This window comes from Streptomyces sp. NPDC055189, from assembly GCF_053606765.1.
In genome coordinates this window covers 1-55,918 of the sequence record NZ_JBSGSG010000046.1, presented here as the reverse complement: position 1 = coordinate 55,918, position 55,918 = coordinate 1, and the positions used below count along the sequence as shown (strand labels likewise).

Annotated in this window: 51 protein-coding genes (1 of these 51 cut by a window edge); 17 read left to right on the top strand and 34 right to left on the bottom strand. The window is 70.7% G+C overall.

Features of this window, described 5'->3' with window-relative positions; all coding sequences use genetic code 11:
- Together ACWFR3_RS27995 and ACWFR3_RS27990 are read right to left on the bottom strand one after the other, a co-directional pair.
- Positions 1 to 376: the 5' portion of a fumarate reductase/succinate dehydrogenase flavoprotein subunit gene (locus ACWFR3_RS27995; RefSeq protein ID WP_453737403.1), read on the bottom strand. 1,616 nt of this gene lie to the left of the window's left edge; the window shows 376 of its 1,992 coding nt (coding positions 1-376); the start codon lies at positions 374 to 376; the stop codon falls past the left edge of the window.
- A 3-nt stretch (positions 377 to 379) separates the two neighbouring features.
- Positions 380 to 1,051, bottom strand: a complete 672-nt coding sequence (locus ACWFR3_RS27990) for a succinate dehydrogenase (RefSeq protein WP_453737419.1) — start codon at positions 1,049 to 1,051, stop codon at positions 380 to 382.
- Between the two features lie 135 nt (positions 1,052 to 1,186).
- Here ACWFR3_RS27990 and ACWFR3_RS27985 point away from each other — a divergent pair, with 135 nt between their 5' ends.
- The gene (locus tag ACWFR3_RS27985) at positions 1,187 to 2,068 is read left to right on the top strand and encodes a LysR family transcriptional regulator (protein WP_453737402.1); all 882 of its coding nucleotides are present in this window, start codon (positions 1,187 to 1,189) and stop codon (positions 2,066 to 2,068) included.
- Between the two features lie 133 nt (positions 2,069 to 2,201).
- On the opposite strand, the gene ACWFR3_RS27980 is transcribed toward ACWFR3_RS27985, so the two are convergent.
- The 4 genes from ACWFR3_RS27980 to ACWFR3_RS27965 form a co-directional block, all read right to left on the bottom strand.
- Positions 2,202 to 2,957: a VOC family protein gene (locus ACWFR3_RS27980; RefSeq protein ID WP_453737401.1), complete on the bottom strand. Its 756-nt coding sequence runs from the start codon at positions 2,955 to 2,957 to the stop codon at positions 2,202 to 2,204.
- Positions 2,958 to 2,968: 11 nt separating this feature from the next.
- Complete coding sequence (locus ACWFR3_RS27975; protein WP_453737400.1) at positions 2,969 to 5,104, bottom strand: putative bifunctional diguanylate cyclase/phosphodiesterase; 2,136 nt, start codon at positions 5,102 to 5,104, stop codon at positions 2,969 to 2,971.
- Complete coding sequence (locus ACWFR3_RS27970; protein WP_453737399.1) at positions 5,101 to 5,913, bottom strand: SAM-dependent methyltransferase; 813 nt, start codon at positions 5,911 to 5,913, stop codon at positions 5,101 to 5,103. Before ACWFR3_RS27970 ends, ACWFR3_RS27975 begins: the two co-directional genes overlap by 4 nt.
- 247 nt (positions 5,914 to 6,160) lie before the next feature.
- A complete protein-coding gene (locus ACWFR3_RS27965) occupies positions 6,161 to 7,132 on the bottom strand; it encodes an SCO0930 family lipoprotein (RefSeq protein WP_453737418.1) in 972 nt (323 codons plus the stop codon).
- A gap of 201 nt (positions 7,133 to 7,333) precedes the next feature.
- Here ACWFR3_RS27965 and ACWFR3_RS27960 point away from each other — a divergent pair, with 201 nt between their 5' ends.
- Both ACWFR3_RS27960 and ACWFR3_RS27955 read left to right on the top strand, forming a co-directional pair.
- Entirely contained in the window at positions 7,334 to 7,909 is a 576-nt protein-coding gene (locus ACWFR3_RS27960) for a hypothetical protein (protein WP_453737398.1), read from the top strand.
- 14 nt (positions 7,910 to 7,923) lie between these two features.
- Entirely contained in the window at positions 7,924 to 8,688 is a 765-nt protein-coding gene (locus tag ACWFR3_RS27955) for a bestrophin-like domain (protein WP_453737397.1), read from the top strand.
- 53 nt (positions 8,689 to 8,741) lie between these two features.
- On the opposite strand, the gene ACWFR3_RS27950 is transcribed toward ACWFR3_RS27955, so the two are convergent.
- Complete coding sequence (locus ACWFR3_RS27950; protein WP_453737396.1) at positions 8,742 to 9,383, bottom strand: HAD family hydrolase; 642 nt, start codon at positions 9,381 to 9,383, stop codon at positions 8,742 to 8,744.
- A 111-nt stretch (positions 9,384 to 9,494) separates the two neighbouring features.
- On the opposite strand from ACWFR3_RS27950, the gene ACWFR3_RS27945 reads away from it, so the two are divergent.
- The 3 genes from ACWFR3_RS27945 (at position 9,495) to ACWFR3_RS27935 (ending at position 12,149) form a co-directional block, all read left to right on the top strand.
- Positions 9,495 to 10,247, top strand: coding sequence for a nucleotidyltransferase domain-containing protein (locus ACWFR3_RS27945; RefSeq protein ID WP_453737395.1), 753 nt, complete (start codon positions 9,495 to 9,497; stop codon positions 10,245 to 10,247).
- A 41-nt stretch (positions 10,248 to 10,288) separates the two neighbouring features.
- Entirely contained in the window at positions 10,289 to 10,507 is a 219-nt protein-coding gene (locus ACWFR3_RS27940; RefSeq protein WP_453737394.1) for a hypothetical protein, read from the top strand.
- Between the two features lie 1,087 nt (positions 10,508 to 11,594).
- Positions 11,595 to 12,149, top strand: coding sequence for a hypothetical protein (locus tag ACWFR3_RS27935; protein ID WP_453737393.1), 555 nt, complete (start codon positions 11,595 to 11,597; stop codon positions 12,147 to 12,149).
- A gap of 205 nt (positions 12,150 to 12,354) precedes the next feature.
- On the opposite strand, the gene ACWFR3_RS27930 is transcribed toward ACWFR3_RS27935, so the two are convergent.
- Entirely contained in the window at positions 12,355 to 12,858 is a 504-nt protein-coding gene (locus ACWFR3_RS27930; protein WP_453737417.1) for a hypothetical protein, read from the bottom strand.
- 350 nt (positions 12,859 to 13,208) lie between these two features.
- Here ACWFR3_RS27930 and ACWFR3_RS27925 point away from each other — a divergent pair, with 350 nt between their 5' ends.
- Positions 13,209 to 13,865, top strand: a complete 657-nt coding sequence (locus ACWFR3_RS27925) for a class F sortase (protein WP_453737392.1) — start codon at positions 13,209 to 13,211, stop codon at positions 13,863 to 13,865.
- A gap of 60 nt (positions 13,866 to 13,925) precedes the next feature.
- Here the strand turns inward: ACWFR3_RS27925 and ACWFR3_RS27920 are convergent, their stop codons facing one another.
- Positions 13,926 to 14,774, bottom strand: coding sequence for a polysaccharide deacetylase family protein (locus tag ACWFR3_RS27920; protein WP_453737391.1), 849 nt, complete (start codon positions 14,772 to 14,774; stop codon positions 13,926 to 13,928).
- A 96-nt stretch (positions 14,775 to 14,870) separates the two neighbouring features.
- Entirely contained in the window at positions 14,871 to 18,170 is a 3,300-nt protein-coding gene (gene lysX, locus ACWFR3_RS27915) for a bifunctional lysylphosphatidylglycerol synthetase/lysine--tRNA ligase LysX (protein ID WP_453737390.1), read from the bottom strand.
- Positions 18,171 to 18,295: 125 nt separating this feature from the next.
- Here lysX and ACWFR3_RS27910 point away from each other — a divergent pair, with 125 nt between their 5' ends.
- Entirely contained in the window at positions 18,296 to 18,757 is a 462-nt protein-coding gene (locus tag ACWFR3_RS27910) for a universal stress protein (RefSeq protein WP_453737389.1), read from the top strand.
- Between the two features lie 150 nt (positions 18,758 to 18,907).
- On the top strand, positions 18,908 to 20,332 hold the full coding sequence (locus ACWFR3_RS27905; RefSeq protein WP_453737388.1) for an amino acid permease: 1,425 nt from the start codon (positions 18,908 to 18,910) through the stop codon (positions 20,330 to 20,332).
- 9 nt (positions 20,333 to 20,341) lie between these two features.
- On the opposite strand, the gene ACWFR3_RS27900 is transcribed toward ACWFR3_RS27905, so the two are convergent.
- The 4 genes from ACWFR3_RS27900 to ACWFR3_RS27885 all read right to left on the bottom strand — a co-directional run bounded on the left by ACWFR3_RS27900 (position 20,342) and on the right by ACWFR3_RS27885 (position 25,260).
- Positions 20,342 to 21,970: an extracellular solute-binding protein gene (locus tag ACWFR3_RS27900; RefSeq protein ID WP_453737387.1), complete on the bottom strand. Its 1,629-nt coding sequence runs from the start codon at positions 21,968 to 21,970 to the stop codon at positions 20,342 to 20,344.
- A gap of 56 nt (positions 21,971 to 22,026) precedes the next feature.
- The gene (locus ACWFR3_RS27895) at positions 22,027 to 22,950 is read right to left on the bottom strand and encodes a carbohydrate ABC transporter permease (RefSeq protein WP_453737386.1); all 924 of its coding nucleotides are present in this window, start codon (positions 22,948 to 22,950) and stop codon (positions 22,027 to 22,029) included.
- Entirely contained in the window at positions 22,947 to 23,804 is an 858-nt protein-coding gene (locus ACWFR3_RS27890; RefSeq protein WP_453737385.1) for an ABC transporter permease, read from the bottom strand. The genes ACWFR3_RS27895 and ACWFR3_RS27890 overlap by 4 nt, the downstream gene beginning before the upstream one ends.
- A gap of 307 nt (positions 23,805 to 24,111) precedes the next feature.
- Complete coding sequence (locus ACWFR3_RS27885) at positions 24,112 to 25,260, bottom strand: ROK family protein (protein WP_453737384.1); 1,149 nt, start codon at positions 25,258 to 25,260, stop codon at positions 24,112 to 24,114.
- 95 nt (positions 25,261 to 25,355) lie between these two features.
- Between ACWFR3_RS27885 and ACWFR3_RS27880 the strand changes: the two genes are divergently transcribed.
- Complete coding sequence (locus ACWFR3_RS27880; protein ID WP_453737383.1) at positions 25,356 to 28,331, top strand: glycoside hydrolase domain-containing protein; 2,976 nt, start codon at positions 25,356 to 25,358, stop codon at positions 28,329 to 28,331.
- 208 nt (positions 28,332 to 28,539) lie between these two features.
- On the opposite strand, the gene ACWFR3_RS27875 is transcribed toward ACWFR3_RS27880, so the two are convergent.
- Positions 28,540 to 29,784 (bottom strand): CapA family protein, encoded by a 1,245-nt coding sequence (locus tag ACWFR3_RS27875; protein WP_453737382.1) that lies wholly within the window; start codon positions 29,782 to 29,784, stop codon positions 28,540 to 28,542.
- A 287-nt stretch (positions 29,785 to 30,071) separates the two neighbouring features.
- Here ACWFR3_RS27875 and ACWFR3_RS27870 point away from each other — a divergent pair, with 287 nt between their 5' ends.
- Both ACWFR3_RS27870 and ACWFR3_RS27865 read left to right on the top strand, forming a co-directional pair.
- Entirely contained in the window at positions 30,072 to 30,587 is a 516-nt protein-coding gene (locus tag ACWFR3_RS27870; RefSeq protein ID WP_453737381.1) for a hypothetical protein, read from the top strand.
- Positions 30,588 to 30,824: 237 nt separating this feature from the next.
- On the top strand, positions 30,825 to 31,490 hold the full coding sequence (locus ACWFR3_RS27865) for a zf-HC2 domain-containing protein (RefSeq protein ID WP_453737380.1): 666 nt from the start codon (positions 30,825 to 30,827) through the stop codon (positions 31,488 to 31,490).
- Positions 31,491 to 31,508: 18 nt separating this feature from the next.
- Here the strand turns inward: ACWFR3_RS27865 and ACWFR3_RS27860 are convergent, their stop codons facing one another.
- Positions 31,509 to 32,369: an Fpg/Nei family DNA glycosylase gene (locus ACWFR3_RS27860; protein ID WP_453737379.1), complete on the bottom strand. Its 861-nt coding sequence runs from the start codon at positions 32,367 to 32,369 to the stop codon at positions 31,509 to 31,511.
- Positions 32,370 to 32,373: 4 nt separating this feature from the next.
- Entirely contained in the window at positions 32,374 to 34,482 is a 2,109-nt protein-coding gene (locus ACWFR3_RS27855) for a SpoIIE family protein phosphatase (RefSeq protein ID WP_453737378.1), read from the bottom strand.
- A gap of 81 nt (positions 34,483 to 34,563) precedes the next feature.
- Here ACWFR3_RS27855 and ACWFR3_RS27850 point away from each other — a divergent pair, with 81 nt between their 5' ends.
- On the top strand, positions 34,564 to 35,982 hold the full coding sequence (locus tag ACWFR3_RS27850; RefSeq protein ID WP_453737377.1) for a lipase maturation factor family protein: 1,419 nt from the start codon (positions 34,564 to 34,566) through the stop codon (positions 35,980 to 35,982).
- A gap of 40 nt (positions 35,983 to 36,022) precedes the next feature.
- Here the strand turns inward: ACWFR3_RS27850 and ACWFR3_RS27845 are convergent, their stop codons facing one another.
- Genes ACWFR3_RS27845 through ACWFR3_RS27810 form a run of 8 tightly spaced genes read right to left on the bottom strand, consistent with a single transcriptional unit; the run spans position 36,023 to position 44,144 of the window.
- Positions 36,023 to 36,892 (bottom strand): amidohydrolase family protein, encoded by an 870-nt coding sequence (locus ACWFR3_RS27845; protein WP_453737376.1) that lies wholly within the window; start codon positions 36,890 to 36,892, stop codon positions 36,023 to 36,025.
- A complete protein-coding gene (locus tag ACWFR3_RS27840) occupies positions 36,877 to 37,191 on the bottom strand; it encodes an L-rhamnose mutarotase (protein WP_453737375.1) in 315 nt (104 codons plus the stop codon). The genes ACWFR3_RS27845 and ACWFR3_RS27840 overlap by 16 nt, the downstream gene beginning before the upstream one ends.
- Positions 37,188 to 38,201, bottom strand: a complete 1,014-nt coding sequence (locus tag ACWFR3_RS27835; RefSeq protein WP_453737374.1) for an aldo/keto reductase — start codon at positions 38,199 to 38,201, stop codon at positions 37,188 to 37,190. The genes ACWFR3_RS27840 and ACWFR3_RS27835 overlap by 4 nt, the downstream gene beginning before the upstream one ends.
- A complete protein-coding gene (locus tag ACWFR3_RS27830) occupies positions 38,198 to 38,953 on the bottom strand; it encodes an SDR family NAD(P)-dependent oxidoreductase (RefSeq protein WP_453737416.1) in 756 nt (251 codons plus the stop codon). Before ACWFR3_RS27830 ends, ACWFR3_RS27835 begins: the two co-directional genes overlap by 4 nt.
- 23 nt (positions 38,954 to 38,976) lie before the next feature.
- Positions 38,977 to 40,332 (bottom strand): L-fuconate dehydratase, encoded by a 1,356-nt coding sequence (locus tag ACWFR3_RS27825; RefSeq protein ID WP_453737373.1) that lies wholly within the window; start codon positions 40,330 to 40,332, stop codon positions 38,977 to 38,979.
- Positions 40,333 to 40,391: 59 nt separating this feature from the next.
- A complete protein-coding gene (locus ACWFR3_RS27820) occupies positions 40,392 to 41,429 on the bottom strand; it encodes an ABC transporter permease (RefSeq protein ID WP_453737372.1) in 1,038 nt (345 codons plus the stop codon).
- Positions 41,422 to 43,038, bottom strand: coding sequence for a sugar ABC transporter ATP-binding protein (locus ACWFR3_RS27815; RefSeq protein ID WP_453737371.1), 1,617 nt, complete (start codon positions 43,036 to 43,038; stop codon positions 41,422 to 41,424). The genes ACWFR3_RS27820 and ACWFR3_RS27815 overlap by 8 nt, the downstream gene beginning before the upstream one ends.
- 8 nt (positions 43,039 to 43,046) lie before the next feature.
- A complete protein-coding gene (locus tag ACWFR3_RS27810; RefSeq protein WP_453737370.1) occupies positions 43,047 to 44,144 on the bottom strand; it encodes a sugar ABC transporter substrate-binding protein in 1,098 nt (365 codons plus the stop codon).
- A 223-nt stretch (positions 44,145 to 44,367) separates the two neighbouring features.
- Here ACWFR3_RS27810 and ACWFR3_RS27805 point away from each other — a divergent pair, with 223 nt between their 5' ends.
- Positions 44,368 to 45,069 (top strand): FadR/GntR family transcriptional regulator, encoded by a 702-nt coding sequence (locus ACWFR3_RS27805; protein ID WP_453737369.1) that lies wholly within the window; start codon positions 44,368 to 44,370, stop codon positions 45,067 to 45,069.
- Between the two features lie 36 nt (positions 45,070 to 45,105).
- On the opposite strand, the gene ACWFR3_RS27800 is transcribed toward ACWFR3_RS27805, so the two are convergent.
- Genes ACWFR3_RS27800 through ACWFR3_RS27790 form a run of 3 tightly spaced genes read right to left on the bottom strand, consistent with a single transcriptional unit; the run spans position 45,106 to position 47,460 of the window.
- Positions 45,106 to 45,483, bottom strand: coding sequence for a RidA family protein (locus ACWFR3_RS27800; protein ID WP_453737368.1), 378 nt, complete (start codon positions 45,481 to 45,483; stop codon positions 45,106 to 45,108).
- The gene (locus ACWFR3_RS27795) at positions 45,480 to 46,607 is read right to left on the bottom strand and encodes a mandelate racemase/muconate lactonizing enzyme family protein (RefSeq protein ID WP_453737367.1); all 1,128 of its coding nucleotides are present in this window, start codon (positions 46,605 to 46,607) and stop codon (positions 45,480 to 45,482) included. The genes ACWFR3_RS27800 and ACWFR3_RS27795 overlap by 4 nt, the downstream gene beginning before the upstream one ends.
- Before the next feature lie 49 nt (positions 46,608 to 46,656).
- Positions 46,657 to 47,460, bottom strand: a complete 804-nt coding sequence (locus tag ACWFR3_RS27790; RefSeq protein ID WP_453737366.1) for a creatininase family protein — start codon at positions 47,458 to 47,460, stop codon at positions 46,657 to 46,659.
- On the opposite strand from ACWFR3_RS27790, the gene ACWFR3_RS27785 reads away from it, so the two are divergent.
- Entirely contained in the window at positions 47,459 to 48,418 is a 960-nt protein-coding gene (locus ACWFR3_RS27785) for an ROK family protein (RefSeq protein WP_453737365.1), read from the top strand. The genes ACWFR3_RS27790 and ACWFR3_RS27785 overlap by 2 nt on opposite strands.
- A gap of 23 nt (positions 48,419 to 48,441) precedes the next feature.
- Here ACWFR3_RS27785 and ACWFR3_RS27780 read toward each other — a convergent pair whose 3' ends face one another.
- The 5 genes from ACWFR3_RS27780 to ACWFR3_RS27760 are packed head-to-tail and all read right to left on the bottom strand — an operon-like array spanning position 48,442 to position 53,462.
- Positions 48,442 to 49,257, bottom strand: coding sequence for an ATP-binding cassette domain-containing protein (locus ACWFR3_RS27780; protein ID WP_453737364.1), 816 nt, complete (start codon positions 49,255 to 49,257; stop codon positions 48,442 to 48,444).
- Positions 49,254 to 50,051, bottom strand: coding sequence for an ATP-binding cassette domain-containing protein (locus ACWFR3_RS27775; RefSeq protein ID WP_453737363.1), 798 nt, complete (start codon positions 50,049 to 50,051; stop codon positions 49,254 to 49,256). The genes ACWFR3_RS27780 and ACWFR3_RS27775 overlap by 4 nt, the downstream gene beginning before the upstream one ends.
- The gene (locus tag ACWFR3_RS27770) at positions 50,048 to 50,971 is read right to left on the bottom strand and encodes an ABC transporter permease (protein WP_453737362.1); all 924 of its coding nucleotides are present in this window, start codon (positions 50,969 to 50,971) and stop codon (positions 50,048 to 50,050) included. Before ACWFR3_RS27770 ends, ACWFR3_RS27775 begins: the two co-directional genes overlap by 4 nt.
- Complete coding sequence (locus ACWFR3_RS27765) at positions 50,971 to 51,936, bottom strand: ABC transporter permease (protein ID WP_453737361.1); 966 nt, start codon at positions 51,934 to 51,936, stop codon at positions 50,971 to 50,973. The genes ACWFR3_RS27770 and ACWFR3_RS27765 overlap by 1 nt, the downstream gene beginning before the upstream one ends.
- Positions 51,933 to 53,462: an ABC transporter substrate-binding protein gene (locus tag ACWFR3_RS27760; RefSeq protein ID WP_453737360.1), complete on the bottom strand. Its 1,530-nt coding sequence runs from the start codon at positions 53,460 to 53,462 to the stop codon at positions 51,933 to 51,935. Before ACWFR3_RS27760 ends, ACWFR3_RS27765 begins: the two co-directional genes overlap by 4 nt.
- Positions 53,463 to 53,558: 96 nt before the next feature.
- On the opposite strand from ACWFR3_RS27760, the gene ACWFR3_RS27755 reads away from it, so the two are divergent.
- Together ACWFR3_RS27755 and ACWFR3_RS27750 are read left to right on the top strand one after the other, a co-directional pair.
- Positions 53,559 to 54,383: an IclR family transcriptional regulator gene (locus ACWFR3_RS27755; protein WP_453737359.1), complete on the top strand. Its 825-nt coding sequence runs from the start codon at positions 53,559 to 53,561 to the stop codon at positions 54,381 to 54,383.
- Positions 54,380 to 55,459, top strand: a complete 1,080-nt coding sequence (locus ACWFR3_RS27750; protein ID WP_453737358.1) for a serine hydrolase domain-containing protein — start codon at positions 54,380 to 54,382, stop codon at positions 55,457 to 55,459. Before ACWFR3_RS27755 ends, ACWFR3_RS27750 begins: the two co-directional genes overlap by 4 nt.
- Here the strand turns inward: ACWFR3_RS27750 and ACWFR3_RS27745 are convergent.
- The gene (locus ACWFR3_RS27745) at positions 55,456 to 55,827 is read right to left on the bottom strand and encodes a VOC family protein (RefSeq protein ID WP_453737415.1); all 372 of its coding nucleotides are present in this window, start codon (positions 55,825 to 55,827) and stop codon (positions 55,456 to 55,458) included. The two genes, ACWFR3_RS27750 and ACWFR3_RS27745, sit on opposite strands and share 4 nt — an antisense overlap.
- Positions 55,828 to 55,918: the final 91 nt, after the last annotated feature.

Genomic DNA, 55,918 nt, shown 5'->3' with positions numbered 1-55,918 from the left:
CGGTGTCGTAGAAGAGGCGGTGGACGGAGTCGCCGTCGTTGCGGTAGTTCTTCGCGGCGTTGATGCCGCCCTGCGCGGCGATCGAGTGGGCGCGGCGCGGAGAGTCCTGGTAGCAGAACTGCACGACGTGGTAGCCCTGTTCGGCCAGCGTGGCGCCCGCGGAGCCGCCCGCGAGGCCGGTGCCGACGACGATCACGGTGTGCTTGCGCCGGTTGGCGGGGTTGACCAGCTTGGCCTCGAAGCGGCGGGTGTCCCAGCGCTCGGCGACGGGACCTGCGGGGGCCTTGGTGTCGACGACCGGCTCCCCGGTCGCGTACTCGGCGTACTCACGCGAGGAGTGCTCACGGGAGGCACGGGAATCACTGGAGGAATTCATCTGCTAGCTCACCACTCCGGTCATGACGGCCACGGGGACGACGACGAAGCCCGCCGTCAGGACGAACGCGACGCCATTGGCGATGATCTTGAGGGCGCGGTCGCGGGTCGCCTTGCCCGCGCCGAGGGTCTGCGCGGCGCTCCAGAGGCCGTGGCGCACGTGGAAGCCGAGGGCGACGACGGCGACGATGTAGATGACGTTGCCGTACCACGTGGAGAACGTGTCGATGATGTTCTGGTACGGGTGCAGGTGCTCGTAGCCGCCCGGGTGCACGGTGCCGGTCGTCAGGTCCAGGATGTGCCAGACGATGAACAGGGCGAGGATGATGCCGCCCCAGCGCATCGTGCGCGTGGCGAAGCTCTTGCCCGCCTTCTTGTTGACGTACTTGGCGGGGCGCGCCTTGATGTCGCGGCGGCTGAGCTGGTAGGCGGAGACGGCGTGCGCGACCACGGCGACGACGAGCACGACGCGGATCAGCCAGAGCGTCCACTCGTAGTGCATGAAGGGCTCGCCGACCGTGCGCAGCCAGTGGGCGTAGTGGTTGAGCTCCTCGGGCCCGAAGAAGATCTTCAGGTTTCCGATCATGTGGGCGATCAGGTAGAGCAGCATGATCAGGCCGCTCACGGCCATCACTGTCTTCTTGCCGACGGACGAGTCCCAGATCGTGCGCGTCATCGACGACCGTTTTCGGTCCGTCCGCGTTGCCAGAGCCATGGGACCGACGCTAAGGCCGAAGGTCCCGATCGGTCCAAGAGATGGATCAGCTCATCTCGATAGCGGTTGGCTATCATCGGCCGTACCCTGCCGTATATGCAGTTCCAGCAGCTCCATTACTTCGTCGCGGTGGCCGAGACCAGGCATTTCACCCGGGCCGCCGAGCAGGTGCACGTCTCGCAGCCCTCGCTCTCCCAGCAGGTCCGCGCCCTGGAGAAGGAACTGGGCGCCGAGCTGTTCAGCAGGGCCCGCGGCAACATCGCGCTGACCGACGCGGGCGAGGCGCTGCTCCCGCTGGCCCGGCGCATCCTCGCGGACGCCGACACCGCGCGCATCGAGGTCCAGGAGCTGGCCCAGCTGCGCCGCGGCCGTATCCGCCTGGGCGCGACGCCCAGCGTCTGCACGGGTCTGCTGCCCGAGGTGCTCCGCGCGTTCCACGACCGGCACCCCGGCATCCAGCTCCTCCTGGAGGAAAGCGGCTCCCACGACCTCGTACGGGAACTGGCGCGCGGCGCCCTTGACCTGGCCGTCGTCGTGCTCCCGCTGCCCAGCCCGTCGCCCGCCCTGACCACCGTGGAGCTGCTGCGTGAGGACCTGGTGGTGGTGTCGTCGCCGGACGCGCGGGGATTCGGCGGCAAGAGCGTCCGGGTCGCGGATCTGCAGCGGGAGCGCCTGGTGATGTTCCGGCACGGCTACGACCTGCGGGAGCTGACGGTCGCCGCCTGCCGGGCCGAGGGCTTCGAGCCGGAGTTCGCGGTCGAGGGCGGCGAGATGGACGCGGTGCTCGGCTTCGTGCAGGCGGGGCTCGGGGTCGCCGTCGTGCCGCGCATGGTGGCCGAGCGCGCCGGGCGCGGGCTGCGGATGACGCCGCTTGCCCGGCCTGCCCTGCACCGGACGATCGCGCTGGCGCACCGCAGCGATGTGGCTCCGCCACGGGCTGCGCGGGAGTTGCAGCGGATGCTGCTTGAGCGGCGCTGAGGTTTCGTTCTCAGCCGCGGCCCGGCGGGGGCCGAGCGCGCAGTTCCCCGCGCCCCTTACGGGGCGTCGAAGCTGAGCGCCCCTTAGGGGCGCGGGGAACTGCGCGGCCAGCCCCCACCGGGCCCGCAGATGCCTACCGGGCGGAAGGCAGACCGCCGGTCCGGGGATCGCGGATCGTCAGGCAGTACGTGCCCCCGGCAGGATCCCGCATCACGATCCAGTGCGGCCCTCGCCCCACCACCTCGGCGCCGAGACCTTCGTGGCGAACGGCGTCCGCGTCGAGGTCCGAACAGGAGAAGTCCAGGTGCGCCCCAGCGGGCCCCGCGTCCAAGCGCTGCAGCAGGATCCGGATCGGCAGCCGCGGCGTCGGCTCGACGAGGTGGAACTCCGGGCGCGAGCCCGGCCGGTCGGACCACCCCGTGAAGGCCGGCCAGAACGCCTTCTCCGCCTCCCACACCGACGGCGGCACATCCAGGCACACCTGGTCGAGGCGGCTCGTGGTCCCGTCGGACGCGGTCAGCGGCTCAGGGCGTACGTGCTCGCCCTCCCACCGCACCACGCAGAACAGCTGCCCGCCCGGCGAGCGCAGGACCTCAAGGCCCTCTTCCGCGAAGACCGGGGTGGCTCCGAGCGCGCGGGCCCGGCGCGCCTCGGCGGGGACGTCCTCCACGGCGAAGTCGAGGTGTGCCCCGCCGGGTCCGTCGACCGCCTGCGCCTTCAGAAAGGCGTCCGCCCCGTCCGGCAGCAGCGTCACGAACTGGTCGTCCTCGCCCCTGAACGCGGAGAGCCGCGTTCCGGTGACCGCCGACCAGAAGGCATGGGCCTGCGCGAACCGATCCTTGGGCCGGTCCACAAAGGCGTACACCCAATGAATCTCGCCGTCAGGCACCTTCGTACTCCTCAGCTCGTAGCGTCGGCGAGTGCCAGCTCGTGCAGCTGGTCCGGCGGGCCCGGCCGTGCGTAGTACCAGCCCTGCGCCGTGTCGCAGCCCAACTCTCGCAGCTGATCCGCCTGGTGGCCCGTCTCGACACCCTCGACCGTGACCGCGAGGTCCAGGCTGTGGGCGAGCGCGACGATCCCCTCGACGATCTTCAGGTCGACGGGGTCGGCGGGGAAGTGCTGCATGCCCTGCGTGAAGGAGCGGTCGAGCTTGAGGACACTCACCGGCAGGCGGCGCAGATTGGCGAGGTTGGAGTAACCCGTGCCGAAGTCGTCGAGCGCGATGTCCACGCCCATCTCGGCGAGCCGGCGCAGCGGCTTGAGCAGGTCGTCGTCGGCGCCGATCAGCGCGGACTCGGTCACTTCCAGGCACAGCGCGCCCGGTTCGAGCCCGGCGCGCTCCAGGATCTCCACCGTGTCCGACACCAGGTTGGGGTGGGTCAGCTGCATGGGCGAGAGGTTCACGTTCACGCGCAGCGGCCCGGCGTCCTTGTGCCGTGACTCCCAGGTGCGGGCCTGGCGAACCGATTCCTCAAGGACCCAGCGTCCCAGCGGAACGATCAGACCGGTGTGCTCGGCGAGCGGAATGAACCGGTCGGGGCCGATGATGCCGTGCTGCGGATGCAGCCACCGCACAAGCGCCTCGGCACCGCGCACGCTGCCGTCGCCGAGATGCACGAGGGGCTGGTACTCGATGAAGAACTCACCGCGGTCCAGAGCGGCGGGCAGCGCGGTGGTCAGGCCGTGCCGGGTGATGGCGCGGGCGTCGGCCTCGGGGTCGGCGAGCTCGAAGCGGTTGCCGCCCGCGGACTTCGCGCGGTACATCGTGATGTCGGCGCTGCGAAGCACCTCCGCCGCACCGCGCTCCCCGGCCGGGCCCTCGACGATGCCGATGCTGCCGCGCACGGTCAGTTCGCGGCCCTCGACGCGGATGGGCGTGGAGAGCGCGTGCATGATGCGTCCGGCGAGGTCGTCCACCTCGACCTCGGTGTCGCGGCCGGTGGTCAGTGCCACGAACTCGTCGCCGCCGAGCCGCGCGACCATCTCGCCGGGCGCCGTGGCACAGGACTGGAGCCGGTCGGCGACCTCGACGAGGAGCCGGTCGCCCGCCGCGTGCCCGAGGCTGTCGTTGACGGTCTTGAAGCCGTCGAGGTCGAGGTAGCAGAGCCCGAACCGAGCGCCGTCGCCCGCCGCGAGGGCCTTCTCCAGGCGCTCGAAGAACAGCGTCCGGTTCGGCAGACCGGTGAGCGCGTCGTGCGTGGCCTCGTAGCGAAGGCGCAGATTGAGCAGGCGGCGTTCGGTGGTGTCCTCCATCAGCGCCAGTTGGTACTGCGGGACTCCGTCCGCGTCACGCAGCAGCGAGACGGTCAGGTTGGTCCACAGGACGGTGCCGTCGGGCCGGTAGAACGCCTTCTCCACGCGGTAGTGCTCGCGCTCGCCGCGCACCAGCTCTTCGTAGAACTTCCATACGTGGGGGGAGTCGTCGGGGTGCGTCCACTCCGCTACGTTGCGTCCGCGCACCTGGTTCTCCAGGCCGCCGAACATGCGGATCAGCGCGTCGTTCACCTCGAGGACCGTGCCCGTGAGGTCGGCGATGCCGATGCCGATCGCCGCGCCGTGGAAGACGGCACGGAAGCGTGCCTCGCTCGCGTGCAGGGCTTCGGCGACGGCGCTGCGGGCGCTCAGGGCGGCCCCCGATATCGCCTCCTGCTCGGCGAGGGTCCGCTCCCGCAGGGCGGCGGCGAACCCCGCGGCCAGGGCATGCTGCAGGCGCGCGGACCGGGCCCGCAGTTCCTCGCGCGGGCCCTCGTCCCCGCAGTACAGGACCAGGTAGGCGTCCACGCAGTCGAGGGTGCGGCTCAGCGCCTCGGGGTCGGTGCAGTGCGTTCCGACGAGTGCCGCGCCGATCGCCTGGCCCTCGGCGGCCTCGAAGACCCGCTCGTGCAGGGCCGTGCGCAACCTGTGGGCCAGCGGCACCAGTTGCTGCTCGAACTCGGGACGGGTCAGCGAGGTCGCCGTCACCGGGAAGATGGCGCGGCTCCATATGGTGGCAAACCTGCGCACTCTGCCCTCGGGCCCGTCGGGCTCCCCGCTCATGCCCTGCGCCCCACGCCGGCGAACCCGGAGAAGGTAGCTGGATCCTCTTCCTCGGGTGCGGTCTCGGGCCGCCAGCGCGGCATCGGCACGAGGCCGGGTTCCACCATGTCGTATCCCTCGAAGAACCGCGCGATCTCGTCGCGCGAGCGCATGATCAGTGGATTGCGGATGTCCTTGTAGACGCCGACGACCTGACCGGCCTGCTCGGCGGGGATCGGCATCCCTTCGTGCGTAGCGTGCGTGAGGACGATCAGGCTGCCGGGCGCGGTTGCGTCCCGCAGCTCGGCGACCGCTGTGTAGGGATCGTACGCGTCCTCCACGAAATGCAGGACGGCGACGAGGAGAACGGCCACCGGACGGTCGAGGTCAAGGAGTCCGTTGACCTCCGAACTGCCCAGAATGTCCAGCGGCTTGCGCAGATCCCCGGCGACGGCGATCGCCTTCTCGTTGCCCTCGAGCACGGCCCGGCCGTGCGCGACGGCCACCGCGTCGTGGTCGACGTAGACCACACGCGCATCGGGGTCCGCCTGCTGCGCGACCTCGTGGACATTGCCGAAGGTGGGAATGCCCGAACCGATGTCGAGGAACTGGGTGATGCCCTGGTCCACGGCGAAACGCACAGCTCGGCGCATGAAGGCACGATTCGCCTGCATGATCTTGGGCAACCCCGGCATGACCTCCATGGCCCGGCGGGCAGCGTCCCGGTCGACCTCGAAGTTGTGCGAACCGCCCAGGTAGTAGTCGTAGATGCGGGACACGCTGGGCATCGTGATGTCGATGCCCTGCGGGGCCCAGGCGGGACGCTCCATCAGGACTCCAAGACGTAGGCGAGACGAGCCGGTGTTCGAAGTGAGGCTACTGATCGTCTGCCAAGGGAGCGAGTCAAAACGGAAATTGACCGTCCGTTCTCGGTCACTGCCTGTGGCAAGTGCCGAATTTCCACCCAAAAAACCGGTCCGTTCCTTGCCCCTGAGGGAAAAGAACGGACCGGTCGACCGAACGCGAGGTACTGGGTACTGAGGTACTTCTGACGGGACCCCCTTTCTGTACAGATTTCTACTTCGGCGCGCCGACGGGCTTTCCGTCAGGGCCTGCGGCGTACCAAGTGCCGCCCACACCCTGACCATTGGTGTCACCGGGCTTCTTGTCACCGGAGAACGTGTACATCGGCCAGCAGTCGATCGTCTGCTGCTGCACTCCGTCGGGGCGGTCGAAGACGACGAAGCCCTTCTTGAGAATGCCCTTGGTGTCGTTCTTCTGGACGGGCGGAACCACCGGCCACTTCTCGAGGCAGGCGCCGGTGCACGCGGTCTTCATCGGCCAGGCGGAGTCCTTGGTGAAGCGGTAGACGGTCATGCCGTTCTTGTCGACGACGATCTCCCCGAGTTTGGGGTCCTTGCGGGTGGAGAGCCCTGCCGGGTCGACCGGAGCCGTGTCGGCGGGCGGCTGCGCCTCGTCGGCCGCGGGCGCGGCCTTCTTGCCGTCGGGGGCCGCCGCGTACCAAGTGCCGCCCACACCCTGGCCCTTGGCGTCGCCGGCCTTGGTGTCCTTGGCGTAGCGGTACATCGGCCAGCCGTCGATGGTCAGCTGCTTGCTGCCGTCGGTCCGGGTGACCTCGCCGAGCAGGGACTTGTCCACGCCGGGCGGGGCCGCTGCGCCCTCGGGCGACGCTACGGGCCAGGTGGTGGCGCAGGCGCCGTCACAGTTCGACTTGGGGGGTTCGGCGGTGTCCTTGTCGAAGCGGTAGAGCGTACGGCCCTCGCTGTCGGTGACGACCTTGCCGAGCTTCTTGCTGTCCCACACGGCGAGTTGACCGGCGGCCTTCGCCTTGCCCGCCCCCTCCTTCGCGTCACCCGTGTCGGCCCCGTATCCGTCACCCGCTCCGTACCCGTCGCTCTTGGCAGGGGCCTGGTTGCCCACGTTCTGTCCGTTCGGCGACTGGTCCCCCTGTTCCTGACCGCACGCCGTCGTCAGCGCCAGCATGGCCGCAGCTGTCGCTACGAGCGAGGCGCTCCGCCAGGTCTTCATGTTCGACTCCCGCTGTCCCTTGGGTAACGCGGCGCTGAGTGCGTCACGCATGGCCCTAGGTACGGGTGCGAACGGCCGGTGCGTTCAACCGGCGTTCAAGATTCTTTTGTTCGTCAAGCTCGCGCCCGGCGTCTCCTTCCTTCGGGTTGCAGGAGGCCCGCGGCGGCGTGGCAGCGCGACATGCTGCCCATGATCCTTGACGTGCATGGATCCACGAAGGCCCCATCCGGCCTGGTCACACGCTTATCCGCGGCTCTGGTGCTGGCCTGGCTGCTCGGCTCGCCCGCGGCTGCCGCGGCGCCGGCCACCGCGCCCGCCGACAACTGCGCCTACGCCTCGATCGGTGACGCTCCCGGCGGTGACTCGGTGGCGGTCGCCGGCGACGGCGTGGTCTGCAGGGCAAGTCCCACACACCGCCCCAAGCCTCCGCCGCCGCCCCCGCCACCGCCACCACCACCGCCCGCTCCGGCCCCGCCGCCACGCCCTGAGCCACCGGCGCCCGAGCCGCCACCCCCGCCACCGCCGCCGCCGCCCGCGCGTCCGACCCTTGCCGAGCCCGCGCCGCCCGCGCCGCCCCCGCCGCCACCGCCTCCGTCACCCAGCCCCAAACCGAAGCCCGCCCCTGCTCCCAAGGCCGCCCCGGCTCCGGTGAGTTACCCCTCGTATCGCGCCGCTCCGCGCAATCCGCCGCCCCGCAGCGGCCCGTCCCTGGTCTCGCTCACCCTGCTCGTCACCGCGCCCGCGGTGCTCGCCGTCGCCGCACTGCGGCCTCGCTGACCGTCGGAGGTCCCATGTCGGAATGGCTTGTTCTCACCCTCGCGATGGCGGCCGCGTGCGGCGTCGTCCTGATCGTCACCTTCCTGCGGCACCGCAGGACCAGCCCGGATTTCGACGCTTCGGAGACCCCGGACGTCATCGAGTACATGACCATGATGATCGGCGTCGTGTATGCCATCGTCCTTGGTCTGGCCATCGCCGGCGTCTGGGAGGCCCGCAGCGTCGCCCAGGACCATGTGCACGCCGAGGCCCAGGCGTTGCACGAAGTTTCCGAGCGGGCGCGGGTCTATCCGACCGAGGTCCGCGAACGTATTCGCACGGATGTACACGCTTATGTCAGCCATGTCGTCACCACCGAGTGGGACTCCATGGCCGACCGCGGCGAACTCACCGACCGCGGGGCCGAGCTCCTCACCCGGGTACGCCACGACGTCACCGACTACCAGCCCAAGTCCGACTTCGAGGCGCAGGCTTACCAGCCACTCGTCGACGCGGTCGCGGCAGCCTCCGACGCGCGCAACTCCCGTGGCGACAGCGCGGGGGCCACCATGCCGGGGGTCGTCTGGTTCGGCCTGATCACCGGGGGTCTCGTCACCATCGGCATGATCTTCATGCTGCAGATCCGCCGCACCCCGCGCGAACTCATCCTCGCGGGGCTGTTCTCGGCCTTGATCGCGTTCCTGCTCTTCCTCATCTGGGACTTCGACGCCCCCTACAGCCGAGGGGTCGCGGCCACGCCGGAACCGTTCCGCGCGCTCTTCGACAACCTGGGCAGCTGAGGCATGAGGGCCGCCCCGCACTCAAAACTGTTGCGGGGCAGCCCTTCTGATGGTCAATCACCGATGATCGAGGCGACCTGGGTGAGCGATTCGATCCGCCAGTCCGCGGCCTCGACGACGCTCGGATCGTCGGCCCACCAGTGGCCCCAGGGGCCGCGCCGGATGTGCGCCGCCCTGAGTCCCGCCGCCTTCGCCGGGAAGATGTCGTTCGCGGGGTGATCGCCGACGTACAGCGTCCGCTCCGGCTCGGCCTGAGCCGCCTCGATCACCCTGGCGAAGAACGACGGTTCCGGCTTCGCCACGCCCCACTCCCCCGAGGTGACGACGAGATCGGCGGGCAGGTCGAGGCGGCGCAGCAGCTCACCCACGCGAGCCGTCTGGTTGCCCGCGATGACCACGCGCAGCCCCTGTTTGCGCAGCCCGCCGAGAGCGGGACGCACATCGGGGTACAGGTCGGTCTCGGCGAGGTGCTCACCGCGCCCTGCGACCTCGCGGGCGTGGTGGGCGGCGGCGACATCTATGTCCGGGCTCAGCAGCCGCAGCGCTTCTGTGTTGTCGCGGCCCCGCGTGACGACACCTCCCACGAGCGCGGAGACGGTGTGACGGGGCACGCCGAGCCAATCGGCCCAGGATGCCCAGTAGCGGTCATCTTTGGTGAGGGTCTCCCCTACGGCGAACACGACGGTCTCAATCATCGGGCTCAGCCTATGGGTCCACCGGGCTCCACGGGCTGCCTGACCCGCGCCTGTCAGGGGGTTTACGTGTCCGCCGTCTTCCGTGGGAGCGCTCTGCGTCAGAGTGGAGCCATGGGAATCGATTGCGAGGAACCCACCCGGGTCGCACGGGAGTTGGTCGAGGAGTGGTACCCCGACGCGGTGGCGGCGATTCTCGGCGGGAGCTCGGTGACCGCTCGGCGCACGCCGCACTCCGACCTGGACGTCGTGGTGCTGCTCGCCGGTGAGCGGGAGCCGTCCAGGACCAGCCTGCGGTTCGGCGCGTGGCCGGTCGAGCTGTTCGTGCACACCGAGGCCAGCTGGTGGTGGTTCGTGCGCAAGGAGATTCCGCGGCGGCGGTCGTCGATGCTCTCGATGTGCGCCGAGGGAGTCGTGATCCTGGACCGGGACGGAACCGGCGCCCGACTGCGGGACGAGGCCCGGCGTTTGACGGCGGCGGGGCCGCCCGTGGTGACACCGGACGAACTGGAGGACCGGCGCTACGGCCTCACCGACCTCCTCGACGACCTCGCGGGCTGCGCTCACGCGGGCGAGCGGCTTTTCATCGTCACGGAGATCGCCCGCCGGACCTGCGAGTTGATCCTCCTGCGTACGGGGACGTGGCTGGGCGGCGGGAAGTGGCTTGCGCGGCGCGTGGACGAGGTGCGGCCGGGGTTCTCCGCCGAGCTGGAGTGCATGGTGCGGGAGGCCCTGGAGGGCAGGCCGGCACGCCTTGTCGCGCTGGTGGACGAGGTGCTGGCGCCGTCCGGCGGGCGGCTGTGGGATGGATACCGGCGTACCGGTTACCCCTCATCCGCTGCCCCGGCTTCGCACACAGGTCCGTAAACCGTGCTGCGCGGCGGCTCCGCGCGGCGCACTCTGGTGGCATGACCTGGCAGACACCCATCATCGTCCACCCGCCCGCTCCCGACGGCGGACGGCGCGTGACCGTGCGCGGGCAGCCCGTCGGCGTCGCACGCGACGACCGCGACCTGGTGGAGTTCCTGCGCCGCGCGGGCCTGGGCGACGCCGACATAGCCCTGGACGACCCCCACCTCGTGGAGTGGCGGGGCAGCGGGGCACATGTGTGGGCAACGGGTGCGTGAGCCTCTCCGGGGGCGCCTTCCCCCCTGGCGTCCGCACCGGACTCACGGGCGGGAGACGTGAGTTGCCCCCGCCCGGCCCAAAGGTCCCGGCCGTACGGCGAAGCCCTTCGGCGGCAAGCCGACCGGGGCCGCAGCAGCCGGGGCCTGTCGGCAGAGGCGCCCGGCGAGCGCAGGTCGGCCGCTCAGTGCCGACCGACTGCCCCGGATATGGCGCGGGGTGCTCCCCCGAGCCGGGGCCGGCATCTGTGCAACGGCAGCGACAGCGGCGGACAGGGGAGCCAGCCGGCAGAGGCGCCCAGCGAGCGGAAGGCGGCCGCACAGTGCCGACCCACTGCCCCGGATACGGCGCGGGGTACTCCCCCGAGCCGGGGCCGGCATCTGTGCAACGGCAGCGACAGCGGCGGACAGGGAGCCAGGCGGCGAGCAGCCCCTGGAAGACGGCAGCCGTACGGGGCCGACCTGACCATCCGGACAGGGCAACGGGCAGGGCAACGGGCAGCAGGCGAGCCGAGTCTCCGCCCCCACACACCTGCGCCACGGCAGCAGCGAGCCAGGAGAGGCGAGCGGCGAGTGGCTCCTCCCGACCATTGCGGCAGGCAGTCGCACAAGGCCGACCCGCCCACTTGGGTATGGCGCCGGACAGCACCCCACGCCGTGTCCCGTCCAGGAGAGACCCCCGCGTGCGGCTTCCGAACCGTGCGGGAGGTGGCTGCTCCGTGCCGGCCTGCCGGTCCGGGCAGTGCCCGTGCTGTACCCCGTCCCCTGGCACCTGCAGCGCGGCAGCCGCTCGGGAGGGCGGTGTCCCCGCAGGGGGCAGGGAGGCAGCCGCACCGTGGCGGTCCCGATGTCGCGCCGGGCGGTGCTCGCGCTCGCGCCCCTGCCCCTAGCACGTGCCGCCCCCGCCCCCTCCCAGCCGCGCTTCGACACCCCGCGCCGTTCCCCCGTGCGGCCTACACCGTTGCCCCGTTCGCGCGGCTGCGATCGCGGGCGCGGGGGTCCCTACTTAGCGTTTCCGGCATCGAGGCGCATATCTGGTGAAAGCGGAAGAAGGTCCGCGGCTGCTCCTCGGGGACCCGGAGGAAACATCATGCGCGCGATATCCGTCGCGTCGGCCACTCTTCTCGCCGCCACCGCCCTGACTCTCTCCGCCTCCACAGCTTCCGCGGCCGTCGCGGACGACACCGAGACGAACAACAACATCACTTCGTTCGGCTTCCGCGTCACCCCGTCCACGATCGCCGCCGGCGGCCAGGTCACGCTCAGCGTGGACGGCTGCGAGGGCGACGCCAAAGTGACGTCCGGTGTCTTCGACGACGCCCATATCCCCAAGGGGCAGCAGTCCGTCTCCGCGATGGTCTTCCCCGACGCCAAGCCCGGCGCGATGTACGAGGTGACCTTCGACTGCAAGGGCGAGACGGGGACCACGGACCTCACCATCGCCACGGGGCGCCCGACCTCGCACCCCACTCACCACCCCACCTCGCACCCGACCGGCGCCCACCGAGGGGTCAAAGCCGGCGTCGGCGGCAGTCTCGGCGGCTTCGACCTGCACGAGATCGCTCTCGGCGGCGCCCTGATCGCGGGCACGCTCGGCACGGCGTACTACTGGACGCGCCGCCGTACCGGGGACGGCAAGTCCTGACCCACCCGCCGCACTGCCCGGTCGCCCGCTGAACACAGCGGCGACCGGGCAGCGGCATGCGGGCGGGCGCGAACCGCCGCCGGTCCGGCGCGGAAGGGGGGACGCGCCGGTCGGAGCGGGCAAAACTGCGCACACCCGTCGTTCGATGGCCCGGCGTGCGAGTGACGGGCCGGCCGGGGAGGGCGTGCCGGTATCAGGCCTGCGGTCAGATGCCGCGGCCCGCGTTCTCCGAGCGGCGGCGCATCCAGAACACCCCGCCACCGACCACCGCGGCCGCCACGAGGACCCCGCCGATCGCCATGTCGGTGCTGGTCGCCCCGATGTTGCTGCTGCCGCCCAGACCACCGCGGACACCACCGTGGATGACGGTGAACGCGTTGGGCTTGGTCAGGGGCGCGCTGTTGCCGCAGTGCACGGTGATGCTGTGGGCCCCCGGCGATGCATGGTGGTGGATCGTGGTGTTCGCGCTGGCCGTGCCGCCGCCCATGGTCTTCAGCTTGGTGTCGGGGAAGGCGTCCGACGTGACCTTGCTGCCGACGGCCTGGCAGGCCGAGCCGTCGACCGTGACCGTCAGCTGGCCCCCGCGGGGGATGACGCTCGGCATGGCGACGATGTTGGACGGATCGGCCCAGGCCGCTGCCGTCGGGGCGGCGAGGCCGACGACGGCACTCGCGGTGGCTGCGACCGCGAGGGCACGGGTGGTGCGCATACGGGTAGTACGCATGTGAATCCTCCGCGGAAGACGCCCCGGGGTAACCGTCCCCGGTCGATCGGCGAGAGCGCCTCCCAAACAGACCCTCAGATGCGGGGCACAGGCCCGCATTTCGGCGATCGGCCGTCCTGGTGAGGCGACACGCCGGGGCGCGAACGCAACTGCGGATATTGCCGCAGGTCACGGACCGTCAGAAATTTCCTGCGGGCCGCGACTCGGATGGCTCATGCCCGGTATGGCCGCCACCCGTTCGCTCCCGCTCTGTCGCCCGCCGCGCGCGCCGCGCTTAGCGTTCTTGTACGCGCAACGGACGCGGTTCCAGTGCCGCGTTGAGAGGGGATCAGTAAATGCCTTCGTCCCAGCCGGCCGATGAAGAGGAGCAGCAGAGGAAGCGCGCGCCGTGGGGCGTTCTCGCGCTCGTTCTGCTGACCGGCCTCGCGCTGATCCGGAATGGCTCAGGGGAATTCGACGTGGGTCCGCCCCAGCCGGCGTCGGCCGCCGCGGCGGACCAGGCGCCCGACGGGGCGGGGCAGGGTGTCGCGCCGCTGACCTTCTCCCCCGCCGCGCGTGTGGGGATCAAGGGCATCCAGGTGGAGGCACCCGTCATGCCCGTCGGGCTCGACGACGAGGGCTGGGTGGACGCCCCGCCCCCGGAGGACCCCAACCTCGCGGGCTGGTTCACCGGAGCCGTCTCGCCGGGTGAGAAAGGCACGTCCGTACTCGTCGGCCATGTCGACAACGAACAGGGGCCCGCCGTCTTCTACGGTCTGGGTTCGCTGAAGAAGGGAAACCGCGTCGAAGTCCTGCGCAGGGACCGTAAGACCGCGGTTTTCGAGATCTACGGAATCGAAGTCTTCGAGAAGGACAATTTCCCGGGAGAACGTGTCTACGGCGACAAGGGAACTCCGGAACTCCGCGTCATCACTTGCGGCGGCGGATTCTCCAAGCGTGCCGGATACGACGGGAACGTCGTGGTGTTCGCCCGCCTGGTGGATGTGCGCTGACGGCGAATACGCCGAGGGAACACGGCACCGGGCGGGCGACGTGCCCGTCCTGGATTCCCGCTACATTCCGTAGCGGCTCGGCACGGTGATGCGGTAGCCCGAATCGAGGAGTTCGGGGAGATAGGTCCGCAGCGCGTCGACGCTCTGGGAACGGTTGCCGCCCGCGTCGTGCGAGAGTACGACGACACCGGGGGCCGCACCCGCCCGTACGCGTCGGATGATCGTGCGGGTGCCCGGTTCGGTCCAGTCCAGGGTGTCGACGGTCCAGGCGAGCGGTTCCATGCCCATCTCGGCGCCCAGCTGGAAGGCGTTGCGGTTCCAGGCCCCATAGGGCGCGCGGAACCAGGCCGGGGGTTCGCCCACGGCGTCCTCGACGACCTGGCAGGTGCGCTCGATCTCCGCGCGCATCGCGCTCCGGCTCATCTTCGGCAGGAGCGGATGGGACCAGGTGTGGTTGCCGATCAGATGCCCGTCGTCGGCCATCTCGCGCAGCAGGTCCTGGTTGTCGACGGCCATCTCGCCGCAGACGAAGAACATCGCGCGGACGTCGTGGCGGCGCAGCGTCTGCAGGATGCCCGGTGTGTAGCGGGGGTCGGGTCCGTCGTCGAAGGTCAGGACCATGGTGCGGTCCTGCCCGTCCAGGCGCAGGATCGGCTCTTTACGGACGCGGGGCATGCGGCGCGGGGCGTGCGGCGGGCCGTTGCCCGCCATGGGCTGGAGGCGGTAGGCGGAGGGCTTGAGGGCGCGTGCGGCGGGCGGACCGCCGGCCGCCGCACCGCCGCCGGTGGCCGTGGGGCCCGGCGTGCCCGGCCGTTCCGTGCCCGCGCATCCTGCGGTCGCGGCCAGACCGAAGACAGCGGCGGCGCGCAGAAGCGCGCGACGCCCTGGAGTCATCTGATCCTTTTTCATGACTAATCCGTCGCATGGCGGAAGCCCGGCGCGGATCATCAACACCACGGCACCCCGCGAAAGCACCCGATGGGACCAGCACGAACGGGAGCGGGATCAGCGGCGGCGCACGAGCGGGAAGGGCAGCGTCTCCCGGATCGTCAGACCGGTGAGGAACATGACGAGGCGGTCGACGCCGATGCCGAGGCCGCCGGTGGGCGGCATCGCGTACTCCAGGGCGTCGAGGAAGTCCTCGTCCAGCTCCATCGCCTCCGGGTCTCCCCCGGCGGCGAGCAGAGACTGCGCGGTGAGGCGGCGGCGCTGCTCGACGGGGTCGGTCAACTCCGAGTAGGCCGTGCCCAGTTCGGTGCCGAAGGCGACCAGGTCCCAGCGCTCGGCGAGGCGCGGGTCGGTGCGGTGCTGGCGGGTCAGGGGTGAGACGTCGGTCGGGAAGTCCTTGTAGAAGGTGGGCAGCTTCGTCTTCTCCTCGACGAGGCGCTCGTACATTTCGAGCACGACGTCACCGCGGCCGTCGTCGGGCTTGTACGGGACGTCCGCGCGATCGCAGAGCCGGTGCAGGCGCGGCAGCGGGGTGGCCGCGTCGACTTCCTCGCCGAGCGCCTCGGAGATCGCGCCGTAGACCGTCTTGACCGGCCACGGTCCGGAGATGTCGTGCTCGGTCAGACGCCCGTCCGCGTCGGCCTTGCGGGCGACGGGTGCGCCGAAGGCGGCGGTGGCGGCGCCCTGGATGAGTTCGCGGGTGAGGTCGAGCATGACGTCGTAGTCGGCGAACGCCTGGTAGGCCTCCAGCATCGTGAACTCGGGGTTGTGCTTGTAGCTCACGCCTTCGTTGCGGAAGGTGCGGCCCATCTCGAAGACCTTCTCCATGCCGCCGACGCAGAGCCGCTTCAGATACAGCTCGGGCGCGATGCGCAGATAGAGGTCGAGGTCGTAGGCGTTGATGTGCGTGGTGAAGGGGCGGGCGTTGGCGCCGCCGTGGATCTGCTGGAGCATCGGCGTCTCGACTTCGAGGTAGCCGCGGTCGAGCAGCCCCTGCCTCAGGGCCTGTACGGCGGTGGAGCGGGCCCTGACGACGTCGCGGGCCCCGGGGCTCGCCACCAGGTCGAGGTAGCGGCGGCGGACCTTGGCCTCGGGATCGGCGAGGCCGCGCCGCTTGTCGGGCAGCGGGCGCAGGCACTTGCCGGTGAGCTGCCAGGCGGTGACGAAGACGGTGAGCTCGCCCTTGTCACTGGTGCCGACCGTGCCGGTGGCGGTGATGTGGTCGCCGATGTCGGTGCCGGAGGCGAAGCGGTCCAGGACTCCGGGCCCCGACCTGTCGCGTGTCAGGGCCAGTTGCCGGTCCCCCGACCAGTCGCGCAGGACGGCGAAGACGACCCCGCCGAAGTCGCGTACGAGCATGACGCGCCCCGCGACCGTGACCTGCTCCCCCGTCAGGGCGGGCAGCACCTCGGCGAGGGTATGGGTGCGCGGCGGGAGGCCCACCGGATAAGGGTCGACGCCGTCGGCGCGCAGCCGGTCGAGCTTGCGGTGGCGGATGCGGACCTGGTCGGGGAGCCCGGTGAGCGGGTCGGCGTCCGCGCCGTCCCCGTGGCCCGCGAGGCCGAGGGCGGAGATCGGCGGGAGTCCCGCCGTGCTGGCCGGCTTGGTGACGCCCTTGGATCCGCGGCCCTTGCCCCAGAGCTTGCGCAGCGAGGGTACGGAGACGAAGCCCTCGGCGATGCCCGACGCCAGGCTGATCCGGGCGAGGGCTCCGGCATCTCCGTAACAGATGAAGCGGGGATACCACTCGGGGTGGTACTTGGCGTTGGAGCGGTAGAGGGCTTCGAGCTGCCACCACTTGGAGAAGAAGAGGAGCAACTTGCGCCACAGGCGCAGGACGGGCCCGGCCCCGATGCGGGCGCCCTCCTCGAAGACCGAGCGGAACACGGCGAAGTTCAGGGAGATGCGGCGCACCCCGGACTTGCCCGCGCCCGCGCAGAGCTCGGCGACCATGAACTCCATGACGCCGTTGGGCGCGGTCGCCCGGTCGCGGCGCATCAGGTCCAGGGAAATGCCGTCCTTGCCCCAGGGGACGAGGGAGAGCAGAGCGATGAGCCTGCCGTCGGCGTCCAGGGCCTCGACGAGCAGACAGTCGCCGTCCTCGGGGTCGCCGAGGCGGTCGAGGGCCATCGAGAAGCCGCGCTCGGTCTCGGTGTCCCGCCAGGCGTCCGCCTTGTCGATGATCTCCTCCATCTCCTCGTCGGTGAGGGTGGAGTGGCGGCGGATACGGGTGGTGGCGCCGGTGCGGCGGACACGGTTCACGGCCTGCCGCGTGACGCGCATGTCGCGCCCGTCCAGGTCGAAGTCCGCCACGTGCAGGATCGCCTCGTCGCCGAGTTGCAGCGCGCCGAGCCCGCAGCGTGCGTATGCGGTGGCGCCCTCCTCGGAGGCGCCCATCACGGCCGGGGCCCAGGCGTACTGCCGGGCCACGTCCAGCCAGGCGCCGATCGCGTGCGGCCAGGCCTCGCGGTCGCCGACGGGGTCGCCGCTGGCCAGGCAGACGCCCGCCTCGACGCGGTAGGTGACGGCGGCCTTGCCGCTGGGCGAGAAGACCACTGCCTTGTCGCGCCGGGTTGCGAAGTAGCCGAGCGAGTCCTGAGCGCCGTACGTGCCCAGGAGCGCGCGGATGCGGGGTTCCTCGTCGCCGTGCAGGGCGGCTTCCATGCGCTGGGAGCGGAAGAGGGTCGCGGCGGCGTTCAGGAGGGCGAGGGCGCCGAAGAGGCCGAGCCAGAAGTGCAAGGCGCGCGGGGGCCTGCCGTCGAAGTAGTCGCCGCCGGTGAAGAGCCCGCCGCAGACGCGGTCCGCCGCCCACAGCAGGGCCTGGCCGCGCGGCAGCGTACCGGGGAAGAGCGCGACGAGACCCCAGCCGAGCAGGACCGCCGCGGCGAGGCCCGCGACGAGTACGAGGACGGCACGCCGGACGGCGCCGCGGCGGGAGTCCGCCGAGAACTCCTTGCGGGCCATGACCAGGAGGACGAGGGCGACGGAGCAGACGATCAGGGAAGGGAGCGAGTCCGCCCAGAACCCCAGGGCGATGCCCAGCACGTCGAAGGCGAGGAGGATCCCCAGATAGATGACGACCAGCCACCACGCGACCTTCTTGCGGGCCGCCGTGGCCGCGGCGAGAAGGAAGAGGAAGACGGCGTAGGCCAGGTTCGGGCTCACCGGGACCGTGAGGAGGTCCAGGACGCGGACCACCGGGCGCAGGAGGCGGCGCAACGGTCCGATGATCGCGAGGATCGCGCAGAAGAGGCCCAGGACGCCGAAGAAGGTGGCGAAGCCTTCCGGCACGTGTCCCAGGAAGCGGTTCTTCGCGTGCCGCTGTGGTGCGGCGGCGCTCTCCACGCTGGTGCTCATGGATCGACCCTAGAAAGGGTCGGGCCGCGTCGCTCGCCGAAGCCCTGCCGACCCCGGCGGGACGTCCCGCCGGGGGACGTCCGCCCGCACCGGAGGTGCCGCGGCGGCTCCGATAGCCTCTCGGCGTGACTGAAGACCACTCCCACCAGTTCGAACGCGGTACCGACGGCCCCAAGGTGATCGTCGTCGGTGTCGACGGGTCCTCCTCGTCGCTCCGGGCCGCGGCATATGCCGGAGGCCTGGCGCGGCGGCAGCACGCGCTGCTCGCCGTCGTCTATGTCCAGCCGGTGATGGCCGCGGGCGCCGCACTCGGCGCCCCGGTGGCCGACACGACCGACGAGATCGCCGAGTCACTGATCACGGAGATCAGAGACGCGGCCGAGCGGGTGAAGGACATATTCGACGTGCGCTGGGAGTTCCACACCTTCCGCGGCGACCCCTACAGCGGCCTGGTCACCGCGGCCGACGACCTCAAGGCCGACGCCGTGGTCGTCGGCGCCTCCGAGCAGGCAGGACACCGGATCGTCGGCTCGGTCGCGGTACGCCTGGTCAAGGCGGGCCGCTGGCCGGTCACCGTGGTGCCGTAACCCGCCCGTCACCGTGGTGCCGTAACCCCCGGCGGCCAGACTGCTGAACCCGCACATGCACAAGGGGTGTGGTGTCTTCCGTCACGGGCACGCCCGGGCCATCATGATCCGCCATCAGCCGACTGCCGTCTGCGAATAAAGGTGGAGCTCATGGCCGGACTCCGGATGGGACAGGGCGTTCTGCGCCGCAAGCCCATCGAGCACATCGACGAGACCGAGGGGGGCGCGGGTGGCGGGCTCTCCCGCTCGCTCGGCCTCTGGCAGCTCACCGCGATCGGCGTCGGCGGCATCATCGGCGCCGGCATCTTCACCCTCGCCGGGACGGTGGCCAACGGCACGGCCGGGCCCGCCGTCCTCATCTCCTTCCTCATCGCCGGTGTCGCGAGCGCGGCGGCGGCCTTCTCGTACGCCGAGTTCGCGGGCCTGATCCCGAAGGCGGGGTCGGCGTACACCTACGGGTATGTGGTCCTCGGCGAGCTGGTGGGCTGGTTCATCGGCTGGGACCTGCTCCTGGAGTACACGGCGATCGTGGCGGTGGTCGCGATCGGCATCTCGGGCTACTTCAACTTCCTCCTGAACGACATGGGAGCCCAGCTGCCCGACTGGATGCTGGGCGCGCCCGGCACCGGCGACGGCCACAAGGTCGACCTGTTCGCCGCGGTCCTGTGCCTGCTCATCGCCTACCTGCTGACCCTCGGCATCAAGAACGCGGCCCGCTTCGAGATGGTCGTGGTCGTCCTGAAGGTCATCGTGGTGCTCGTGGTGATCGCGGTCGGGTTCTTCCACATCAACACCGGCAACTACAAGCCGTTCTTCCCCTTCGGCGTCAGCGGGGCGTTCACGGGTGCGGCCACGGTGTTCTTCGCCGTCTTCGGCTACGACGCGATGAGCACCGCCGCCGAGGAGTCCAAGGACGCGCAGCGCCACATGCCGAAGGCGATTCTCTACTCTCTCGCCATCTCGATGGTCCTGTACGTCCTCGCCTGCCTCGTCCTCACCGGCATGCAGAGCTACAAGGACATCGACCCGGAGAGCGGCTTCTCCACCGCGTTCAAGTCGGTGGGCCTGGGCGGTCTCGCCGATGTCATCGCGGTCGGCGCGATCATCGGCATCCTCACCGTGATGTTCACCTTCATGCTGGGCGTCACCCGCGTGTGGTTCAGCATGTCGCGCGACGGGCTCCTTCCGAAGTGGTTCGCCAAGACGCACAAGACCCGGCACGTGCCGACGCGCGTGACGTGGATCGTCGGGTTCGCGTCGGCCGCCATCGCCGGGTTCCTGCCGATCGGCGAGGCGGCCGAGCTGACCAACATCGGGATCCTGCTGGCCTTCGTCGTGGTGTGCGTCGCGGTGATCGTGCTGCGCTACAAGCAGCCCGAGCTGCCGCGTTCGTTCCGCTGCCCCGGCATGCCGGTGGTGCCCGCGATCGGCGTCGTCTTCTCGATCTGGCTGATCACGTTCCTGCAGTGGCAGACGTGGGTGCGGTTCGCGGTGTGGTTCGCGGTCGGCCTCATCGTGTACTTCGCGTACTCGTACCGGAAGTCGGAACTGGCGAAGGCCGACCGCGTTCCCTAGCGGGGGCGCTCAGGCGCTCTCGATCGACTTCTGGAACTCGCGTGCCATCTGCTCCAGGCCCTTGTTCTTCCACTCCGCCCAGAAGGGCTTCCATTCACTGAGCTTCTTGCGGCCGCTCACGATGTCGTTCACGAGGTCGGTCGCCTCCGTCGACATGCGGCCGTAGTGCTGGGTATAGGCGTCCGAGTAGTGGCCGACCGTGGGGTTCTGGACCGCTGTCCCGATGAGCTTCTGCTCGGCGGCGTAGACGTCCTTGACGTCCCGGGAACGCTCCGTGCCCGGGAAGGCGGATGCCACGAGCGCGAAGGGCGAGGTCGTTGCGGTGGTCAGTCCGCTGAAAAGCCCCTCGACCTGCTGCTTGCCCTTCTTCGTACGGTCCGGGAAGCCGTTCTTGTCGTAGGTGAAGTCCTCGCCCTGCGTGCCGAATTCGAGGAACTCGCGCTCCTTGGTGCCGAACGGCGCGGCCAGGTAGTTGAGCACGCCGAGCAGCATGCGCACACGCTTTTCGTCGCCCTTCCTGATGGCCGTGTAGCCGATGGTGCCGAGGTGGTAGTGGTGGTTGGGCTTGTTGCCGCCCGCACCGAAGGGGATCAGGAATTCGGTGGCCACTTCCGGGTCCTGGACCCGGATGTCCCTGCGCGCGTTGAACGGGTTGGCGTGGACAGTGGCACCGATCGATCCCTGCGCCAGCTTTGTGTTCGCATCTGCCATCTTGGGGTTGCCCGGGTAGAACACCCCGGCCTTCTTCAGCTTGAGGACGAAGTTCAGGGTTTCGGTGTACTCGTCGGTCTCCTGCCACCAAGTGAGCGAACCGTCCTTGTTCTGCCGCCACTTGTTGGGCGCCCCGAAACACTGGCTCAGCACGCTGGCCGCATTGACGTAGATCGGTTCAAGGGCCCAGACCTTGCCGCCCGTGACCTCCTTGCACTTGGCGAGGAACTCCTCGGGGCTGGACGCCGAGAAGCCGTCTGCCTTCTCCCAGACCTTCGGGTTGCCGCCGTACAGCTGGCCGACAGCCGGATACGGGCTGGGCGCGCCCCAGATCTTGCCGTTGACCACCGCCGTCTTCCAGTGCGCGGGAGTCATCGCGGCGAGGTTCGGATAGTCCTTCACCGCGTCGCCCGACACGTACTCCGTGATGTCCGCGCACTTGGCCTCGAGGAGTTCGGCGATGTGCTGGATGCCCTGGTTCGGCGGTATCCACAGCAGGTCGGGCAGTTCGCCGCCCGCGATGACGGCGGAGAACTTCTCCTCGTAGCCGGGGTCGGTGCCCAGGATCGCTTCCAGGTCGACGCCGAGTTCCTTGTTCACCTTCTGCCAGTGGTCGTTGGATCCCGCGGGGGCCGGCGGCTGCGTCCAGATCTCGGTGAGCACGGTGATCTTCGACCCGTCGCCGGGAGGCTTCGGGACGCTGCGCACCAAGTCCTTCGGGTACGACAGGAACCCCGCCGAGAGGCCCTTCGCATTGGGCGGCAGGTCGGGCTTGACCTTGCCGAAGGGGAGGTACGAGGGCAGCTTCACCTTGGACGATGCCGCCTCGCCCGTCTTCTTCGCACCCGAGCCGCAGCCCGTCAGCGAGGTGGCGGCCGCGCCCGCCGCGACGGCCGTGGAGAGACTGAGGAAGGTGCGTCGGGACATGCCTGTCATGGGAATCTCCGCAAAAGGTGTCAGGAGGTGTCAGGGGAGGCGGCAGTTCAGCCCTTGATGGCGCCGGTGAGCACGCCCTTGGTGAAGTACTTCTGCAGGAAGGGAAAGAGCAGCAGGATCGGGATGAGCGCGATCATGACGACCGCCATGGAGATCGACTGCTGGGGCGGCATGTGGCTGACGCCGAGCTGGTCGCCCGAGATGGACTTGCCCTGGACCACGTAGGTCCGCAGGACCAGCTGGATGGGCCACTTGCCCGAGTCGTTCAGGTAGAGCATCGCGTTGAAGAACGCGTTCCAGTACGTCACCGCGTAAAAGAGGCCGACGACGGCGACGACTCCCTTGGACAGCGGCAGCACGATGCGGGTCAGGATCCGCCAGTCACCCGCGCCGTCGATCCGCGCCGCCTGGTACAGCTCCTCGGGGATGTTCATGAAGAACGCCCGCAGGACGACGAGATTGAAGGCGTTGATCATGACGGGCAGGATCAACGACCAGTAGGAGTCCAGGAGTCCCAGCTCCTTGACCACCACGTACATCGGCACCATGCCCGGCACGAAGAGCAGCGTGAAGAGCACCATCAGGAGGATCGGCTTGCTGCCGGGGACACCGCGCTTGCTGAGGCCGTAGGCGAGCGCGATCGTCGTCAGGAGCGAGAGTGCCGTGCCGACGAGGGTGACCAGGACGCTGACGACGACGGCCCGGGAGACGATGCCTCCGGAGAGGATCGTCCGGTACGCCTCCAGGGTCGGGTCCGTGGGGAAGAGGACGAAGCCGCCCGCCTCGGTGATCTCCTCGCGGGAGGCCAGGCTGGTGGAGAGGACCGTGAGGAAGGGCAGGATCATCACGGCGCAGATGACCGTGATGACGACGGCCTTGGCGGTCGAGCCGATCTTCGACGGCGGTTCTTCCCAGGCGGGCCGCTCCTCGCGGGTCCGCGGGGTGCGCAGGGGGAATCCGAAGCTGCTCATTTGCTGTACACCCCATGCTCTCCGAAGGCGTGGGCGACCTTGTTGGCGCCGTAGATCATCAAGGCTCCGATGACGCCCTTGACCAGGCCGGCCGCGGCGCCGACACCCCAGTCGCCGTAGACGACGCCGTGGTAGTAGATGTAGGTGTCGAGGACTTCGGAGGCGCGGGCGCCGACCGCGTCGCGCTGGAGCAGGAACTGCTCGAAGCCGACGGAGAGGACGTCGCCGAGGCGCAGCACGAGCAGCATGATCGTGACGCCGCGCACGGCGGGCAGGGTCACGTGCCACATGCGCCGCCAGCGCCCGGCGCCGTCGACGGCCGCCGACTCGTACAGGCTCTGGTCGACGCTCGCCAGCGCGGCCAGGTAAATGATCATTCCCCAGCCGATGTCCTTCCAGATCACCTGTCCGGTGATGAGGAGGGGGAAGGTGCCGGGGTCGGTCATCACGTCCAGGGCGGACATGCCGTGGTCGCGCAGGTAGTTGCTGAAGAGGCCCGCTCCGCCGAGGACCTGCTGGAAGAGCGCGACGACCAGGACCCAGGAGATGAAGTGCGGCAGATAGACGATGCTCTGCACGAACTTCTTGATGCGCGGGCTGACCAGGCTGTTGATCAGCAGGGCGAGGGCAAGGGGCGCCGGGAAGAAGAAGATCAGCTGGAGCGCGGCGAACGCCAGGGTGTTGCGCACCGCCTCCCAGAACGCCGGGTCGGCGAAGAGCTCCTGAAAGTTGGCGAGGCCCACGAGCGGGCTGTCCTTGAAGCCGATGAAGGGCTGGTAGTCCTGGAAGGCGATGACGTTGCCGAGCATCGGGACGTAGAAGAAGAACAGGAAGAAGAGCAGGCCAGGGGCCATGAGGGCGAGCATCACCCAGTTGTTCCGCAGTCGGACGCGGAGCGGGACGCGGCGGTGGCGCGACGGACTTGGGGACTTCGGGTCCGCCTTGGGATCCGACCCGGACGGTGGCGGCGACGCGGCTCGTGGCCTGCGTTGCGTTGCTGGGGATGTCACACGTACTCCCTGGCCTGGCGGCACGACGGAACAGAAAATGGCAGCCGACAGCCGTGACGGCCGTCGAGAGCCGGCCAATTAAGAAGCCAACTTGCCGAAAGAGAGCCACATCATCGAAGCGTGGCTCCCGCCCGTCAACCACTTCCCGGTCCTAGAGAGTTGGACTTTTCTGCGCGGCGTGATCGATGTGTTCCAGTGCGAGGCGGGCTGCCCCGATTGCGGTGGATTCCTCGCCGAGTGCGGAGGTTTGGACCGTCGGCCGGTAGGGGCAGAGCGCGCCGAGCCGCGCCGCGAAGGGCTCGCTGAGCAGGGCGCCCGCCCGTGAGATGCCGCCGCCGAGCACCACGGTCTGCGGGTCGAGTACGGCGACGTGGCGGGCCAGGCTGTCGGCGAGCGCCTCGGCGAAGGCGCGCAGGGTGTACCTGGCTCCGCCGTCGCCCGCTGCCGCCGCCGTCACCACGGCGCGTGCGGCGTTCTCGCGGGTGGGCCTGTCCGCGCTCTGGTGGCCCGCGTACCAGTCGAGAAGCCGCTGGTAGCAGCGCTGCCAGCCGTCCCCGGCGACCATCTCGCCTGCCGCGCCGCGGTGTCCGCGGTGCAGTTCGCCGCGCAGCCACAGGCCGATGCCGAGCCGGTTGCCGACGTACAGGTACACGCAGTCGTCGGCGCCCACCGACACTCCCCCGGTGCACTCCGCGAGGGTCGCCAGCTGGATGTCGTTGCCGACGACGACCGGGCCGTGGCCCGCGTCGGCCAGTTCGCGGGTGAGGTCGAGCCCCGTCCACTGGGGCAGCGAGTCGCTCTCCACCACCCGGCCCGCGGCGTCCACCATGCCGCTGGTGCCGACGCCGGTCGCCAGCGGGCGCACGTCCGCCGCGGCGGGCTGGGCCAGACAGCCCGCGATCGCCTCGCGGACGGCGTCCAGGCGCCCTTGCGCGGGGAGTTCGGGGGTGACGGCGACGCGCTGGGTGGCCACCGTGCGGCCGAGCAGGTCGGCGGCGTGCACCAGGATCTTGTGCGCGCCGATGTCCACGCCGAGGACGTGGGCGGCCTCGGCCCGGAACCGGAATCTGCGCGCCGGCCTGCCCACGCTGCCGCTGCCCGGCGTCAGCTCCACCAGGCGTCCCTCGCGCAGCAGCTGGGCCGTGAGGTCCTGGGCCGTGGGGCGCGAAACCCCGATGAGCGTGGCCAGTTCGGGCACGGTGATCTCGTCCCGCTGGCGCAGCACGCGCAGGGCGGCGGCCGCGTTGAGGCGGCGCAGCAGTGACGGGTCTCCGCTCGTGGCACTCGTGGGCCGATTCAAGGCGTCCCCCTTGACAGCGCGATCGGTTGATCTCCAGGGTGACCCGGAGCGATTGAGAAACTTACCTAATAAATAGCGCCCTTGGGGGAGCACAGATGGGTGAGACCGGTCATCCGGAGCTGGCATGCGGAATCGGCTCCTGGGACAGCGACGTCTACGGTAACCACCGGATCCTCGTACGAGCCGACACCACGGACACCTCGGACACCACGGCCCCGGCCGTCGCGGCCGAACTGCCGTGGCGTCGCCAGGATCCGGACCCCGCGGCGGTGGACGTGATCGTGGTCGGACCTTCCGGGGAGCGCGTGCGCAACACCGTGACCGTGGAGGTCACGGACGAGGCGGGGCGTATCGCCTTCGAACCGGCCGACGGCCCCGGCACCTACGCCGTGCACTACCTCCCGTACGCGCACACGGGCAAGCCCTACTACCCGCAGGCCGCCTACCGCCCCCCGACGCGGACCGCGGACCCCGGCTGGGTGCACCGCTGCGGCCTGCACGGCGCCACCGGCTGGGAGAAACTGCCGCGCGCCGAGGCCTTCTGCTACCAGGCGGCCAGCGCGGTCGACTCCTTCGCGCCGCTTGGCTTCGCGGCCACCGAGGACGAACGCACGCGGCTGCGGCAGACGTACGCGCACGAGCACTTCTTGCTCTTCGGCGAGGATCGCGCCCATCCCCTGGGCCGCTACGAACGACTGCCCGCGCGCTGGGCGCGGGCCACCGCCTTCGCCCCGCTGGACGTCACCGCGGACCGCGGGGAGTTCTACGCGGTGCAGGTCGGCGTCTACGCCCTCCAGGAACTGACGGACGTGCGCGCCGAGGCCCGCGGGCTGCCCTTCCCCGTACGGTGCGTCAGCACGGGCGGCATCGACGCGCGCGGCCGGGCCTTCGAGCGGCGCGTCACCGTCGGAGCGGGACGCGCGGGCGCCCTGTGGTTCGGCGTGGAGGTGCCCGGGGACGCCTCGCCCGGCCTGTACGAGGGGGAGATAGCCGTCAGCGCGCCCGGCGCCCCGGAGCGCGTGCTGCCGCTGCGCCTCACCGTCGGCCCGGACCTCGTCGCCGACGGGGGCGCCGGTGAGCCCTGGCGGCTCGCACGGCTGGGGTGGCTGGACTCGGCGCTCGCGCAGGACGACGAGCCGGTGGCGCCGTTCACCCCGGTCGAGGTCACCCCGCTGGAAGTCACGCCGGTCGAGGTCACCCCGGCCGAAACGGCGGGCGGACACCGGCTGACGATCCTGGGCCGCACGGTCGAGCTCGGCCCCGACGGACTCCCCCGGCAGCTCGTCTCCACCTTCACGCCGAGCGTCACGCGCACCGACGGACCGCCGCGGGACCTGCTCGCCGCACCCGTCACGCTGGACATCGGCCGCCCTCTGGAGCACGGCCCGCTCAGCCTGGACCGGCCGGGCCCGGCGCGGGTGCGCTGGTCGTCGCGGGCCGCCGGGAGCGACGTACTCCTGCGTACCGAAGGCGAGTTGGAGGCCGACGGGTTCCTCGTGGTGCGCGCCACGGTGGAGGCCACCGCCGACACCCGACTCGACGTGACGCTGGACGTACCGGTCCACGAGGAGATCGCGCGCTACGCGATGGGACTCGGCCTCACGGGCCGGGCGTGCCCGGCGGCATACGACTGGAACTGGGACACGCCCACCCGCAACCAGGACGCGTTCTGGCTCGGTGACCCGGCGGCGGGACTCCAGCTCAGCCTGCGTGACGAGCGCTACGCACGGCCGCTGAACACCAACTACTACCGGGAGAAGCCCCTGCGCACGCCCCGCTCCTGGGCGGGCGACGGCGCGGGCGGTGTGCGCCTTCGCACGAGCGAGGGCGTGCGCCGCCTGTCCGCCTTCAGCGGGCCGCTCGCGCTGCGCGCCGGCGAGAGCAGATGCTTCGAGTTCCGGCTGCTCCTGACCCCGTTCAAGCCGCTGGATCCGGCGCGACAGCTCTCCGAACGCTATTTCCACGCGTACGCCTCACCGACGGAGATCGCCGAGTACGGCGCGAACGTCGCCAATCTGCACCATGCGACACCGCCCAACCCGTACATCAACGACCCGCTCCTGGGCGCGGACGCGCTGCGTTCCTATACCGACGAGGCGCACCGGCTCGGCATCCAGGTCAAGGTGTACGACACCGTGCGCGAACTGACGCGCCACACGCCTGAGTTGCCGGTGCTCGCGTCGCTCGGCGACGAGATCTTCGCGCCGGGGCCCGGCGGCGGGCACGCGTGGCTGCGCGAGCATCTGGGCGGGGACTATGTGCCGGGCTGGGTGGCGCCCGACGTGGGGGACGTCGCGGTCGTCACGTCCGGCGACTCGCGGTGGCACAACTCCTATGTGAGCGGGATCGAGCGGCTGCGGCGGGTCGTCGGCGTCGACGGGCTCTATCTCGACGACGTGGCGTACGACCGGACGACCATGAAGCGCGTCCGCAAGGTCCTGTCCGCCTCCGGCGAGACACCGCCGCTGGTCGACCTGCACTCCTGCAACCAGTTCCGCGAGCCGGACGGGTTCGCGTCGAGCGCCAATCTGTACGCGGAACTGCTGCCCTACGTCGACCGGCTCTGGCTGGGAGAGCTCTTCGACTACGACGGTTCCGGCGGTGCGGACGGCGCCGCCGGAGGTGACCCCGCGTACTGGCTCGTCGAGATCTCCGGCATTCCCTTCGGCCTGATGGGCGAGATGCTGGAGGGCGGCGGCAATCCCTGGCGCGGGCTCGTCTTCGGGATGACGGCCCGGGCTCCCATGACGGACGTACGGCCCTTGTGGCGCGCCTTCGACCAACTCCGGCTGCCGGAGGCGGAGATGACGGGGTGGTGGGCCGCCGGCCCGGCATCGGTGGTCACCGGCCGGGACGATGTCCTGGCCACCACGTGGGAGGGACCCGGAGGAACCGTGACGGCCCTTGCCTCCTGGGCCGGCGCGCCGGTGGACGTCATCCTCGCCACGGCCTCGGGCCCCGTCGCCGCCCACGCCCCCGCGATCGAGGGCTTCCAGCCGGAGCGGAACTTCGCCGCGGGCGAGGCAGTGCGGGTGGAGCCGGGGCGGGGGTGGCTGGTGCGGGTCGGGTGAGCGCCCCTGTGGGCCCGGCCGGGCTGAGCATGCAGCCCGGCCGGAACCCCTGGGCCGCGGTCACGGCCGGTCGGGCCGGGGCCTGCCTGCCTCGTTCGCCTCCGCCTCGCGTGTGAGCGCCCGGGCGTCCGTCACCGGTCCCACCTGGCCGAGCCTGTCGGGGCGGACGTCTGTGACACGCGCGGAGATTTCCCGGCGGCGGGCCCGGTTACCTGCCCATCTTCAGGCCGTCCTTCCCCGCGCCTCGGCTCAGGACGATCCGGCGGATCCGGTCGCGGATGCCGGACACGTCGGCGCCGCGGTCAAGGGCCGCGTTCAGGTTGGTCACGCGCCCCGTGCCCGTGTTGAACCACGTGGGGATGAACTCGGCCTTCTTGACCTCCCAGCGTCCGCCGGAGGCCGCGGGCGGGTCGAACGTGAAGCGGCCCATGGTGCCCTGGTTGCCCCGCGGGTCGTTCGCGTCCTCGTCGTTGATCATGTCGCCGGCGATCTGGTCGCCCATGCCGTAGACGACCCAGGTCTTGTTGACCTTCTCGTACGCCTGGGGGACGTGCGCGTGGGTGCCGATGATCAGGTCGATGTCGGGGCGGTCCCCCGTGCGGGATTCCGTGAGCTGCTTGCCCAGGCTCAGCTGGTCTTCGTCCGGCTCGTCCTGCCACTCCGTGCCCCAGTGGACCGAGACCACGACCACGTCCGCGCCGGCCTTCCGCGCGGCGCGCGCGTCCTCGATGATCCGCTCGCGCTCCATGAGGTTGACCGTCCAGGGCTTGCCCTCGGGCAGCGGATTGTCGTTCGTGCCGTACGTATACGCGAGCTGCGCCACCTTCGCGCCGCCCGCGCGCAGCCAGGCGGGGGATCTCCCCTCCTCTGCGCTGCGGCCCGAACCCGCGTGCTTGACGCCTGCCTTGTCGAGCGCGCGGAGCGTGCGGTGCACCCCCGCGGCGCCGTCGTCGAGCGTGTGGTTGGAGGCGGTGGAGCAGGAGTCGTAGCCGGTGGCCTTCAGGGCGCGGGCGATCTGGGGCGGGGACTTGAAACTGGGGTAGCCGGTGTAGTCGCCGTCCTCGCCGTAGACCGTCTCCATGTGACAGATCGCCAGGTCCGCCTTGGACACGACGGGCTTCGCGCCCTTCAGCATCGGCTCGAAGTCGTAGCCGTCGCCCCCCGCGTCGGCGTTGGCCTGACTGATGATCGAGGAGTGCGGGAGCACGTCCCCGGAGGCGACGAGCGTGAAAGCGCGCGGGGCGTCGCGGGCACCGCCCGCCGCCGACGGCGCGGAGACCGGATCGTCCCGATTACCGCCCCCGGAGCCGGCCGGACGGTTTTCGCCGTGCTGCTTCGGATTCCGATCCCGCTCGGGCTTTTCGTGCGTCGTACAGGCGGCGGTCGCTGCGGCAGTGGCTCCGATCATTACCGCCGCCAGAACGGCGGTTCCCTGCGGTCTTCGCTGTGTCATCGTCCCGACTCCATGAATGGGGGGTATTCGGCAAAACGAATCCACATTCGGACAGATGGTCGAGTCAAGACGCAATGCCCCATAGTCCCTGAAAAGTATGAAAATCATCCAGCCATGTGACACGAAGAACACAGGGCGTCCGACCTGCGGCGAAACCGGGGCTTGGGTCAAGTCTCCGTAAAGCGCCTTGCTCAGGGCCCCTTGGGGTAATCGGCTGTCCTCATCCGTGTTCCGGATTGGGGGCCAGAAGCCGGCGACGCGCACGGATCGGAGGAAGGCGAGACGGGATGCTGCACGAGAGCCGAGGAGACACGGAGGGCCCGAGCGGTGACGAACTGGCCGTGCCGATGGCGTGGTTGTACGCCGAGTACATCGCGGACGAATTACTGCGCACCGGCGATTTGATGCCGCCGACATCTTTCGAATACCGCGCGGGGCGTGATGCTCTGGCCCTGACTATTTTTCTTGCCGACACGAATGGCGAACTGTCGGGCATCCGGGTGATCTCCCAGCTGGAGACCTGGCTGTCCCTGACCGCGTACGACCAGCCGTGGCTGGACTGGGTCGGCGAGCGGATGGCCGTGCTCACCGCGGACGCCGTCGCCTCCGGCGAGCCCGCGCCCGACCTGCAACTGGCCGACCTGGCGTGGCGGTGGCTGGAGGAGACGGAGTTGCTCGCACCCGATCTGGACGCGGTGCCGGGCGGTGGGTCGCCGGGCAGCGAGGACGACGGGCCCAAGGTGTGGACACCGGCGTGGCGCCTGGGGCTGCCGCTCGGGCATCTGGCGATCCATCTGTTCTGAAAGAGCTTCCGACCGGCCCCTGACGGCTTCCGACCGGCTCGTGGTGGCTACTGACGGCTTCCGACGAGGCCCCTGAGAGCTTCTGACGGCACATCAGTGGCGTCCCGGCGTCGCATCAGTGGCGGCCTGACGCCACGCGCAAGTGTTCGCGTCCCACGCCTTGAGTGATTCGGCGGTCCGCTGCGTACGGGAGGGCAGAAAAGCACCCCCTGCCCGACTCGTCACGCAAGGAACGCCATGAGGCCCCTGGAGCGGCATCGCGACGCCGGCGCCTACGCGCTCGGTGTCCTCGACGCGGCGGACACCTTCCGCTTCGACGATCACCTCATGGACTGCCCGCCGTGCCGGGCCGTGGTAGCGGAACTCGGCCCGACCGCAGCACAGTTGGCCGCCTACAGCCGACACACTCCGCCTCCCGTCGATCCGCTGGCCGCGCCCGGGCCGGGTCTCGCCGACAAGCTGCTCGGCGAGGCGGGACGGCTGCGCAGGGCAGGGCGCAGGCGGTGGCTGTGCGCGGTGGCGGCCAGCGTCGTGCTCGCGCTCGCGGCCCCCGCGACGGCGGTCCTGCGGTCCGGCGGGCCGGGTCCGGAACAGATCACCGCCCGCGACGGCCGCACCGGCGTCTCGGCGACCCTGACGGCGCGGGGCCGCGACTGGGGCACGGACGTCGGGCTGCGCGTCCTCGACCCGCACGGCGGCGCCCGCGTGTGCGAACTCGTCGCCGTCGCCACCGACGGCTCCGAGCAGACCGTGACGACATGGAAGGCCCCCGACGAGGCCGCGGGCGAGCCCGCGGCCGGTCTGTCGACACGGGGCGGCGCGGCCCTGTCCCGCGAGGACATCGCCCGCTACGAGGTACGCACGAGGGACGGACAGCGCCTGCTGACCCTGCCGCGCCCCTGAACTACCGTCGGCAAGTGGCTACTTCAGCAGCCGCGACATCCTCCGGTCCGCAAGGAGCTTGCCGCCCGTCTGGCACGTGGGGCAGTACTGCAGCGAGGAGTCGCTGAAGGAGACCTCGCGCACGGTGTCGCCGCACACGGGGCACGGCTCGCCGGTGCGGCCGTGCACCCGCATGCCGCTCTTCTTCTCCGCCTTGAGACGGCCCGCCGCGACCCCGCGCGAACGCTCCACCGCATCGCTCAGCGTGGACCGCAGCGCCGCGTACAAGCCGTGGATCTCCTCGCTCGTGAGGCTGGAGGTGAGCTTGAAAGGGGACATGCGGGCCGCGTGCAGGATCTCGTCGCTGTACGCGTTCCCGACGCCCGCGATCAGGCTCTGGTCCCGCAACGCCCCCTTGATCTGGCGGCGTTCGCCCGCCAGGAGACCGGCGAAGCGCTCCTCGTCGAACTCCGGGACCAGCGGGTCGGGGCCGAGACGGGCGATGCCCGGGATCTGTGCCGGGGCATCGGTCACGTACACCGCGAGGCGTTTTTGCGTGCCCGCCTCCGTCAGGTCGAAGCCCTCCCCCGTCTCCAGGGCGACCCGCAGCGCGAGGGGGCCCTTGCCGGGCCGCGGCGGGCCGTCGGGGAGGCGGTCCTTCCATTGCAGCCAGCCCGCGCGGGCGAGGTGGGTGACCAGGTGCAGGCCGTCCGCGTCGACGTCGAGGAACTTGCCGTGGCGCGCCACGGCCGTGACCGTACGCCCTTCGAGTGCGCCCGGCGGCGGGTCGTACGTCTTCAGGACGCTGATCGCCACCGGCATCACCCGGACGATCTCGTGGCCCACGAGGTGGTCGGTGAGGAAGGCGCGCAGCGCCTCGACCTCGGGGAGTTCCGGCATCCGCTCACTCCTGATCGTGGTCCGGCGGCGCCGTCCGCCCGCCCTGGTCCCGGCCGTCCCGCGCGGGCACGATGAACTCGCACCACACGCACTTTCCGCTGCCCCGCGACTCGACCCCCCACTCGTCCGCGAGCATGTCCACCAGGAGCAACCCCCGCCCCGAAACCCCTGATTCCCCCGCCTCCCTGCGGCGGGGCAGTGCGCTGGAGGAGTCCTCGACCTCGATGCGCAGGCGCCGGTCGCCGCCGCTGATGACCCGCAGGGTCACGATCGCCGAGCCGTCGGTGTGCATCAGGGCATTGGTGATCATCTCGTCGGCCGCCAGCTCGATCTCGTCGGCGCCGTCGCCGGCCCCCCACGCGCGCACGGCCGCGCGGATCATGTGCCGGGCCTCGGCGAGGGCCTCCGGGTCGCCGGGGCCGACATGCTGCTGGAGGCGGCCGCCGGACAGCGGCGTGTCGTCCGGGCGGCGGCGCAGGAGCAGCAGCGCCGCGTCGTCCTCGCCGCCCCGCTCGTCGACGATCGAGCAGAGCCGGTCGGCGAGCTGCTGGAGGTCGCGCGGCCCCGTGCGGGCGAGCTCGCCCAGGGCCCACAGCCCGTCACCCAGGTCGACGCCCGGCTCCTCGATGAGGCCGTCGGTGAAGAGCAGCAGGGTCTGGCCCGCGTCGATTTCGAAGGTGGTGACCGGATATTGCAGGCGGCCGAACTCGGCCGAGAGGCCCAGCGGGAGCCCCCCGTCGACCGGCACCCGGTTGCAGCTCCCGTCGGTCTGCTGCAGGAGCGGGTCGATGTGGCCGGCCCGCACCACCTGGACCACCCCTGTCGACAGGTCGGCCTCGGCGTAGAGACAGGTCGCGAAGCGGTCGGTGTCCAGCTCGTGCAGGAACCCCGATGCGCGGGCCATGACGGTGGCGGGCGGGTGCCCCTCGGCGGCGTAGGCGCGCAGCACGATGCGCAGCTGGCCCATGACGGCCGCCGCATGGGTGTCATGGCCCTGTACGTCACCGATGACCGCCCCGACGCGGCCGCCGGGCAGCGGGATCACGTCGTACCAGTCGCCGCCGATGTCCCGGCCGAGCGCCGCCGAGCGGTAGCGGACCGCGATGTCGGCGCCGGACACGCCGGGGATGCTGCGGGGCAGCATCGCCTGCTGGAGGCCCTGGGCGAGGTCCTTCTCCTGCTCGTAGAACATGGCGCGCTGCAGGCTCTGCGCGATGCCGCTGCCCAGGGCGACCAGGACGTTGCGCTCCTCCTCGGTGAAGCCGGTCTTCTCCTGGTAGAGCAGGCCGAGCACGCCGATGGGCTTGGCCTGCGCGATCAGCGGGAGGTACGCGGCCGAGGAGATGCCCAGCTTGTCGATGTGCGGCCACAGATCCGGGTACGAGGCGGCGAACTCCGCCTCCGTCTCGATGAAGCGCGGCGAGAGCGTGCGCACGGCGTCGCTCATCGGATACCGCTCGTCGACCCGGGTGAATTTGGTGCCCGGCACGAAGCTGCCCACGGGCCCCTCGGCGACCAGCCGGATCCGCCCGGCCTCGACCAGCGCCATGATCAGGTTCGACGCCCCCAGGTGCGCGAGGCCGTCGGTGTCCTTGAGCACGTCGATGACGTCCTGGACGGTACGGGCGTGCGCGAGGGCCGCCGTGATGACCTGCACGATGCTCGTACGGCGGCGCCGGTCCTCCTCCTCGTCGGCACGCTGGTGCCGGGCCGTGCTGTCGCCCAGTTCCTGGGTGGCATCACGCACGACGCCCACGATGCGGTACGGGCGGCCCGTCCCGTCACGGTGGATGAACCCTTGGGTATGGGTCCAGCGCAGACCGCCCTCGCGCAGCCGGATGCGGAAGTAGAGGCCATAGGTCTCGCTGCCGTCCTTGAGCGCGTGCGAGACATGAGCGTCGAGGCGGTGCGCCTCCGCCGGCGGCACCCGTACGCCCAGGGTCGTCGGACGGCCGTCGTACTCGTCGGTATGCACGTCGAAGACCTCGTGGCCCGCGGCATCGAGATGCATCAGGCCGCTGTCGAGGTCCCAGTCGAAGCAGCCTGTGCTGTTGAACGCCAGGATCGACCGCGGGTCCGCTGGCCAGTCGTCCGGCAGTGACGTGGGCGTCATGACACTTCAAGATTCTTCGCTGTCGGGCCCGAACCCGCACGCCGGGAGGGTCACAGGGACCGATTGGCGCAAGATGGCCTTGTGGAGTGGTTCACCGCGGATCAGTACTGGCTCGGCCGCCTCGTCTTCCAGCGAGCGCTCGCCGCCGTCTACCTCGTCGCGTTCCTGGGCGCGGTGCTGCAGTTCCGTGCGCTGATCGGGGAGCGCGGCATGCTGCCGGTGCCGCGCTATGTCGAGTGCGTGCCCTTCCGGAAGGCGCCCAGCCTCTTCCAGCTGCACTACTCGGACCGATTCTTCGCCCTCGTCGCATGGGCGGGCTGCGCCTGCGCGCTCGCGCTCCTGGCGGGCGCCGACAGTCTCCTGCCCCTGTGGGGCGGCATGCTGCTGTGGTTCGTGCCGTGGGTCCTGTACCTCTCGATCGTGAACGTGGGGCAGACCTGGTACGGCTTCGGCTGGGAGTCACTGCTCCTGGAGACGGGTTTCCTCGCCGTCTTCCTCGGCAACGACGAGACGGCGCCACCGGTGCTCGTGCTCTTCCTGCTGCGCTGGGTGCTCTTCCGCGTCGAGTTCGGGGCCGGGCTGATCAAGATGCGCGGCGACGCGTGCTGGCGGAGGCTCACCTGTCTGGACTTCCACCACGAGACGCAGCCGATGCCGGGCCCGCTGAGCTGGTTCTTCCACCATCTGCCGAAGCCGCTGCACCGGATGGAGGTGGCGGCGAACCACTTCACCCAACTCGTCGTGCCCGTACTGCTGTTCACACCGCAGCCGATCGCGACGGCCGCGGCCTGCCTGATGATCGTCACCCAGCTGTGGCTGGTTCTCTCGGGGAACTTCAGCTGGCTGAACTGGATGACGATCGTGCTGGCCGTCTCCGTCCTGGACTTCGGCAGCACGGCGGCGCCGTCCCACTCCCCCACCACCCCGCTCTGGTACGAGGTGGTGGTCATCGCGGTGACCGTCCTGCTCCTGGTCTTGAGCTACCGGCCCGCACGCAATCTGTTCTCCCGGCGGCAGATCATGAACACCTCCTTCGACCCGCTGCATCTCGTCAATACATACGGCGCGTTCGGCAGCGTCAGCCGCGTCCGCCAGGAGGTGGTCATCGAGGGCACGTCGGACGCGAAGCCGCGTCAGGACTGCGACTGGCGGGAGTATGAGTTCAAGGGCAAGCCGGGTGACGTGCGGCGCTGGCCCCGGCAGTTCGCGCCCTACCATCTGCGGCTCGACTGGATGATGTGGTTCGCCGCGCTCTCCCCCGCCTACGCCAGGTCGTGGTTCGGCCCGCTCGTGGAGCGGCTCCTCGAAGGCGACCGGGACACGCTGCGGCTGCTGCGCCACGTCCCGTTCCCGCAGGACGCGCCTCCCGCCTACATCCGCGCCCGCCTGTACCGCTACAGCTTTACGAGCTGGCGTCAGCTGCGTGAGACGGGCGCCTGCTGGGAGCGGACCTATGTGCGGGAGTTCCTGCCGCCGACGCGTATCGACTCGCCTCGCTGAGCGATTCGCCCCGCCTCGCCGAGTGATGCGCCCCGCTGAGTCAGAGGCCGTAGACGCGGTTCGCGGTCCCTGCGAAGAGGGCGGCGCGCTCGCTCTCGCTCAGCGAGTCCGTCAACTGACGTGCCGCGTCGACGACTTCCGCGTACGTGGCCGCCAGGGTGCACACCGGCCAGTCCGAGCCGAACATCAGCCGGTCGGGGCCGAAAGCGTCCAGGACCGTGTCCGCGTACGGGCGCAGGTCGTCGACCGTCCACTGCTTCGGGTCGGCCTCGGTCACCAGGCCGGAGAGTTTGCAGACGGTGTTGGGGAGCGCGGCGAGCGAACGGACGGACGTGGCCCAGGGTTCGAGGGCGCCGGAGGCGATGGGCGGCTTTCCCAGATGGTCGAGGACGAAGGTGAGCTCAGGGTGGTCCTGAGCGGCCTTGACGCACGCGGAGAGCTGGTGGGGCAGGACGACGAGGTCATAGGCGAGCCCCGCCGCGCCGACCGCGGCAAGGCCCCGGCGCACATCGGGCCGCAGCAGCCATTGCGGGTCGGGCTCGCCCTGGACCTGGTGCCGGATGCCCACGAGGCGCTGACCGCCCGGAAGTTGACGCAGCTCCGCGAGCGCGTCGGCGACTTCCGGGCGGGTGAGGTCGGTCCATCCGACGACGCCTGCCACCAGGTCGCTCTCCTGTGCCAGGGCGAGGAACTCGGGGGTCTCCTCGGGGACGGTGACCGTCTGGACGAGCACGCTCGCAAAGACACCGGCGGCGCGGGCCTCGGGCAGCAGGTCGGCGAGGGAGAAGGTGCGGCGGATCGGCGCGAGCACGTCGCCGGTGATCCACTCCTGGTCACGTACGGAGAGGTCCCACACGTGATGGTGGGAGTCGACGATGTGCGGTGGGTGCGGTGTCACGGCAGCTCCCATACGACGGGCAGCCCCGCGTCCGCGCCCCCGGCCGAGTAGTCGTGGACGACGTCGAGCAGCTCGGCCATACGCGCCTGCCAGGCGATGTTGACCGGCAGCTTGTCCAGCTCGGCGAGCATACGGGCGTAGTCCTCGCACTCCAGGAGGTGGAAGAGGTCGGTGCCGCTGCGCCAGATCGTCCAGGAGGTGGCGCCCGCCGCGCGGATGGCGGTGACGAGCTCGGCGGGCACTTCGCGGTGCGCGGCGTCGTACTCGGCGACGCGGTCGGCGCGCACCTTGGTGTGCAGGGCGATTCTCACGCGGGATCCTCTCCGGGAACGGGGACGGGTGCGTCGGCGGGCAGCAGCCCTTCGGCGCGGACTTCCTTCCAGAAGTCCGCGGGGATCGCGGAAGCGAACTGCGCTGCGGCGTCCCGGACTTCGTGGGGCGAACGGGCGCCGACCAGGACGGTGGCCACCGCAGGGTGGGCCCGGGGAAAGGCCAGGGCCGCCGCACGCAACGTGGTGCCGTGCCGTTCGGCTATCGCCTTCAGGTGGCGGGCGCGGTCCAGGAGCGCGCCGGTTGCGGCCGTGTAGTCGTAGGTCGCGCCGGGCCGGGGGTCGGCGAGCAGGCCCGAGTTGAAGACGCCGCCGATGACCACCGCCGTGCCGTGCTCCTGCGCAGCGGGGAGCAGTTCGGCCAGGGCGCTCTGGTCCAGGAGCGTGTAGCGGCCCGCGCACAGCACGGCGTCGACGTCCGTGTCACGGACGAAGCGGGTGAGCATCGCCGTCTGGTTCATGCCCGCGCCGATCGCGCCGACGACGCCTTCGGAGCGCAGCCGCTCCAGGGCCGGGTAGCCCTCCCGGAAGGCCTGTTCGGCGTGGTCGTCCGGGTCGTGGAGGTAGACGACGTCGACGCGGTCGAGGCCCAGGCGGGTCAGGCTCGCCTCCAGGGAGCGGCGGATGCCGTCCGCGCTGAAGTCCCAGACGCGGCGGTGCGTCGCGGGGACGGCGAAGCCGTGGGCGAGGTCGTCGCCCACAGGCTGCTCCCCCACCTCTTCGAGGAGGCGGCCCGCCTTGGTCGAGAGCGTGTATGTCTCCCGGGGGCGGGCCCGCAGCGCAGCGCCGAGCCTGCGCTCGGACAGGCCGATGCCGTAGTGCGGTGCGGTGTCGAAGTAGCGGATGCCCGCGTCCCGGGCCGCGTCGACGGCGGCGGCCGCTTCCTCGTCGGTGATCGGCGTGTAGAGGTTGCCGAGGCCGGCGGCGCCGAAGGACAGCTCGGTCACCTCGACGCCGCCGGAGCCCACGGCGCGCCGGGCCAGGGCGCTCACTGGCCCGCCGGGCGGAGCCGCAGCCCCTGCATTCCGCCGTCGACGGCGAGCGCGGTACCGGTGGTGGCCCCGGAGAGCGGGCTCGCCAGGTAGGCGATCGCGCCCGCGACCTCGTCCGCCGAGACCAGGCGTCCGGTCGGCTGGCGGGCCGCGAGCGCGGCTCGTTCGGCCGCCGGGTCGGGCGCGGCGTCCAGGAGGCGGCCGACCCAGGGGGTGTCAACGGTGCCGGGGTTGACGCAGTTGACGCGCACCCCCTCGCGTACGTGATCCGCGGCCATGGCGAGCGTCAGGGAGAGCACCGCGCCCTTGGACGCGGAGTACAGGGCGCGCTGCGGCAGGCCCGCGGTCGCGGCGATCGAGCAGGTGTTGACGATCGCCGCATGGGTGGAGACGCGCAGGTGCGGCAGGGCGGCGCGGGTGGTGCGCACGATCCCGAGTACGTTCACGTCGAGCACCTTGTGCCACTGGTCGTCGTCGTTGTCCTCGACGGTGCCCTGCGCGCCGATCCCGGCATTGTTGATCAGTACGTCGAGTCCGCCGAGGTCCTCCGCGGCCGCGGCGACGGCTTCGCGCAGAGAGGCGTCGTCGGAGACGTCGGCGCGGTAGCCGGTGAGCGGCTTCTCGACGCTGTCCGGATCAAGGTCGAGCACCGCCACCCTGGCTCCGCGCGCGGCAAGGAGCTCGGCCGTGGCCCGCCCTATGCCGGAGGCTCCCCCGGTGACAAGAGCCTTCAGGCCCGCGAAGTCCTGGATGTCATGGATGTCATGGGCGTCCGTCATGCGGCTGCTCCTTTGCCGTGTGCGAGGTTGCCGTGTGCGAGGTCGGCGGCCCAGAAGGCGCCGTCCGGATAGGTGAATTCGGCGAGGGATTCGGCCCGCATGGTGGCCGAGAAGCCCGGCGCGGTGGGTGCCAGGTAGTGGCCCTCGCGCAGCTCGACCGGGTCGATGAAGTGGTCGTGGAGATGGTCGACGTACTCGATGACACGGTTCTCGGTGGTCCCGGAGAGCGCCACGTAGTCGAACATCGACAGATGCTGGACGAGCTCGCACAGGCCGACCCCGCCCGCGTGCGGGCAGACCGGGGTGCCGAACTTGGCCGCGAGCAGCAGGATCGCCAGGTTCTCGTTGACGCCGCCGACGCGCGCCGCGTCGATCTGCAGCACGTCGATCGCACCGGCCTGCAGGAGCTGCTTGAACACGATGCGGTTCTGCACGTGCTCGCCGGTGGCGACCTTGACCGGGGCGACCGCCTTGCGGATCGCCGCGTGGCCGAGCACGTCGTCGGGACTGGTCGGCTCCTCGACCCAGTACGGGTCGAACTCCGCGAGTGCGCGCGTCCATTCCACGGCCTCGTCGACGTTCCAGCGCTGGTTGGCGTCGATCGCCATCCGGATGCCGGGGCCGATGGCCTCACGGGCGGTACGGCAGCGGCGTACGTCGTCCGCCAGGTCCGCGCCGACCTTCAGCTTGATCTGGGTGAAGCCGTCCGCCACGGCCTGGCGGGCGAGGCGGGTCAGCTTCTCGTCGCTGTAGCCGAGCCAGCCCGGCGACGTCGTATAGCCGGGGTAGCCGCGCTCGCGCAGCGAGACCTCGCGCTCGGCGGCTCCCTGTCTGCCCGACTGCAGCAGTTCCAGGGCCTCTTGCGGGGTGATGGCGTCGGAGATGTAGCGGAAGTCGATCTGGGAGACCAGCCACCGGGGCTCGGCATCGGCCAGGAACCGCCACAGCGGTTTGCGTGCGCGCTTGGCCGCCAGATCCCACAGCGCGTTGACCACCGCGCCGATGGCCATGTGCATCACGCCCTTCTCGGGCCCGAGCCAGCGCAGCTGGCTGTCCCCGATCAGGTCGCGGCTCAGCGTCCCCGGATCGGCGCACAGTTCCTCGACGGACCGGCCGAGCACGTGGTGGCGCAGCGACTGGATCGCGGCGACCTGGACGTCGTTGCCGCGCCCGATGGTGAAGGTGAAGCCGTGCCCCTCCAGACCGTCGTCGGCATCGGTGCGCAGGACCACATAGGCGGCGGAGTAGTCGGGGTCCGGGTTCATCGCGTCGGATCCGTCCAGCTCACGCGAGGTCGGGAACCGTACGTCGTAGGTGTCTACCGCGATGATGCGGGCGGAGGTCGGGGACACAGGAGGCCTTTCCGGAAAGGGGCAAGGAGGCGGGGTACGGCGGGGAACCCGGAGCGGGGTCAGTCCTGTGCGCGGCCTGTGGTGACGCGCGCGATCATCAGGGCGACCAGGATGATTCCGCCGTAGATGGCCTGGATCCAGAAGGAAGGCACCTGGGCGAGTGTGAGCAGGTTCTGTACGACGCCGAGCAGCAGGACGCCGGTGAGGGCGCCGAACATGGTGCCCTTGCCGCCGTCGAGGCTGATGCCGCCGATGACCGCGGCCGCGAACACCGTGAAGATCATGTTCTGGCCCTGGTTGGCGTTGATCGCGCCGACGTAGCCGGTCTGCATGAGTCCGCCGACGGCGGCGAGAGTGCCGGCCACGACGAACACGCCGAGCATCACGCGCTCGACACGGATGCCGGCCGCGCGGGCCGCGTCCGCGTTGCCGCCGATCGCGTACAGCGCGCGCCCCACCCGGTGGTACTTGAGAACGAATCCCGCGACGCCGAAGGAGACGGCGGCCAGCCACACCGAGAGCGGGATGGTCAGGAACGTCGAGGTGGCGAGGGTGTAGAAGGCCTCGGGCATCCCGAAGAGCGTCTTGCCCTTGGTCGCGCCGACGAGCAGGCCGCGCAGCACGATCAGCATGGCGAGCGTGACGATGAACGCGTTGAGCTTGAGCTTCACCACGAGGATGCCGTTGAAGGCGCCGATGACCGCGCCGACGACGAGGATCGCGAGCAGCGCCACCGCGGCGGGCATCTCGGTGCCGAATCCGGCCTGTGCGGCGGGCAGTACGAGCAGTGCGCCGACGGCGGGCGCGATGCCGACGACCGATTCGAGGGACAGGTCGAACTTGCCGGTGATGAGGACGAGGGACTCGGCGAGCACGACCATGGCGAGGGCGGCGGAGGCGCCCAGGATCGAGATGAGGTTGCGCTCGGTGAGGAACGAGTCGTTCACCAGGGTGCCGAGGAGCATGAGCAGCAGCAGTGCGGGGACGAGGGCCAGTTCCCTGGCCCGGCGGAGGACCATGCTTTTTGCTGCGCGGGCTTCGGCGGGGCGTTTCCCTGCGGGGGCGGACTGTGTGGCCGGGGCTTTGAGGTCAGCCACGGAAGTCTCCTTGTTCTCTGGCTGCGGGCCGGTGGGGGCTTGTCGCGCAGTTCCCCGCGCCCCTTTCGGGGCGCGTCTCGCCCACCCCCTCGATCGAAGCGATCAGGTCGTGGTCGGTGAAGCCCGCCGCGTGCTCCGCCACGACCCTGCCGTGGAAGAGGACCAGGACGCGGTCGCAGCGGCGCAGGTCGTCCAGTTCGTCGGAGACGACGAGGACGGCGGTGCCGTCGTCGCGGGCGTTGTCCATGCGGGCGAGCAGTGACTCCTTGGACTTCACGTCCACGCCCGCGGTGGGGTTGATGAGGACGAGGAGCCGGGGGTCGGAGGCCAGCGCCCTCGCCATGACGACCTTCTGGGCGTTGCCTCCGGAGAGGTCGGACACGGGCTGGCCGGGGCCCTCGGCGTGGATGTCGAGGCGGTCGATCAGCTCCTCGGCGAAGCCGCGCTTGCGTTCGGTGCCGACGAAGCCGTATTTGCCGAGGCGGTCGAGGACGCTCATCGTGGCGTTGTCGCCGATCGTCATGCCGAAGACCAGGCCCTGGTCGTGCCGGTCGCGCGGAACACAGCCGACGCCGGCCCGCAGCGTGGCGGTCACGTCGCCGAACGGCAGCTGCTTGCCGTCGAGTTGAGCGCTGCCGCCGCTCGGCGTGTGCAGGCCCGCGATGGCCTCGGCCAGATTGATCTTGCCGCTGCCGCTGGATCCGGCGAGGCCGACGACCTCGCCCTTGCGGACGGTCAGGTCGATGTCCGCGTACGACTCGCTGGTGAGGCCCTTGACGTCGAGCATCACCGGGGCGTCGGCGGGGACCTCGGTCCGGGCCACCGATTCCTCGGCGGCCTCCTTCTCCTGAAGTGCCTCGCCCGCCATCGCCTCGACCAGGGCGGCGCGCGGCAGATCGGCCACGGGGGCGGTGGTGATCCAGCGGGCGTCGCGCAGGACGGTGACGGTCTGGCACACCTCGTACACCTCTTGGAGGTGGTGCGAGATGAAGAGGAAGGTGACGCCGGATTCCTGGAGGGCCCGCATACGCGTGAAGAGCCGCTCGATCTCACGGTTGTCGAGCTGCGCGGTGGGCTCGTCCAGGACGATGAAGCGGGCGCCGAAGCTCAACGCACGTGCGATCTCCACCATTTGGCGGTCCTCGACCTTGAGGTCGGCGGTGCGCGCGTCCGGATCGACCCGCACGTCCCAGGTGTCGAGCACCTCCGCGGCCTGAGCATGCAGCTTGCGCCAGCTGATGAAGCCGCCGCGGCCTTCGGGCTGCCGGTTGATGAAGAGGTTCTCGGCGACGGTGAGGTCGGGTACGACGGTGGGCTTCTGGTAGACGCAGGCCACCTTGCGGCGCCAGGCGTCGCGGTCGGCGAGCGGCGGCGCGGGCTCGCCGTCGAAGAGGACGGTGCCCGCGTCCGGGGCCTGGAGTCCGGTGAGGATGGTGACGAGGGTCGACTTGCCCGCGCCGTTGCGGCCGACGAGGGCGTGGGACTCACCGGGCAGGACGGTCAGCTGTCCGTCCTGCAGCGCGACGGTGGGTCCGTACCGTTTGACTATGCCGGTCGCTTCGACGAGCGCGGTCGGCGCCGTCGGCCCGGGGGTGGGGGGCTTGCTCATCGGCGCACTCATTTGACCGAGTTGCCCCACAGCTTGGAGTCGTCCACGTTCTCCTTGGTGACCAGGGGTGCGGGCAGCTGGTCCTCGAGGATGCCGCTGGGCAGCTTCACGATGGTGGAGTCGTGGTCGGTCTTGCCGGGCTTGAACTTCTTCCCGTTCATCGCGGCCTTGATGTAGTACATCCCGTACTTGGCGTACGCGTCGGCGGGCTGCGAGACGGTGGCGTCGATCTGGCCCTTGCGGATGGCGTCGAACTCCTGCGGGATGCCGTCGTTCGAGATGACGGTGATGTGGCCCTTCTCACCCGTCTTCTTCAGCATCCCCTTGGACTTCAGGGTCTGCAGGGTGGGTGCGAGATAGACGCCGCCCGCCTGCATGTAGATGCCCTTGATGTCGGGGTTGGAGTTGAGCAGCGTGTCCAGCTTGGAGGCGGCCGTGTCGGACTCCCATTTGGCGGGGATCTCCAGGACCTTGAGCCCCGGGTACTTCTTCTTCACGCAGGTGCGGAACGCCTCGGAGCGCTCGCGGCCGTTGACGGAAGCGAGGTCTCCCATGATCTGGACGACCTTGCCGGTCTTGACCTGGTCGCCGAGGTAGTCGCAGGCCTTCTCGCCGTACGCGACGTTGTTGGCCCGCACGACCATCGCGACCTTGCCCTTCTCGGGGGCGACGTCGACGGCGACCACGGGCACGCCCTTGCGTTCGGCCTGGTCGAGGCCGGCGGAGATCGCGGCGCTGTCGAGGGGCGCGACGACGAGCCCCTTGACTCCCTGGTTGAGCTGGTTGTTGATGTCGGTGATCTGCTGCGAGGGGTCGCTGTTGGAGTTGACGGTCTTGTTCGTGTCGACGTCCTCGGACTTCGCCATCTTCGGCACGTAGTCGTTGTACGACTGCCAGAACGGCGAGGTCAGCAGGGGCAGGATCACCCCCACCTTGCCCTCTCCGCCGCCCTCGCCGCCCGCGGGCGCCGCGTTGTCCGTCGTACTGCCACATGCCGTGAGCACGAGGGACGCGCAGGCCGCCGCGGCGGCGATCCGTGCCGCCCGCGAAATACCCGCCCTGCTGGACCTGTTGCTTGTCCTGTCGCGCACTGTTCTGCCGGCCATCTGACGGCTCCTCATCGAACGTGAGTCGAGTGTGGATCGAGCGTTGATCGATCGGGATCGGACGAAGTCCTGGCGAGTCCCAGCGACTGATGGGCGAATATTTATCAGACCACTTCACGCTCACAACACCCCTCGTCGCCAAGTTTTCCGGGTTTTGAGCCGTAGTGGTCGGACCACATCTCTGGTTAGACTGCGGCGCACTCGGCTAGTGGAGGAGCGTCACGTGGACCAGACCGCCCCGCAGAAGGGCACCGTGACCGGGCGGGCCATCGAGCAGATCAAGACGATGATCGGCGAGGGCCGCCTGGAGCCGGGCGAACGCCTGCCCACGGAACGCGACTTGGCCGCCCAGCTGGGCATCTCGCGCAGCTCCATGCGGGAGGCGATCCGCGCGCTGACGGTGATGGGCGTCCTGGAGGCCCGGCACGGCTCGGGCATCTACGTCACCCAGCTTGAGGCCGGGGATCTCCTGGAGACCTTCGGGGTGGTGGCCGACCTGTCGCGCGGCCCGCGCCTGGTGGAACTCCTCGAGGTACGCCGGGTACTCGAATCCACGGCGACCGCGCTGGCGGCGGCACGCATCACGCCCGACCAACTGGCCGACGTGGAAAAGCACTTGGAGGCGATGAACGCCACGGAGGACCCGGAGGAGATCCTCTCCCACGACCTGGCGTTCCACCGCACGATCGCCTTCGCGGCGGGCAACGACACGATGGCGGCGATCCTGGAGGGCCTGTCCTCACGCACCTTCCGCGCCCGGGTATGGCGCGGCTACCAGGAAGAGGACGCCTTCGAACGCACCCGCCGCGAGCACGCACGCATCCACCGTGCCCTGGTGGCCCGCGACCCGGAAGCGGCCAGGGCCGCGGCGGCGGCGCACGTGGGAGAGGTCGAGGAGTGGCTGCGGGCGCAGTTGGACGGGTAGGGCCCGCCCGAAACCGCGCCCGCCGGGCGAAAGGGATCAGGGCCGGCGGACCGCCACCACGTCGATCTCCACGAGAATGTCCATCAAGTCCGAGCCGACCGTGGTGCGGGTCGGGTACGGGGCGGTGAAGGACTTTTCGTAGGCCTCGTTGAACTCCTGGAAGTCCCGGCGCAGATGCTGCAGGTGGACGGTCGTCTTGACCACGTCCGCCAGAGTCAGGCCCTGCTCCTTGAGTACGGCCTCGACGTTGCGCAGGACCTGGGTCGTCTGGGCGCCGACCGTGTCGGCGACGGCGCCCGTGGCCGGGTCCTGGGGGCCGAAGCCCGCCGTCCAGACGATGCCGGATGCCTCGATGCCCTGGCTGTAGGCGCCGGCGGGCCGCGGGGCGGCGGCGGTGCGGATCTCGGTCGTCATCCGGTCAGGTCTCCCTCGCGCTCGTTGACCCCGGCGTAGTGCCGGAGCTTGTCCTCGTCGACCGTGACGCCCAGGCCGACGCCCTGCGGCACGGTGAGACTGCCCTCGTTCAGTTCGAGGGGCTCGATGATGTCGTCGGCGTGGAGGTAGTACATGGAGTCGATGGCCCGGTTGAGGACCGGCGTGCTTGCCACCACCGCCAGATGCGCCGCGGTGGCGATGCCCAGTTCGCCGCCGCTGTGCAGGTTCATGCCGAGGCCGAAGGTCTCGCAGTGCGCGGCCAGGGCCTTGGTGGGTGCGATGCCGCCCCACTTGTAGACGTCACCGTGGATGATGTCGACGGCCCGCAGCCGCATCGCCGGTGCGAAGTCCTCGAAGCGGACCACGCACATGTTGGTGCAGAGCGGAATGCGGACCTGCGCGTGGACCTGGCTCATGCCCTCGATGCCGACGCAGGGGTCCTCCAGGTATTCGAGGTTGAGGTCCTCCAGGGCCCGGCCCGCGCTCACCGTGTCCGGCACCGACCACGCCGCGTTCGGGTCGACCCGCAGTTTGACCGCGGGGAGCACCTCACGGATGGCGCGCAGGATCCGCACGTCGCCGTCGATGTCGGTGGTGCCCTTCAGCTTCACCGCCCGGAAGCCGCCCTCGGCGACGACCTTGGCGGTGTGTTCGGCCAGCGCCGGGCCGAGTTCCTGACCGGTCGCGCCGCCCGCGTCCGCGCGGGTGATCAGCGCCGTCAGCGGGACCTGGTCGCGCACCGCCCCGCCGAGGAGATCGGTCACCGAGTGGCCGCTGGCCTTGCCCATCAGGTCCCAGCAGGCCACGTCGAGGGCGGCGATGGCGGCGTAGCCGAGGTAGCCGTGGAAGAACGGCACCATGTGCTGCTTGCGGTGGAAGGACTCAAGGGCGAAAGGGCTGGTGCCTATGAGGTCGCCCGCGAGCTTGCGTACGAGTGCGGCGACGGGCTGCCCCCACATCGTCTCGCCCCAGCCGACCAGACCGTCGTCGGTACGGATCCGCACCACGGTGCGGGTCTCGCCGGTCTTGGTCTCGAAGGAGCTGGTGAACGGGTTGGTCAGGGGCAGGTTGACGACCTGCACATCGACATCGGTGATCTTCAAGGGTCTCCTCGGTCCGTTCTCGTTCTCGTTCACTTTTCGTTCGCCGGGCCTACGGCCGGGTCGCCGCGTCGAAGGCCCGGATCGCCTCCGCCAGCTGCACCGCCCGCGCGTCGAGCAACCGCCCGCCCCGCTCCCCGTCGGCTCCGGAGGGGTCGTCGGTGGCCCCGCCCACCCGCTCCCATTCGCCGTACCGCTCGACGCTCAGGCCGGGATGCGGTGGCCGGTCGAACAGGGGCGGCGGCTGCACCGGCTCGCGCACCGGCAGCGGGGTCGTCACCAGGTCCGGGTGCGCGGCCAGCATCAGGGAGGTCTCGAACCAGCCCGCATGGCCCGGCGTCACCTCGGGCCGCCCCGCGTCGTCGCCCTCGCCGAGGCTCCAGTACGAGCAGGCGGCCAGGGCGACATCCGTGTGCAGGGCGAACTCCTTGATGGCCAGGCGCATCACCTCGTCGTTGCCGCCATGACCGTTGACGATCATGATCCGGCTGAAGCCGCTGCGGCTCAGTGAGCTCAAAATGTCGCCCAGTACCGCCCCGAGAGTCGCCGCCGACAGCGAGACCGCGGCGGCGAAGAGGTGGTGCGGGCTGTGTCCGTAGGGCAGCACGGGCAGCCGTACGACCTGCGGTCCGCCGTCCCCGTCGGCCGCGAGCAGGGCCGCCGCGCGGTCCACGACAGCGCTCGCGAGCAGGGTGTCCGTGCCCATCGGCAGATGCTCGGCATGCTGTTCCTGGGAGCCGATGGGCAGCAGCGCGATGCCGCCGCGCCCCGCATCCCGGGTCTGGCGCCAGGTGAGCTCGGTCAGGTCAAGCACCGGTCTGTCTCCTCGGATCGTGCCGTGGCAGAGTCTGCGCATGGCTGTTGAACGTCCCCCGCTGCGCCTTGTCCCCGACCCGGCGCCGCGGCCACCCGCGCCGCGCCCGGCCCTCGGCGCGGTGGAGCTGCTGCCCGGAGTGGTCCGGGCAGCCCTGGTCTCGCGCGCGGGCAAGCTGCTGCACCGCACCGAGACGGCCTTCGACGCGAGCGGCCCGCGCGGTTGCGTGGACGACGCGCTGCGGGAGGCGGCCGGGGCGTGCTTCACCGGACCCGGCCGCACACCGGACGGCATCGGGGTCGCGGCGGCCGGCCTGGTGGACCCGGAGACGGGCACCGTCCTGGAGGCCAATGACGTACCCGCGCTGCACGGCTATCCGGTGGCGGCCGTGCTGCGCGACCTGGTGGGCGTGCCCGTGCATGTGGAGCACCGGGCCCGGCTGCAGGTCCTGGGCGACCGCTGGTTCGGGGCGGGCCGTGGCCGCCGTACCTTCGCCTCGGTGTCGACCGGCGAGGTCCTCGGGGTCGGCATTCTCTACGAGGGCGCGGTCCTGGCCCCGCACGGCGGCCGCAGCGGCGCCCATATGACGGTGGCGGCCAGCGGCGAACCCTGCACCTGCGGGGCCCGCGGCTGCTGGAAGACCATGGCGACCACCCGCTGGCTGCGGCAGCGAGCCCGGTCCGCGGGCCTGGCCGGGGTGGAAACCCTCGCGGACCTCGCGGGCCGGACCGACACCGCGGCCCGCTCCCTCGTCGAGGAGTACGCGGACAACCTCGCCCTGGGCCTGGTGAACGTGCAGCAGCTCTTCGCACCGGGCCTGTTCGTGCTGCACGGCGAGGCACGCGAGGGCGGTGAACCCTTCCGGGCCCGCATCGAGGAGCGGCTGCGCCGGGACACCGCCTGGTCGACCGCCGAGCCGCCGCGCGCCCTGCTCGGCGAGGTGGGCCCGGACGACGTGGCGCTGCTCGGCGGGGCCGGTCTCGTCCTGACCCACGCGTAGCTCGGCCCGTTCCCTCGGACCTCTCACCGGGCCCTCGCCGTCCGCCGCGTGCGGTAGCCGTCGGGCCGTGGCACCGCGGCGAGCAGCTCCCTCGTATAGGGGTGCTGCGGGTGTTTGAGGACGGCGTCCGCGGTGCCGGTCTCGACGATCTTGCCGTGGCGCATGACGGCCACCCGGTCGGCGACCTGCTGGACGACGGCCAGATTGTGCGAGACGAACACATAGGTCAGGCCGAGGCGCTGCTGCAACTCGGTGAGCAGGTCCAGGACCCGGGCCTGCACGGACACGTCGAGTGCGCTGGTGGGTTCGTCCAGGACCACGATGCGCGGCTCGGGCGCGAGCGCACGCGCGATCGAGATGCGCTGGCGCTGGCCGCCGGAGAACTCGTGCGGATAGCGGTCCTGCAGTCCCGCGTCGAGGCCGACCCGCGTCAGGAGCTCGCCCACCCGCTCCCGCAGCCGGGCCCTGCCCCGCCGGCCCCGGTAGGAGGCGTCGTGGGTGACGAGGGGTTCGGCGACGATGTCGGTGATGCGCAGGCGCGGGTTCATGCTGGAGTACGGGTCCTGAAGGACCACCTGCATGTGGGCGCGCATCCGGCGCAGTTCGGCGGCGGGCAGAGCGGCCAGCTCTCGGCCCTCGAACCGGACGCTTCCCGCGGTCGGTTCGGTGAGCGCGAGGAGCAGTCGCGTGAGGGTGGTCTTCCCGGACCCGGACTCGCCCACCAGGGCCAGCGTCTCTCCCTCGGTGACGGTCAGCGAGACGTCGTCGACGGCGACGGTCATGCCTTCGCCGGAGCCGAACTCCTTGCGCAGTCCCGTCAGTTCGAGCAGCGTCGTCATGCCGACTCCAGTCGGGGGGTCGCGGCGAGAAGGCGCCGGGTGTAGTCCTGCTGCGGGTCCTCGAACACGTCGGCGACGTGGCCGCTCTCCACGACCCGGCCGTGGTGCATCACCACGACCCGGTCGGCGGTCTCGGCCACCACGCCCAGGTCGTGGGTGATCAGTACGACGGCCATGCCGTGCCGTTCGCGCAGTTCGTCGAGGAGTTCGAGGATCTGGCGCTGCACGGTGACGTCGAGGGCGGTGGTCGGCTCGTCGGCGATCAGGACCCGGGGCCGTCCGACGAGCGCGGTCGCGATCATCACGCGTTGGCGCAGGCCGCCGGAGAGTTCGTGCGGGTACTGGCGGGCGCGGCGCTCGGGCTCGGGGATGCCCACCTCGCCGAGGGCGCGTACCGCCTCCTCGCGGGCCTCGGCGCGCGATGCGCCCCGGTGCCGCTGGAGCACCTCTGCGACCTGGCGGCCCACCCGTTGCAGCGGATCGAGGCTGGTCATCGGGTCCTGGAAGATCATGGCGATGTCGTTGCCGCGGACCGACCGCAGCTCCTTCTCCGACAGGGCGAGCAGGTCACGGCCGTCGAGGCGGATCTCGCCGCCGGTGTAGACGCAGGGCGGTTCGGGGTTGAGCCGAAGGACGGAGAGCAGGGTGGCGGACTTGCCGCTGCCCGACTCGCCGACCACGGCCAGGGTCTCGCCCGCGTGCAGGTCGAGACTGACGCCGCGCACGGCGTGCACGGGACCGGAGCCGAGCCGGAAGTCGACGGACAGGTCCTTGATCTGGAGGAGAGGGGTCATCGGCGGTACGCCTTCGGGTCTGCGACGTCCCGCAGGGCGTCACCGGTGATGTTGATGGACAGCGAGGTGAGCATCAGGGCGAGTCCGGGGAACACCGCGATCCACCAGGCGGTGCCGAGGTAGAGCTGGCCGTCGGCGAGCATCGCGCCCCAGGTGACGGTCTCCTTGGGGACGCCGAGCCCCAGATAGCTGAGCGAGGCCTCGGCGACGATGGCGGCCGCGATGTGCAGGGTGCCGATGGTCGCCAGCGGCGCCATCACATTGGGCAGAAGGTGGCGGCGCAGGATGGTGAGGTCGCGTACGCCGGTGGCGCGGGCCTGGGTGATGTAGTCGCGCGAGCGCAGGGAGAGCACTTCGGCGCGCACCACCCGGGCGTACGAGACCCAGCCGGTGAACCCGAGGACGAGCACCACGTTCCACAGGCCCGAGCCCAGGAAGCCCACGATGGCGAGCGCTAGGAGGAGCGAGGGGAAGGCCAGTTGGATGTCGGCGGCCCGCATCAGGAGCCGGTCGAACCGGCCGCCGCGGTACCCGGCGAACAGGCCGCAGGCCGCGCCCGCGACTCCGGCGAGCAGGGCCGCGCCGATGCCGACGAGCAGCGAGATGCGCGAGCCGTAGATGACCCGGGACAGCAGGTCGCGGCCGAGCTGGTCGGTGCCGAGCGGGTGGCTTGTGCTGCCGCCGTCCTGCCAGGCCGGGGGCTTGAGCCGGACGAGGAGGTTCTGGGCGGCCGGGTCGTGGGGCGCGAGCAGAGGGGCGAACACCGCGGCGAGCACCATCAGGGCGAGGACGCCGAGTGCGACGGCAGCCAGGCGGTTGCGCAGCAGTGTACGCAGGGCGGCGGAACGTATGAGGCGTGTCTTCTCGGGCGGCAGGGGTGCGGCGGCCGTCTCGTCGGACATCTGAGGGGTGGTGGTCATCACTGGGCCCGCACTCTCGGGTCGAGGAGGCTGTAGGACAGGTCGACGAGCAGATTGACGAGGACGAAGGCCGCCGCGAAGAAGAGGACGGCCGCCTGCACCATCGGGAAGTCGCGGTGCGAGATGGCCTCGACCGTGAGCCGTCCGATGCCCGGCCAGGAGAAGACCTGCTCGGTGAGGATGGCGCCGCCGAGCAGTCCGCCGAACTCCAGGCCGATCACGGTGACGGTCGGCAGGGCGGCGTTGCGCAGTCCGTGGGCGAGGACGACCTTGCCGGGGCTGAGGCCCTTGGCGCGTGAGGTGCGGATGTGGTCGGAGCCGAGCACGTCGATGAGGGAGGAGCGCAGCAGTCTGGCGATCACGGCGACCGAGTAGACGGCCAGGGTGATGGCCGGGAGCACCAGGTGCGCGAAGGTGCCGTAGCCGGACGCGGGCAGCGCCTTGAGCTGTACGGAGAAGACCAGGATGAGCAGGATGCCGATCCAGAAGGGCGGCGTCGACTGGCCGAGCAGGACGGCGGTCATCACGGAGGTGTCCCCGGCACGGCCGCGCCGCATCGCCGCGTAGATACCGGCGGGCACCGCCACCACGAGCGTGATGACCATGGCGCCGAGGGCGAGCTGGAGGGTGGCGGGCAGCCGCTCGGCGAGCACCTCGGCGACCGGCCGGCCGTGCACGAGGGAGTCGCCGAGGTCGAGGTGGAGCAGCCCCCACAGGTAGTCGCCGTACTGCGCGATCAGCGGCCGGTCCAGGCCGAGTTGCGCGCGCAGGGTGTTCTCCTGGGCCTGAGTGGCATCGGGCGGCAGGAGTTGCGTGACGGGGTCGCCGGAGAGTCGTACGAGGAGGAAGGCGATGGTGGCGACGGCGAACAGGACGCCGATCGCCGTGCCCAGGCGTGCCGCGATCTGCCGCAGCAGGGGTGGCACGACCGCTGTCCGGCTCGTCACGGCCGCTGTCCGGCTCATCGGGAAACCTCCGCGCTCTCCATGGCCAGAGCGCCGTTGACGATGGGGGTCCACTGGGCGCGGGTGGTGCGCGCCAGGATGATGTCCTGCTGGTAGAGCGGCACGAACGGCGCCTCGTCGAGCATGAGTTGCTGCAGTTCGGCGAAGGCCTTCGTCCGCTCCTTCGGGCTGACGGACAGTTCCTCGGCGTCGATGAGGTGGTCGGCGTGCTCGGATTTCCAGCGGCTCTGGCGCCGGTCGCTGCGCACGATGGACTGGAGCATGCTGCTGCCGTCGAGCGTCCATACGGAGCTCGCGGCGAGGTACAGCGGTCCGAGCGCGTGCCGGTTCTTCGAGGTGAGGCGGGAGGAGAAGGTGCCGGGGTCGAGGAGTTCGACGCGGGCCCGGATGCCGACCCTGGCGAGCAGTCCCGATATCGCCTCGGCGACCTGGGCGTCGGTGTTGGACGCGGTGAGGGTGGTGGAGAAGCCGTCGGGGTGTCCGGCGTCGGCGAGGAGTTTGCGTGCGGTGCGCAGGGAGCGGCGGTAGGGCCGCAGCGACTCGTCGAAGCCGAAGGTGCCGTGCGGGATCATGGCGGGCACCTCGCGGGCCTTCCCGTCGAGCACGGCGTCGATGAGCAGGGGCACGTCAACCGCGTGGTTGAGGGCCTGCCGCACCCTGCGGTCGCGCAGCGGCCCCACCTGCGTGTCGAGATTGAGGTAGGCGGTCCGGGTGCCGGGGTGGTTCTCCAGCTCCACGCCCCCGTATCCGGAGAGCTGCCGTGCGGCGTCCGGGGTGAGCCCGGTGACCAGGTCCACCTCGCCGCTCTGCAGGGCGGCCAGCGCGGACGCGGGGTTGGGCAGCGGGGTGAAGACGAGTTCCTCGACGTCCGGAGTGCCGTGGAAGTGCCCGGTGTTGCGCCGCATCTTCAGCTCGCGGTCGCGCCGCCAGCCGGTGAAGCGGAAAGGGCCGGTGCCGACGGGATGCCGGGCGAAGTCGTCATCACCGACCTCGGCAAGATGCTTGGGCGGCACGACGACACCGCCGAACAGCGAGAGCTTGGCCGGCAGGATCGGATCGTGCTGGCTGGTGTGGATGTCCACGGTGTGCGCGTCGACGACGGACACACGCTTCACGTAACGCAGTTCGACGATCGGCGAGCGCGTGGCCGGATCGAGGATCCGCTCGATGCTGAACTTGACGGCCGCCGCGTCGCAGGGCTCGCCGTTGTGGAAGCGCACACCGCGGCGCAGCTTGAAGCGCCAGGTGTTCTTCGAGCGTGCGGACCAGGACAGCGCGAGGCGGGGTGCGAGCCGGCCGCGGGCGTCCCGTGCGGTCAGGGTGTCGAAGATGTTGATCAGGACGTTCATGGTGATCATGTCGCCCTGTTTGTGCGGATCGAGGGTCGAGGGGTCCTCGGCCTGCGCCACCCGAAGGGTCCCGCTCCGCACGCCGCCCGCCCCGGACCCGCAGCCGGTGAGCGCCACGGGGACGGCGAGAGCGGGAACGGCAAGTGCTCCCAGCCGTAGGGCTCTACGACGTGACATACCTGGATGGGTCACGCGCCACGCACCCTTTCAATGTTCCATCGAACAGTACGATCGTTCCGTTCACCGGAACGCGGTTGGGTTAAGCTAAGCGACATGACGAAGGCGGTCAACACCCGGATCACCACCGCGGCGGACACACGGGCCGGCGCCAAGGGCCCCGTCGACAAGGCCCTTGAGGTCCTCGACGCGCTCGTGCGCCCGGACGGCCCGCACCGGCTCGCGGACCTCGCGGCGTACACCGGGCTGCCCAAGCCCACGGTGCACCGGCTCCTCGGCACGCTCGCCGACAACGGCTACGCGGTCGCGCTGCCGGGCGGCAAGTACCGCGCGGGCCCACGGCTGCTCGGCCTCGCGGCGACCGCGCTCGCCGACAGCCCCGAACTGCGCCTGACCCGGCCCGTCCTGGCCGATCTGCGCCTGCGTACGGGACACGTGGCGCACTACTCGGTACGCGACGCGAACACCGCCGTGCACCTGGCCCAGTCCGAGGCGGCGGACACCTACCGCCTCGCCGTGCGGGCCGGCGGCACGGTCCCGCTGCACTGCAGCGCGGTCGGCCTTGCGATGCTCTCCGCCCTGCCGGAGGAGGAGGCCGCGCAGATCCTGGGCTCGGCGGCTCTGCCGGCCAGGACTCCGCAGACGGTCACCGATCCGGCGGCCGTGCTCACCGCGCTGACCGACGTCCGCGCCCGGGGATACGCACTGGACGACGAGTGCACCGAACCGGACGTACGGGGCGTGGCGGCGCCGGTCATCGGGGCGGACGGCCGCCCGGTGGGCGCGGTGGGCATCGTCGGCCCGACGTTCACGCTGGACGCGGAGAGCGTGGCCCTGTTCGGCCCCATGGTGCGGGCGGCGGCGGGCCTCATCTCGTCGTCCTCCGGCGGGAGTTCACTGCTCGGGCTGGTACGCGAATGAGCGCACCCCGCGACACGCTCGGCTCTCCCCGCGACACGCTCGGCACCCCCCGCGACCTGCTGGCAGAGGCCCGCGACCACAGACTGTTCTCCGCGGCGGCCTGGTCCGTGGGCACCGCGGACGGCATCATCGACTCCGGCCACCTGGGCACCCGCCGCTGGGGCGGCCCCGCGCTCGACGGCACCGAACTGTGGGACCTGGCCTCGGTGACCAAACCCGTGGTCGGCCTGGTGGTACTCGCCCTGGCCGAGCGCGGCGCCCTGTCCCTCACGGACCCACTCCAGGAACTCCTGCCGTCCTACCGCGGCACGGACAAGGCCGGGATCACGGTCGGCCAACTCCTCGCCCACACCTCGGGACTACCGGGCGGCGTGCCGCTCTACCGCACCTTCCCCACACGCCGGGAACTCCTCGACGGCCTGCGCGCGCTCCCCCTCGCGACGCGGCCGGGCACGGCGGTCTGGTACTCGTCGGCCGGTTTCATCCTGCTCGGCCTGCTCGCCGAGGCAGCGGGCGGACAGCCCCTGGACGCCCTTGTCACCCAACTGGTCTCCGAACCACTGCAATTGACCGGACTGACCTTCACCCCGCACCCCGAGGACCGGGCGCACGCGGTGTCGACGGAGCACTGCGACTGGCGCGGGCACCTGGTGACGGGCGAGGTGCACGACGAGAACGCCGTCGTCCTGGGCGGCATCGCGGGCCACGCCGGACTGTTCGCCCCGCTCTCCGACCTCCAACGCTTGGGAGCGGCTCTGGTCAGGGGCGGCGACGGACTCCTGGGCCCCGCCGCCTACTCACAGATGACGAAGTGTCACACCGAGGGACTCAACCTGCGCCGCTGCCTGGGCTGGCAGGGGCAGGACCCGGTCGCCTCACCGGTCGGCGGTGCGATGGGGCCCGACTCGTACGGCCACACGGGATTCACCGGCACCAGCCTCTGGGTGGACACGGCCGCCGGACGCTTCCACGTCCTGCTCGCCAACCGGGTACACCCACGCCGCGACGGCAGACGCTTCCCGGCCGTACGCCGCGCGTTCCACCACAGAACGGCCCGCCTCGCCCCCGGCCCCTAACCGATGAGCGTCTCCTTCGGACGAACCACGCAGAACTCGTTCCCCTCAGGGTCGACAAGGACGGTCCACGACTCCTGACCGCTCTGCCCGACGTCCGCCCTGCGCGCCCCAAGGGCAAGCAACCGCTCGATCTCGGCGTCCCGGTCCTCCGCCGGGGCCGTCAGATCAAGATGCAACCGATTCTTGACGACCTTACGATCGCTCACCGGCATGAAGCAGATCCCCACGGGCGCGTTCACATCCGGCCCGATCACGACCTCGCGCTCCCGCTCGGACAGGATCCGCCACCCCAGAGCCCCGGCCCAGAACCGGGCCAGGGCGGGCAGATCATGGGCGTCGATGACGATGTGATGCAGCGAGACGGGCATGCCGGCCAGTGTGCCCGGCGATGCTCCGGGGCGCGACGGCACAGACAGCGCGGACAGCACAGACAGCGCAGGCAGCCGGGCGGGCCTCGAT

Coding starts and splice junctions, on each gene's coding strand:
- ACWFR3_RS27790 (WP_453737366.1), bottom strand. CDS start 47,460: ATGCGCAGACTCTGCCACGGCACGATCCGAGGAGACAGACCGGTGCTT.
- ACWFR3_RS27750 (WP_453737358.1), top strand. CDS start 54,380: ATGAGCGCACCCCGCGACACGCTCGGCTCTCCCCGCGACACGCTCGGC.
- ACWFR3_RS27865 (WP_453737380.1), top strand. CDS start 30,825: ATGAGGCCCCTGGAGCGGCATCGCGACGCCGGCGCCTACGCGCTCGGT.
- ACWFR3_RS27925 (WP_453737392.1), top strand. CDS start 13,209: ATGCCTTCGTCCCAGCCGGCCGATGAAGAGGAGCAGCAGAGGAAGCGC.
- ACWFR3_RS27895 (WP_453737386.1), bottom strand. CDS start 22,950: ATGAGCAGCTTCGGATTCCCCCTGCGCACCCCGCGGACCCGCGAGGAG.
- ACWFR3_RS27920 (WP_453737391.1), bottom strand. CDS start 14,774: ATGAAAAAGGATCAGATGACTCCAGGGCGTCGCGCGCTTCTGCGCGCC.
- ACWFR3_RS27745 (WP_453737415.1), bottom strand. CDS start 55,827: ATGCCCGTCTCGCTGCATCACATCGTCATCGACGCCCATGATCTGCCC.
- ACWFR3_RS27875 (WP_453737382.1), bottom strand. CDS start 29,784: ATGACACAGCGAAGACCGCAGGGAACCGCCGTTCTGGCGGCGGTAATG.
- ACWFR3_RS27955 (WP_453737397.1), top strand. CDS start 7,924: ATGTCGGAATGGCTTGTTCTCACCCTCGCGATGGCGGCCGCGTGCGGC.
- ACWFR3_RS27880 (WP_453737383.1), top strand. CDS start 25,356: ATGGGTGAGACCGGTCATCCGGAGCTGGCATGCGGAATCGGCTCCTGG.
- ACWFR3_RS27765 (WP_453737361.1), bottom strand. CDS start 51,936: ATGAGCCGGACAGCGGCCGTGACGAGCCGGACAGCGGTCGTGCCACCC.
- ACWFR3_RS27985 (WP_453737402.1), top strand. CDS start 1,187: ATGCAGTTCCAGCAGCTCCATTACTTCGTCGCGGTGGCCGAGACCAGG.
- ACWFR3_RS27870 (WP_453737381.1), top strand. CDS start 30,072: ATGCTGCACGAGAGCCGAGGAGACACGGAGGGCCCGAGCGGTGACGAA.
- ACWFR3_RS27860 (WP_453737379.1), bottom strand. CDS start 32,369: ATGCCGGAACTCCCCGAGGTCGAGGCGCTGCGCGCCTTCCTCACCGAC.
- ACWFR3_RS27990 (WP_453737419.1), bottom strand. CDS start 1,051: ATGACGCGCACGATCTGGGACTCGTCCGTCGGCAAGAAGACAGTGATG.
- ACWFR3_RS27775 (WP_453737363.1), bottom strand. CDS start 50,051: ATGACCCCTCTCCTCCAGATCAAGGACCTGTCCGTCGACTTCCGGCTC.
- ACWFR3_RS27935 (WP_453737393.1), top strand. CDS start 11,595: ATGCGCGCGATATCCGTCGCGTCGGCCACTCTTCTCGCCGCCACCGCC.
- ACWFR3_RS27950 (WP_453737396.1), bottom strand. CDS start 9,383: ATGATTGAGACCGTCGTGTTCGCCGTAGGGGAGACCCTCACCAAAGAT.
- ACWFR3_RS27945 (WP_453737395.1), top strand. CDS start 9,495: ATGGGAATCGATTGCGAGGAACCCACCCGGGTCGCACGGGAGTTGGTC.
- ACWFR3_RS27785 (WP_453737365.1), top strand. CDS start 47,459: ATGGCTGTTGAACGTCCCCCGCTGCGCCTTGTCCCCGACCCGGCGCCG.
- ACWFR3_RS27965 (WP_453737418.1), bottom strand. CDS start 7,132: ATGAAGACCTGGCGGAGCGCCTCGCTCGTAGCGACAGCTGCGGCCATG.
- ACWFR3_RS27845 (WP_453737376.1), bottom strand. CDS start 36,892: ATGGGAGCTGCCGTGACACCGCACCCACCGCACATCGTCGACTCCCAC.
- ACWFR3_RS27770 (WP_453737362.1), bottom strand. CDS start 50,971: ATGACCACCACCCCTCAGATGTCCGACGAGACGGCCGCCGCACCCCTG.
- ACWFR3_RS27815 (WP_453737371.1), bottom strand. CDS start 43,038: ATGAGCAAGCCCCCCACCCCCGGGCCGACGGCGCCGACCGCGCTCGTC.
- ACWFR3_RS27900 (WP_453737387.1), bottom strand. CDS start 21,970: ATGTCCCGACGCACCTTCCTCAGTCTCTCCACGGCCGTCGCGGCGGGC.
- ACWFR3_RS27855 (WP_453737378.1), bottom strand. CDS start 34,482: ATGACGCCCACGTCACTGCCGGACGACTGGCCAGCGGACCCGCGGTCG.
- ACWFR3_RS27970 (WP_453737399.1), bottom strand. CDS start 5,913: ATGGAGCGTCCCGCCTGGGCCCCGCAGGGCATCGACATCACGATGCCC.
- ACWFR3_RS27780 (WP_453737364.1), bottom strand. CDS start 49,257: ATGACGACGCTGCTCGAACTGACGGGACTGCGCAAGGAGTTCGGCTCC.
- ACWFR3_RS27810 (WP_453737370.1), bottom strand. CDS start 44,144: ATGGCCGGCAGAACAGTGCGCGACAGGACAAGCAACAGGTCCAGCAGG.
- ACWFR3_RS27760 (WP_453737360.1), bottom strand. CDS start 53,462: ATGTCACGTCGTAGAGCCCTACGGCTGGGAGCACTTGCCGTTCCCGCT.
- ACWFR3_RS27755 (WP_453737359.1), top strand. CDS start 53,559: ATGACGAAGGCGGTCAACACCCGGATCACCACCGCGGCGGACACACGG.
- ACWFR3_RS27905 (WP_453737388.1), top strand. CDS start 18,908: ATGGCCGGACTCCGGATGGGACAGGGCGTTCTGCGCCGCAAGCCCATC.
- lysX (WP_453737390.1), bottom strand. CDS start 18,170: ATGAGCACCAGCGTGGAGAGCGCCGCCGCACCACAGCGGCACGCGAAG.
- ACWFR3_RS27975 (WP_453737400.1), bottom strand. CDS start 5,104: ATGAGCGGGGAGCCCGACGGGCCCGAGGGCAGAGTGCGCAGGTTTGCC.
- ACWFR3_RS27930 (WP_453737417.1), bottom strand. CDS start 12,858: ATGCGCACCACCCGTGCCCTCGCGGTCGCAGCCACCGCGAGTGCCGTC.
- ACWFR3_RS27940 (WP_453737394.1), top strand. CDS start 10,289: ATGACCTGGCAGACACCCATCATCGTCCACCCGCCCGCTCCCGACGGC.
- ACWFR3_RS27800 (WP_453737368.1), bottom strand. CDS start 45,483: ATGACGACCGAGATCCGCACCGCCGCCGCCCCGCGGCCCGCCGGCGCC.
- ACWFR3_RS27890 (WP_453737385.1), bottom strand. CDS start 23,804: ATGGCCCCTGGCCTGCTCTTCTTCCTGTTCTTCTTCTACGTCCCGATG.